Source organism: Paenibacillus sp. FSL E2-0178, from assembly GCF_038593005.1.
GTDB classification, from domain to species: domain Bacteria; phylum Bacillota; class Bacilli; order Paenibacillales; family Paenibacillaceae; genus Paenibacillus_AQ; species Paenibacillus_AQ phytohabitans.
Genome location: NZ_CP151953.1, coordinates 3,977,203 through 4,034,873, shown reverse-complemented (window position 1 = coordinate 4,034,873; position 57,671 = coordinate 3,977,203). Strand labels below are relative to the sequence as shown.

General features: G+C 54.1%; 47 protein-coding genes and 1 pseudogene. 35 read left to right on the top strand and 13 right to left on the bottom strand.

What is annotated here, in order from left to right:
* Positions 1 to 16: 16 nt before the first annotated feature.
* Entirely contained in the window at positions 17 to 484 is a 468-nt protein-coding gene (locus tag MHI42_RS17455) for a MarR family transcriptional regulator (RefSeq protein WP_039309924.1), read from the bottom strand.
* A 401-nt stretch (positions 485 to 885) separates the two neighbouring features.
* Between MHI42_RS17455 and MHI42_RS17450 the strand changes: the two genes are divergently transcribed.
* Positions 886 to 1,629: an ABC transporter ATP-binding protein gene (locus tag MHI42_RS17450; protein ID WP_340990444.1), complete on the top strand. Its 744-nt coding sequence runs from the start codon at positions 886 to 888 to the stop codon at positions 1,627 to 1,629.
* Positions 1,626 to 2,876, top strand: coding sequence for an ABC transporter permease (locus MHI42_RS17445; RefSeq protein ID WP_342424592.1), 1,251 nt, complete (start codon positions 1,626 to 1,628; stop codon positions 2,874 to 2,876). The genes MHI42_RS17450 and MHI42_RS17445 overlap by 4 nt, the downstream gene beginning before the upstream one ends.
* A 79-nt stretch (positions 2,877 to 2,955) precedes the next feature.
* Here MHI42_RS17445 and MHI42_RS17440 read toward each other — a convergent pair whose 3' ends face one another.
* Positions 2,956 to 4,224 carry an NAD(P)/FAD-dependent oxidoreductase gene (locus tag MHI42_RS17440; RefSeq protein ID WP_342424591.1) on the bottom strand — a complete coding sequence of 423 codons (1,269 nt, stop codon included), beginning with the start codon at positions 4,222 to 4,224 and terminating at the stop codon, positions 2,956 to 2,958.
* A gap of 616 nt (positions 4,225 to 4,840) precedes the next feature.
* On the opposite strand from MHI42_RS17440, the gene MHI42_RS17435 reads away from it, so the two are divergent.
* The 3 genes from MHI42_RS17435 to nadE all read left to right on the top strand — a co-directional run bounded on the left by MHI42_RS17435 (position 4,841) and on the right by nadE (position 7,652).
* On the top strand, positions 4,841 to 6,106 hold the full coding sequence (locus tag MHI42_RS17435) for an ATP-binding protein (RefSeq protein WP_342424590.1): 1,266 nt from the start codon (positions 4,841 to 4,843) through the stop codon (positions 6,104 to 6,106).
* A gap of 176 nt (positions 6,107 to 6,282) precedes the next feature.
* Positions 6,283 to 6,717 (top strand): BrxA/BrxB family bacilliredoxin, encoded by a 435-nt coding sequence (locus MHI42_RS17430; RefSeq protein ID WP_039309930.1) that lies wholly within the window; start codon positions 6,283 to 6,285, stop codon positions 6,715 to 6,717.
* Between the two features lie 125 nt (positions 6,718 to 6,842).
* Positions 6,843 to 7,652 carry an ammonia-dependent NAD(+) synthetase gene (gene nadE / locus MHI42_RS17425; protein ID WP_039309932.1) on the top strand — a complete coding sequence of 270 codons (810 nt, stop codon included), beginning with the start codon at positions 6,843 to 6,845 and terminating at the stop codon, positions 7,650 to 7,652.
* A gap of 112 nt (positions 7,653 to 7,764) precedes the next feature.
* Here the strand turns inward: nadE and MHI42_RS17420 are convergent, their stop codons facing one another.
* Positions 7,765 to 8,583, bottom strand: a complete 819-nt coding sequence (locus tag MHI42_RS17420; RefSeq protein WP_336101139.1) for an alpha/beta fold hydrolase — start codon at positions 8,581 to 8,583, stop codon at positions 7,765 to 7,767.
* A gap of 165 nt (positions 8,584 to 8,748) precedes the next feature.
* On the opposite strand from MHI42_RS17420, the gene acpS reads away from it, so the two are divergent.
* From acpS to MHI42_RS17405, 3 genes are all read left to right on the top strand, one after another.
* Positions 8,749 to 9,141: a holo-ACP synthase gene (acpS, locus tag MHI42_RS17415; RefSeq protein ID WP_342424589.1), complete on the top strand. Its 393-nt coding sequence runs from the start codon at positions 8,749 to 8,751 to the stop codon at positions 9,139 to 9,141.
* A 134-nt stretch (positions 9,142 to 9,275) separates the two neighbouring features.
* Positions 9,276 to 10,769, top strand: coding sequence for an A/G-specific adenine glycosylase (gene mutY / locus MHI42_RS17410; RefSeq protein WP_342424761.1), 1,494 nt, complete (start codon positions 9,276 to 9,278; stop codon positions 10,767 to 10,769).
* Positions 10,770 to 11,146: 377 nt separating this feature from the next.
* Positions 11,147 to 11,632 (top strand): hypothetical protein, encoded by a 486-nt coding sequence (locus MHI42_RS17405; protein WP_342424588.1) that lies wholly within the window; start codon positions 11,147 to 11,149, stop codon positions 11,630 to 11,632.
* A gap of 26 nt (positions 11,633 to 11,658) precedes the next feature.
* Here the strand turns inward: MHI42_RS17405 and MHI42_RS17400 are convergent, their stop codons facing one another.
* Entirely contained in the window at positions 11,659 to 12,267 is a 609-nt protein-coding gene (locus tag MHI42_RS17400) for a superoxide dismutase (protein WP_039308673.1), read from the bottom strand.
* Positions 12,268 to 12,747: 480 nt separating this feature from the next.
* Here MHI42_RS17400 and MHI42_RS17395 point away from each other — a divergent pair, with 480 nt between their 5' ends.
* From MHI42_RS17395 to folE, 5 genes and pseudogenes are all read left to right on the top strand, one after another.
* Positions 12,748 to 13,167 carry a GNAT family N-acetyltransferase gene (locus tag MHI42_RS17395; protein ID WP_039308670.1) on the top strand — a complete coding sequence of 140 codons (420 nt, stop codon included), beginning with the start codon at positions 12,748 to 12,750 and terminating at the stop codon, positions 13,165 to 13,167.
* A 210-nt stretch (positions 13,168 to 13,377) separates the two neighbouring features.
* Positions 13,378 to 13,995: a signal peptidase I gene (gene lepB, locus MHI42_RS17390; RefSeq protein ID WP_342424587.1), complete on the top strand. Its 618-nt coding sequence runs from the start codon at positions 13,378 to 13,380 to the stop codon at positions 13,993 to 13,995.
* A gap of 38 nt (positions 13,996 to 14,033) precedes the next feature.
* Positions 14,034 to 15,805 (top strand): annotated as a pseudogene (queG, locus tag MHI42_RS17385) (tRNA epoxyqueuosine(34) reductase QueG).
* Between the two features lie 105 nt (positions 15,806 to 15,910).
* Positions 15,911 to 16,162, top strand: coding sequence for a YneF family protein (locus tag MHI42_RS17380; RefSeq protein ID WP_042133331.1), 252 nt, complete (start codon positions 15,911 to 15,913; stop codon positions 16,160 to 16,162).
* Positions 16,163 to 16,216: 54 nt separating this feature from the next.
* Positions 16,217 to 16,810, top strand: a complete 594-nt coding sequence (gene folE, locus MHI42_RS17375) for a GTP cyclohydrolase I FolE (RefSeq protein ID WP_039308661.1) — start codon at positions 16,217 to 16,219, stop codon at positions 16,808 to 16,810.
* A 184-nt stretch (positions 16,811 to 16,994) separates the two neighbouring features.
* Here the strand turns inward: folE and MHI42_RS17370 are convergent, their stop codons facing one another.
* Together MHI42_RS17370 and MHI42_RS17365 are read right to left on the bottom strand one after the other, a co-directional pair.
* Positions 16,995 to 18,188, bottom strand: a complete 1,194-nt coding sequence (locus tag MHI42_RS17370) for a Fe-Mn family superoxide dismutase (protein ID WP_342424586.1) — start codon at positions 18,186 to 18,188, stop codon at positions 16,995 to 16,997.
* 203 nt (positions 18,189 to 18,391) lie between these two features.
* Positions 18,392 to 19,387 (bottom strand): alpha/beta hydrolase, encoded by a 996-nt coding sequence (locus tag MHI42_RS17365; protein ID WP_042140714.1) that lies wholly within the window; start codon positions 19,385 to 19,387, stop codon positions 18,392 to 18,394.
* A 349-nt stretch (positions 19,388 to 19,736) separates the two neighbouring features.
* On the opposite strand from MHI42_RS17365, the gene MHI42_RS17360 reads away from it, so the two are divergent.
* The 4 genes from MHI42_RS17360 (at position 19,737) to MHI42_RS17345 (ending at position 26,032) form a co-directional block, all read left to right on the top strand.
* Complete coding sequence (locus MHI42_RS17360) at positions 19,737 to 20,486, top strand: IclR family transcriptional regulator (protein ID WP_042133334.1); 750 nt, start codon at positions 19,737 to 19,739, stop codon at positions 20,484 to 20,486.
* Positions 20,487 to 20,654: 168 nt separating this feature from the next.
* Positions 20,655 to 22,871, top strand: coding sequence for a LuxR family transcriptional regulator (locus MHI42_RS17355; protein ID WP_281365763.1), 2,217 nt, complete (start codon positions 20,655 to 20,657; stop codon positions 22,869 to 22,871).
* A 610-nt stretch (positions 22,872 to 23,481) separates the two neighbouring features.
* Positions 23,482 to 24,774 (top strand): group II intron reverse transcriptase/maturase, encoded by a 1,293-nt coding sequence (gene ltrA / locus MHI42_RS17350; RefSeq protein WP_342424585.1) that lies wholly within the window; start codon positions 23,482 to 23,484, stop codon positions 24,772 to 24,774.
* Positions 24,775 to 24,997: 223 nt separating this feature from the next.
* Positions 24,998 to 26,032, top strand: coding sequence for an ABC transporter substrate-binding protein (locus MHI42_RS17345; protein ID WP_342424584.1), 1,035 nt, complete (start codon positions 24,998 to 25,000; stop codon positions 26,030 to 26,032).
* A 117-nt stretch (positions 26,033 to 26,149) separates the two neighbouring features.
* Here the strand turns inward: MHI42_RS17345 and acnA are convergent, their stop codons facing one another.
* The gene (gene acnA / locus MHI42_RS17340) at positions 26,150 to 28,894 is read right to left on the bottom strand and encodes an aconitate hydratase AcnA (protein ID WP_171719943.1); all 2,745 of its coding nucleotides are present in this window, start codon (positions 28,892 to 28,894) and stop codon (positions 26,150 to 26,152) included.
* A 443-nt stretch (positions 28,895 to 29,337) separates the two neighbouring features.
* Here acnA and MHI42_RS17335 point away from each other — a divergent pair, with 443 nt between their 5' ends.
* From MHI42_RS17335 to MHI42_RS17290, 10 genes are all read left to right on the top strand, one after another.
* On the top strand, positions 29,338 to 30,366 hold the full coding sequence (locus MHI42_RS17335; protein WP_171719942.1) for an amidase domain-containing protein: 1,029 nt from the start codon (positions 29,338 to 29,340) through the stop codon (positions 30,364 to 30,366).
* A gap of 19 nt (positions 30,367 to 30,385) precedes the next feature.
* A complete protein-coding gene (locus MHI42_RS17330) occupies positions 30,386 to 31,477 on the top strand; it encodes a D-alanine--D-alanine ligase (protein WP_171719941.1) in 1,092 nt (363 codons plus the stop codon).
* 47 nt (positions 31,478 to 31,524) lie between these two features.
* Complete coding sequence (locus tag MHI42_RS17325) at positions 31,525 to 31,842, top strand: hypothetical protein (RefSeq protein ID WP_039308646.1); 318 nt, start codon at positions 31,525 to 31,527, stop codon at positions 31,840 to 31,842.
* Positions 31,839 to 32,846 carry a UV DNA damage repair endonuclease UvsE gene (uvsE, locus tag MHI42_RS17320; RefSeq protein ID WP_342424583.1) on the top strand — a complete coding sequence of 336 codons (1,008 nt, stop codon included), beginning with the start codon at positions 31,839 to 31,841 and terminating at the stop codon, positions 32,844 to 32,846. Before MHI42_RS17325 ends, uvsE begins: the two co-directional genes overlap by 4 nt.
* A 165-nt stretch (positions 32,847 to 33,011) precedes the next feature.
* Complete coding sequence (locus MHI42_RS17315) at positions 33,012 to 33,899, top strand: inositol monophosphatase family protein (protein WP_171719939.1); 888 nt, start codon at positions 33,012 to 33,014, stop codon at positions 33,897 to 33,899.
* A 15-nt stretch (positions 33,900 to 33,914) separates the two neighbouring features.
* Entirely contained in the window at positions 33,915 to 34,205 is a 291-nt protein-coding gene (locus tag MHI42_RS17310) for a hypothetical protein (protein ID WP_342424582.1), read from the top strand.
* Positions 34,206 to 34,311: 106 nt separating this feature from the next.
* Positions 34,312 to 35,604: a stalk domain-containing protein gene (locus MHI42_RS17305; protein ID WP_342424581.1), complete on the top strand. Its 1,293-nt coding sequence runs from the start codon at positions 34,312 to 34,314 to the stop codon at positions 35,602 to 35,604.
* A gap of 105 nt (positions 35,605 to 35,709) precedes the next feature.
* Complete coding sequence (def, locus tag MHI42_RS17300; protein ID WP_042140716.1) at positions 35,710 to 36,276, top strand: peptide deformylase; 567 nt, start codon at positions 35,710 to 35,712, stop codon at positions 36,274 to 36,276.
* Positions 36,276 to 36,527, top strand: coding sequence for a hypothetical protein (locus tag MHI42_RS17295; RefSeq protein ID WP_340990464.1), 252 nt, complete (start codon positions 36,276 to 36,278; stop codon positions 36,525 to 36,527). The genes def and MHI42_RS17295 overlap by 1 nt, the downstream gene beginning before the upstream one ends.
* A 33-nt stretch (positions 36,528 to 36,560) precedes the next feature.
* Entirely contained in the window at positions 36,561 to 37,178 is a 618-nt protein-coding gene (locus MHI42_RS17290) for a hypothetical protein (protein WP_342424580.1), read from the top strand.
* 72 nt (positions 37,179 to 37,250) lie between these two features.
* Here the strand turns inward: MHI42_RS17290 and MHI42_RS17285 are convergent, their stop codons facing one another.
* The gene (locus MHI42_RS17285; protein WP_342424579.1) at positions 37,251 to 38,576 is read right to left on the bottom strand and encodes a glutamate-1-semialdehyde 2,1-aminomutase; all 1,326 of its coding nucleotides are present in this window, start codon (positions 38,574 to 38,576) and stop codon (positions 37,251 to 37,253) included.
* A gap of 105 nt (positions 38,577 to 38,681) precedes the next feature.
* Complete coding sequence (locus MHI42_RS17280; RefSeq protein ID WP_042133356.1) at positions 38,682 to 39,740, bottom strand: LCP family protein; 1,059 nt, start codon at positions 39,738 to 39,740, stop codon at positions 38,682 to 38,684.
* Positions 39,741 to 39,842: 102 nt separating this feature from the next.
* Here MHI42_RS17280 and bcp point away from each other — a divergent pair, with 102 nt between their 5' ends.
* Positions 39,843 to 40,304 carry a thioredoxin-dependent thiol peroxidase gene (bcp, locus tag MHI42_RS17275; RefSeq protein WP_039308628.1) on the top strand — a complete coding sequence of 154 codons (462 nt, stop codon included), beginning with the start codon at positions 39,843 to 39,845 and terminating at the stop codon, positions 40,302 to 40,304.
* A gap of 120 nt (positions 40,305 to 40,424) precedes the next feature.
* Positions 40,425 to 44,711, top strand: a complete 4,287-nt coding sequence (locus tag MHI42_RS17270) for an acyl-CoA dehydratase activase-related protein (RefSeq protein ID WP_342424578.1) — start codon at positions 40,425 to 40,427, stop codon at positions 44,709 to 44,711.
* Between the two features lie 426 nt (positions 44,712 to 45,137).
* Here the strand turns inward: MHI42_RS17270 and MHI42_RS17265 are convergent, their stop codons facing one another.
* Positions 45,138 to 45,827, bottom strand: coding sequence for a DinB family protein (locus tag MHI42_RS17265; protein WP_342424577.1), 690 nt, complete (start codon positions 45,825 to 45,827; stop codon positions 45,138 to 45,140).
* 209 nt (positions 45,828 to 46,036) lie between these two features.
* Between MHI42_RS17265 and MHI42_RS17260 the strand changes: the two genes are divergently transcribed.
* Positions 46,037 to 46,489 (top strand): MarR family transcriptional regulator, encoded by a 453-nt coding sequence (locus MHI42_RS17260; protein ID WP_039310060.1) that lies wholly within the window; start codon positions 46,037 to 46,039, stop codon positions 46,487 to 46,489.
* Positions 46,486 to 48,018 carry a DHA2 family efflux MFS transporter permease subunit gene (locus tag MHI42_RS17255; RefSeq protein ID WP_076246289.1) on the top strand — a complete coding sequence of 511 codons (1,533 nt, stop codon included), beginning with the start codon at positions 46,486 to 46,488 and terminating at the stop codon, positions 48,016 to 48,018. Before MHI42_RS17260 ends, MHI42_RS17255 begins: the two co-directional genes overlap by 4 nt.
* A 90-nt stretch (positions 48,019 to 48,108) precedes the next feature.
* Here MHI42_RS17255 and MHI42_RS17250 read toward each other — a convergent pair whose 3' ends face one another.
* Both MHI42_RS17250 and MHI42_RS17245 read right to left on the bottom strand, forming a co-directional pair.
* Positions 48,109 to 48,405 (bottom strand): zinc ribbon domain-containing protein, encoded by a 297-nt coding sequence (locus tag MHI42_RS17250; RefSeq protein WP_171719931.1) that lies wholly within the window; start codon positions 48,403 to 48,405, stop codon positions 48,109 to 48,111.
* Between the two features lie 130 nt (positions 48,406 to 48,535).
* A complete protein-coding gene (locus MHI42_RS17245) occupies positions 48,536 to 49,507 on the bottom strand; it encodes a WYL domain-containing protein (protein ID WP_171719930.1) in 972 nt (323 codons plus the stop codon).
* Positions 49,508 to 49,640: 133 nt separating this feature from the next.
* Here MHI42_RS17245 and MHI42_RS17240 point away from each other — a divergent pair, with 133 nt between their 5' ends.
* The gene (locus MHI42_RS17240; protein WP_342424576.1) at positions 49,641 to 50,918 is read left to right on the top strand and encodes an MFS transporter; all 1,278 of its coding nucleotides are present in this window, start codon (positions 49,641 to 49,643) and stop codon (positions 50,916 to 50,918) included.
* Between the two features lie 13 nt (positions 50,919 to 50,931).
* Here the strand turns inward: MHI42_RS17240 and MHI42_RS17235 are convergent, their stop codons facing one another.
* Positions 50,932 to 51,618, bottom strand: a complete 687-nt coding sequence (locus MHI42_RS17235) for a DedA family protein (RefSeq protein ID WP_340948091.1) — start codon at positions 51,616 to 51,618, stop codon at positions 50,932 to 50,934.
* Positions 51,619 to 51,727: 109 nt separating this feature from the next.
* Between MHI42_RS17235 and MHI42_RS17230 the strand changes: the two genes are divergently transcribed.
* The 3 genes from MHI42_RS17230 (at position 51,728) to MHI42_RS17220 (ending at position 57,314) form a co-directional block, all read left to right on the top strand.
* Positions 51,728 to 53,149 (top strand): polysaccharide deacetylase family protein, encoded by a 1,422-nt coding sequence (locus MHI42_RS17230; protein WP_342424575.1) that lies wholly within the window; start codon positions 51,728 to 51,730, stop codon positions 53,147 to 53,149.
* Between the two features lie 159 nt (positions 53,150 to 53,308).
* Positions 53,309 to 54,808, top strand: a complete 1,500-nt coding sequence (locus MHI42_RS17225; protein ID WP_342424574.1) for a DUF58 domain-containing protein — start codon at positions 53,309 to 53,311, stop codon at positions 54,806 to 54,808.
* Between the two features lie 28 nt (positions 54,809 to 54,836).
* Positions 54,837 to 57,314, top strand: a complete 2,478-nt coding sequence (locus MHI42_RS17220) for a transglutaminase domain-containing protein (protein ID WP_342424573.1) — start codon at positions 54,837 to 54,839, stop codon at positions 57,312 to 57,314.
* Positions 57,315 to 57,671 lie beyond the last annotated feature (357 nt).

The following is a 57,671-nucleotide window of genomic DNA, read 5'->3' as shown; positions in this document are numbered from 1 at the left end:
TCTGCCTCAACTGCGCTTATTTGCGTGGAAGCGGGGAGAGCTTCTCAGCCTGCAGGCCCATCTTCTTCAGAAGAATAATCATTTGTTCCTTTTCTTCATCGCTCAGTCCGCTGAAAGCCAGATGCAGGCGTTCCGAATACTTCGGGTACATTTCGTTCATCAGGCGTTCGCCTTCTACAGTCAACTCGGCAAAAATCACACGCCGGTCGCTCGGGCAGGGCTTGCGCTGCAGGTAGCCGCGTTCTTCCAGTTTGTCGATTACGTAAGTAACATTGCCGCTCTGCAGCAGCAGCTTGGCACCGATCTGCTGGATAGGCTGTGCCCCCTTATAATAGAGGACCTCCATAACGGCGAAGGCTGTAGGATTGAAACCTTCAATCTTGCTGCCGGTAACGGCGTGTTCGTTAATGCTCTTGAAGGACTTGGCAAAAACCCGGTACAAATGCAGTGTCAATTGAGTATCGCGTTCATAAGATTGTATCATGCTTCTCCACCTCTATTGTTAATCGTACAGGCTTCCCCGCACGGTTTGGAATACTGCTTTTCTTGATCTAGCTTTACATTACTTCAAACAAAGAATGAAGAACATGTCATTTGTCACAATAAGCACACTTTTAATTATTAAAAATCAAACAATTTTTTGATGGTGCATAGCTGCTGCGGATTTCACACGATTTTCACATGATGATCCGTACCTAAGCTGTAGCGCAGGGGTGGGAATAGCGGTATCCGGCGCGGGTTTGAGGTCTGTCCCCGGTAATTCGTATAATGGGATACAGAGACCAGGCCGCTGACGGATAGCGGTGGTGAAATTTTTTGCAGCATAGACCTGTCTATGGTGTTATGATCGCATTACTATGAACGATTGCCTAGGAGATGGAGAGTATGGACCAGATTACGAACTATTACGAAGAGCGTGAAGACGATGAGGATATCGTGCTTGATGTTGTTATTGAGGAAGCCGGTTATGAAGCCGGAGATATACGGATTTCAGGGATTTCCTTTCAGGTGCGTAAGGGCGAGCTGCTTGGATTAATCGGACCCAACGGGGCCGGCAAAAGCACTACGATCAAGACCCTGCTCGGCCTGCTGAAGCATGCCAAGGCTAAGGTGAAGCTGGGCGGCGAGAACAAGTCCTATGCCTATGTGCCGGAGCAGCCGGTATTCTACGAAGATCTGACGCTGTGGGAGCATCTCGATCTCGCGGCCGCAGCCTACGGACTAAGCTATGAAACCTTCGAGTCCACAGCGGAGAAGCTCCTGACCCAGTTTGGTATGGAAAATGTGCGCAATGATCTGCCTGCCGGCTTCTCCAAAGGCATGAAGCAGAAGATGATGCTGATGCTGGGCTTTCTGGTCCAGCCCGATGTCTATATCGTGGACGAGCCGTTCATCGGGCTTGATCCCCGGGCAACCAAGGATTTCCTGCGCCTGCTTGAGGCGGAGCGCGAACGTGGAGCCGGGGTATTGATGTCTACGCATGTTCTGGATACAGCGGAGAAAATCTGTGACAGCTTCATACTGATCTCCGGCGGCAGAATTGCTGCCGAGGGCACGCTGGAAGGTATACGCGGGGATGCAGGGCTGCCGGAGGGGTCGTTGTTTGATTGCTTCGACGAATTAACATGAGCAGGAATTCATTTGCGTTTCCTACAGCTGCTGCTCTTTTCCGGCGCCGGCTGGCTTCCCACTTCCGTGAGCAGTCTACTATTATCCGTACAGCTGTGGACTGGACCGTCCTGCTGTATATTATTATCCCGGGAGGCTTGCTTGGCGGACGCTTCTACTATGGGTACTGGAACGGGGAGATGCCGGCGTGGATCAGCTCCGTTCCCTATATGGTCGTACCTGCGCTGCTGGCCATTCTGCTGGCTACCGGAGGAATCGTATTGCTGCTGCAGGAAGGTGACTCGCTGTTTCTTAGACAGCGGCAGAACTGGATCAGCACCATTATCCTGCGGGGAATGGTCTACAGCCTTGCGGTAACCACGCTGAAGATGGCGGCGGCCGTTGCCATTCTGCTGCCGTTTCTGATCAGGGGCTTCGGAGTCAGTGCGGCAGGGGCCTACGGGCTGCTCGCGCTGACGATAACCTGCAGCTGGTCCGTTAAGCTGCTGGGCCATTTCGTTAAGGTGCAGCGGCAGGGCTTCCGCCGCTGGCTGTGGCTGATTCCGGCTGTCACCGTGCCCTGCGGTGTCTATCTGCGTCTGGCAATCCTCTGGAAGGACAGCCCCGTCCTGCTGTTCATTGCAGCTGGCGGATTCGCCGTGATGGCAGCCATAGTGTTCAGGACCCGCCTGCGGCTGCGCGGCACCTTCATGAACGATGTGCGCGAAGACTACAAGCAGCGGATGAAGATTGCGGCCATTCTGCTGCGCGGTGTACTGGATAAGCCGCGGCCTACACGGTATAAACCGTGGATCTTCCGCAAATCGCAGCCGCTGCTGGCCTCGAAGGAACCGGAGAGCCGCTTCTCGGCGGCAGCAGTCAAAGCGATGCTGCGTAATCCGGCCCACTTCAAGCTGTATTTGTCGTTTACCGGCGTGGCGCTTGTGGCCATATTTATTGTGCCGGCCGTTCTGAAGTGGCTGCTGTTTGCCATCCTGACAGCACTGATGGCATATTGGCTGTCTTCCTTCTGGCTGCTGTTCTCCGGCGATGACTATATCGGTATTCTGCCGTTCACCAAAGCGCAGAAGGCGGATGCCGGTTCCAAGGTCATGCCGATTCTATTAATGCCGTTTGCGGTCCTCAGTGCAGCCGTTGTCTGCATCCCCGTGTATGGCTGGTGGGGGCTCCTGCTCTTTATACCGGTAGGCGCTGCGGCAGCCATCTGGATCGGCCGTATATTCAGTGTCATGCGGTTTGCCAGATAACATACAATAAGCCTTCCTCCGCAACCTGGAGGAAGGCTTATTTAATTACAGGAATGAGCCCGGGAGCCGCAGCAGCTGCTTATCCGCGCGGCTGTGCGGCCGCATGTTTGCCGGCTGTGTATCCGGTCGAGAAAGCGGCCGTAATATTATAACCTCCGGTATATCCGTGAATATCCAGAATCTCGCCGCAGAAATACAGCCCCTGCGTAAGTTTCGATTCCATTGTTCTCGGATCAATCTCCTTCAGATTCACCCCTCCGCCAGTCACAAAAGCTTCTGCCAGGGAACGCGTTCCGTAGACCAGTACCGGCATCCGTTTCAGCAGGGCAGCCAGTGCCTGAAGACCGGTCCGCGGCAGGTGATGACCTGTAAGCTCACCGTCCAGTCCGCTTTTGGCCAGCAGCAGCGGAATCAGGCGCTCAGGCAGCAGGCCCTTCAGCGAATTGCGGATGGCCTTCTTGGGCTCCAGCTCCAGCTTATTCTGCAGCAGGTTCTCTGCCTCTTGCAGAGTCAGGTCGGGGAAGAGGTCGATAGACAACTCTACGGTATCTGTACCTGATTTCTTCTGAACCTGGCGCAGGAACTGGCTGCAGCGCAGGGCGATCGGGCCGGACAACCCGAAATGAGTGAAGATCATATCTCCGCGGTGGGAGATCACCTTCTTGCCCTTGGGATTCCAGACCGAAAGACTCACGTCACGCAGGGATAAGCCCTGCAGCTCACCAGATTTAATCCATTCCTCCCTTGAAAGGATCGGCACCTCTGTCGGGAACAGCTCCGTAATGGTATGTCCGGCAGCAGCGGCCCATGGATAGCCGTCACCGGTAGAGCCGGTCTGCGGCACGGATTTGCCGCCGGTAGCGATAATAACGGCCCCGGCGCTGAAGGCTTTTCCCGATTCCAGACGTACGCCCGTGGCCACACCGTTCTCATAGATAACCTCGCGCACCGGACTGTCTGTCATAATCTGTACGCCAAGACTGCGCACTTTGCCAACCAGCGCGGAGACAACACTTGCAGCCTTGTCCGATACAGGGAACATCCGACCGTTGTCCTCTTCCTTCAGGGCGATACCGAGGGCTTCGAAGAACTCAATAATATCCCGGTTATTGAAATGATCGAACGAGCTGTATAAAAAACGGCCGTTGCCCGGAATATGGGCGATCAGCTCCGCAGTTTCCTTGATATTGGTAACATTGCAGCGTCCGCCGCCTGAGATACCCAGTTTCCGGCCAAGCTTGGCACCTTTATCAATTAATAATACAGCCGCCCCGTGTCCGGCTGCCGCTACGCAGGCCATTAATCCGGACGGGCCGCCTCCGATGACAATTACATCATAGTTACTCATAACTCTGCTCCTTTACATGTTGCAGCACTCTGCTAACGGCATCATACCATTCCGGCCGGAGTGTAGCCAGACCCGGAGAGGCTTGATGTGATTATCGTTGTCAGGAGTGCGCGGTTGTGCTTTAATCTAAGGGGAAAGGGTATTTTGTCCAAATTGGGGAGTGATTGCAATTATTCATGCGGTTAAGGATATTTTATTGCAAATATCGGCTGCGTGCACCTTCCTGTTTCTGTTTCAGTGGCGGTTGGACCAGGGCCATTTCACACGCAGAAACCGCAGATTTCCGGATGACCAGACTTTTCTGATAATATGCTGTGCACTCGGGGTTACATTGTGTATGGCCTTGTCGACTACAATGTTCGGAGTAGTGTATCTGAATCTGGCTATCCTTCCGGCGTATATAGGGATCTTGTACGGGACTTTTCGTTCAGGGGCTTACCTGGCAATGTATTTCATCTTTTGCACTGTACTATTCTCGGTTCCTTCAGGATTTGATCATCTCATATTAAATTCGGGGGTACTGCTGTATCCGCTGTTGTTTGGTATGGCCAAGCCCTTCAAGAGTGCCTCTTTAATCCAAAAAGTCGGCATGCTATGGGGTACTCTGTTTCCCAGTATGCTGTTTATTGTAATTGTACCTAAGATGCAGGGACAAAGCATCTTCAACACACCCCCCACGGATGCGATTCTGGTAGGGGTGTATTTATTAACGGCTGTTATTTTGGGCGGACTGTTTATTGTATATATTGAAACGGCCTGGGACAAGCTGCAGGTCAAGGAACGGATGAAAGGTATCTCCGAGAGATTCCAGTGGGAATCGGAGAAGCTCCAGCAGATTACTAATGTGGTGCCGCTGAATATTATGTCGTTTGATGACAACGGATATGTGACGGAGCTGAATGAATACATGCTCAGCCTGATTCAGCGTCATTGCCCCCATCTGACCAGAGAGATTATATTATCCCAGCCGGCTGACCGGGTCTTCGGCCACAGCATGGATCAGGAAACCTATGAACACTTACGGGGAATCCTGCTGAACAGGCAGCGTGCCAATACCAAGATCAAGTATGATTCCATGACCTATCATATCTTCACGGCGCCGTTACAGCATGAGTCCGGTATTGCGGGCGGCCTTGTCATGATTATACAGGATCTTACGGAAGAGGAGAAAATCCGCAGCGAGCTTGATAATGTTGAACGCCTGACGCTGGTCGGGCAGATGGCGGCCGGAATTACCCATGAGATCCGCAACCCGATGGCGGTAGTGCGCGGATTCCTGCAGCTGATGCGGGAAAAGAGTCCGGAGGACCTGCATTCCTATTACCATATTGTAATGGAGGAGCTGGACCGGGCCAACAGTATCATCAATGACTTCCTGTCGCTGGCCCAGAGCCGTGTATCGGACAAGGAAATGGTGCAGCTGCATCTCATTATGGAGGAGCTTACCCCCCTGATCTGGGCGGATGCCAATCTTCGCGGACAGAGCGTTGAATTGAAGCTTAGCCCGTCTCTGCCGCTGCTGCGGCTGAACGTCAGGGAGATCAAGCAGCTGATACTCAATCTGGCCCGCAACGGAATGGAGGCAATGGAGGCCAAAGGGGTGTTGACGCTGGAAACCTGTGAGCATGAAGATACTGCTCAGCTGATCATCACAGATACGGGAAGCGGCATCCCGCAGAGCCAGCTGAAGCAATTGTTTGCCCCGTTCTTCACAACCAAAAGCCAGGGTACAGGACTTGGACTGTCGCTTTGCCTGAGTATCGCCGAGCGTCACAACGGAACCATTCATGTGGAATCCGAAGTGGGCAAAGGCACCTCGGTCATCGTTACGATCCCCTTTGAGCCCAAGGAGGAACCCGCTGAGGTGGAAGTCTATTCTTAGGGATTCAAGGCTCTAACTATGCGCTTTAGCGCTGCTGTATAACGGCTTGTAGGCAGGTTGCTTCTCTTGCTTTCACAGAGTATGTATGTATAATAAAGTTAGCAAGTAGTGCAGTAACGCGGCGACGTTATCCGGGTTCTGACAACTATTCTAAGGGTAAAGGAGAGTGCAGAGAAATGTCCATGTCTTTTAATCAATATATGAAGGATTCCATTCAGCCTATGCGCGATGATCTGACGAGTATCGGATTTCAGGAGCTGCTGACTCCGGATGAAGTTGAAGCAACTCTTCCAGCCGTTAAGGGAACTTCGCTTGTGGTTGTTAACTCCGTTTGTGGTTGTGCCGCCGGCCAATGCCGTCCAGGTGTAGCCCAGGCGCTGCAGAACGAAATTCTCCCCGATCACCTGTTCACGGTATTTGCCGGCCAGGAGAAGGAAGCTACAGCCAAGGCGCGTGAGTATTTTGCTCCGTACCCGCCATCTTCACCATCCATTGCCTTGATGAAGGACGGCGAGCTTGTTCATTTCATCGAACGTCACGGCGTTGAAGACCGTTCGGCTGCTGAAATTGCGGCTGAGCTGAAGGAAGTTTTCAATCGTCTGTGCCAATAAGCTCATTTTCTGTAAGGGATATTCCCGCATCAGCCGGAGGCTAGGCTCATGCGGGATTTTTTCTGAACATATAGGCACCTGAGTCCCATCGGACAGATCAAGTTATAAGAAAAGGGGTGTGTGAATTGGGAATGCAGGAAGAGATTATTAAAGCCCTGGGAGTCAAGCCGGTGATTGATACCGGAGCGGAAGTGCGCAAACGTGTGGATTTCCTGAAAGCATATGCGCTGCAGGCGGGTGCCAGGGGGCTGCTGATTGCTATCAGCGGAGGCGTTGATAGTGCAGTGGCTGCGGGTCTATGCAAACAGGCTACGGACGAGCTGACGGCAGAGGAAGGCAAAGAGTATATTACACTCGGTGTATTCCAGCCTTACGGCGAGCAGGAGGATATTGAGCACAGTTACGCGGTAGCCAAGGCGTTTGAGCTGACGCATACGGTGGAGACGAATATTGAAGAAGCTGTAAACGAGATCGCGCTGGAGGTAGAGCATAGCCTGAAGGCGCTGGGACAGCACCGCCACATCACCCATCAGGGCAAAGGGAATGTGAAGGCGAGAACGCGGATGGTTATGCAGTATGCACTAGCCTTCGAGAACAATCTGCTGGTGGTAGGAACAGACCATGCCTCTGAAGCCATCACCGGGTTCTATACCAAATGGGGCGATGGTGCAGTTGATATTACACCGCTGTCTTCACTGAATAAACGGCAGGTGCGGCAATTGGCTGCGGCGATTGGAGTACCGGCCGATATCGTAACCAAAGCACCGACAGCCGGCCTCTGGCCGGGCCAGACGGATGAAACCGAGCTGGGGATCACCTATGATGACAACAGTGACTATCTGGAGGGCAAAGCGGTGTCTCCCGAGGTCGCCGGGAAGCTTGAAGCCTACTACCGCAGAACGGGGCATAAACGGGATGCAATCCCTGGAATATAAGCAGTCAGAAGTATAAAAGAACCGCCGGAGAAGCTGCAGTCATTTCGCAGAATTCCCGGCGGTTCTGGCTTTCATAAGTATTAGCTGGAGAGGCGCTGCCCAACTTGTAAGCTTAGCCGGCCAGGATCTGGTTAATAAACTCCAGGGAGGCGGATATTGCCTCCTCCAGCTGCGGGGTAGCTCCTTCGAACGGGTGCACGGTACCGAAGGTGTGATTGCCGCCGGGAATCTGCACCCAGCGGATATCCGGGCGGAGCTCCGTTAATTGCTCTGATCCCCGGCGCAGCCGTTCACTGTCCTGGCTTCCCTGAATAAGAACCGCCGGGAAGCTGGCTGTTGTCATCCGTTCCAGCAGGTTGTAGCGAACGGCATGCTGTTCCAGGTCCTCCAGCAACACGGCATCCAGCGGCATTTGCTGGCCGGTCCGGCCATTAAGCACATGGGTCCGGCCGCTGCGCCTCATCTCAATCTTCTGTTCCTCCGTGAACAGGTCGAGGTCGGTAATGCCGTTCCAGGAGATCACTCCGGTGATCTCTCCCGGATGGTCCAGCGCGTACAGCAGGCTGCCTCCGCCGCCACGGCTGTGGCCCAGCAGGAATAACGGCAGGCTGCCGAATTTGTGGTGCTGGCTGAGATAAGAGAGCAGGATCTCCATATCCTTGATCTCACGGGTATAGGTATTGCGGGCGAACTTCTCAAGCTCCGTGAAATTCTGCAGATCTTCGCCGATTCCGGCATGTGAGAAGTTGAAGGTTATGACCTCATGCTCCTGGCTGAGGGCTGCCGCAGCATAAGGAAACATCCCCCAATCCTTAAACCCCTTGTAACCGTGGGCGATAACAATCAGGCTCTTAGCCTTATCCCGGGCGGGGAAATGCGAGCAGCGGAGTACAGCATCTTCTCCTGCGGGCAATTGGAAATTACGGGTCATCGGGTAAATCCCCTCTCTATATAATCTGAAACGGATTTGAAGGTTGTATTATTGATAATGTTTATGAATAATGTTATGAAGATCATACCATTATTAAAGCAGGTAAGGATAGGGCGGTTTTTTACAGTAATTGCATATTGCCTGTCCAGCTAAGGAGTGGATACAGTGATTTATGGAATCGGAAATGATGTGCTGGAAATCCGCCGGATTACGGCTCTGCTGGCAAGCGGACAAGCAACCGGATTTCTGCAGCGCATTCTTACAGAGCGTGAGCTTGAGCTGGCCGCAGGGCGGAAGGGGAAGGCAGCGGAATTCGCTGCGGGGCGGTTTGCCGCCAAGGAGGCAGTAGTGAAGGCGCTGGGCTGCGGAATCGGCGCGAAGGTGGGATTTCAGGATATAGAAATTCTGCCGGACAGCCTGGGCAAACCGGTCGTTTCACTGTCGGAGGCGGCCTGGGACCGGCTGCTTCTGCCGGGCGGCCGCCATCTCATCCATCTGGCCATTACACACAGCGGGGATCTGGCTTCAGCTTTTGCCGTAGTGGAGCAGGTAAACTAAGCTGCTGCGGAGTGCCGGATCCTGCCTGCGGCTTCGCAGAGCGGTATTTATACGGGTAAACTTTACGCAATAAGAGGACGAGCTGCTTATCGCGGAATATAGATACATTCAATATAGAAGCAAGGAGATTAATGATGACTACAAATGAGCAGCAGGACGAGCAGCAGGACGAGCAGCAGGACGAGCAGCAGGAGGCCAAGTCCTATTTCAGCCGTAATTTGCTGGAGTGGTACCATGGGCAGAAGCGGGATCTGCCGTGGCGGCGTCACCGCAATCCTTATTACATCTGGATTTCGGAGATTATGCTTCAGCAGACAAGAGTCGATACGGTCATTCCTTATTTCAACCGGTTCATTGAGCGGTTCCCTACGGTGGAGTCACTGGCCGATGCCCCGGAGGAGGATGTTCTGAAGTGCTGGGAGGGGCTTGGCTACTATTCACGCGCCCGGAATCTGCAGCATGCCGCGAAGCAGGTGAAGGAAGAGTATGGCGGGCAGGTTCCCAATGACCGCGATGCCGTATTCGGGCTTAAGGGAGTAGGACCTTATACGGCCGGAGCTATTCTCAGCATTGCCTTCAACCGGCCGGAGCCCGCTGTGGATGGTAATGTCATGCGGGTGCTGTCCCGATACTTCCTGATTGAGGATGATATCGCCAAAGGCCCCACCCGCGTCAAAATGGAGCGCCTGGCGGCAGAGCTGATTCCCGAAGGGGAAGCCTCGCACTTCAATCAGGCGCTGATGGAGCTTGGCGCGCTGATCTGCACGCCGAAATCACCGCGCTGTCTGCCGTGCCCGGTGATGGAGCACTGCTCAGCGCGCCTCGCGGGCTGCGAGACCTCGCTGCCCGTCAAGACCAAGGCCAAGCCACCGCGCCCGGAAGAGCGGCTGGCAGCCCTGATAGAGGGCCGCGGCGGGCACGCGGGTCGGGTACTCATCCGGCAGCGGCCATCCAGCGGGCTCCTGGCCCGCATGTGGGAGCTGCCGCACTGGCCGGCGCCGCCTGCGGAGGGCGGCGCTTCCGCTGCGCTGCTGCCGGAGACGGCAGCGCAGGACCGGCTGCGCCGGTCCATGCTTCAGGCCGGGATCTTCGCCCGGCCTGAAGGACACTGGATGGCTGCGGAGCATACATTCAGCCATATTGTCTGGACCCTGCAGGTGTACCGCTGCAGGGAAGAAGAGGCCCCGGCCCTGCCGCTGGCTGCGGAAGGGCGGGCCTTGTACGCCGCAGCGGCCGGGAACGGCGCTGCCAGCGCTGATGCTGCAGCCACCGGCGCAGCACCCGGGGCTACCGCCGGCCTGGCTGATCCGGGCAGCGCCTCAGCTCCCGGCCCGGCTGAACCGGCTGCCGCTGCAGACTATGCCGCCGCCAGTGCGGCTGGTGCCGGTGATCGCTCCGCCACCAGCCAAGGCATGTACAACGCCGGGCTCACCGCGTCCGTACCTGCCGATCTATTCGCGGATGGCAGCGGGCCCGTCGAGCGCTTCGCGGACGGAAGCGGAACAGCGGAGGATGCAGGCGCAGTACGCTGGATCAATCGCAGCGACATGGCGAATTACGCCTTTCCCAATGTGTTCCTCAAGCTGCTCAACGCTTATTTCGATGAGCAGGAGGGGGGCGCCGTGTAATCCGGCTCGGCTATGCAGTCTTGCTAGCTATAACCGGGAGTACCGGCAAACGTTGGTCTGGACAACTCCGCTTCTGAGGTTAAGGCGGGCGGACTGTTTGGCCAGGCCAGTTGTTGCGAACGGGTATAACCCGGAAGCTCCATTCCTTGCGTCTTCCCGGAGAACAAGTGGAGAAATAGCATTTGATTTTCTCTAATTATTCGGAATTCGTCCTCGAAGTTGAAATCAGATAAATTAGCTGCCATTTATCCACTTAGCCTGTTCTGCGCGGCCGACATCGTATAATTAAATGTGCAATCCCTCTAATTCCGCTGAAAGTGGGCGGTATAGGGAAATTAAAGGGAAAAATCCCTCTAATTCCGCCGGAAGTGGGCGGTATGAGGAAATTAAAGGGGGAAATCCCTCTAATTCCGCCGAAAGTGGGCAGTATGAGGAAATTAAAGGGAAAAATCCCTCTAATTCCACCAAAAGTGGGGGTTATGAGGAAATTAAAGGGAAAAACCCCTCTAATTCCGCCGAAAGTGGGCGATATAGGGAAATTAAAGGGAAAAATCCCTCTAATTCCACCAAAAGTGGGCGATATGGTGAAATCAAAGGGAAAAATCCCTCTAATTCCACCAAAAGTGGGCGGTATGAGGAAATTAAAGGGAAAAATCCCTCTAATTCCGCCGAAAGTGGGCGGTATGAGGAAATTAAAGGTAATTTCCGCTTATCAGCATGTACCCGAAGGGAGAGCGCATCGCACGAAGACATGTACCTGCATTCGCAGGAATGTGTCCCGCCGCTGCCTGTTCCTCCGTATCCCCAGCACAAAAAAACGGGAGCCACCCACAAGGGTGCTCCCGGTTTTTCTTATACCGTGATGCTGCGGCTTACACGCCGCAGTTCTTTATTTTGCGCTTTCGTAACGTTTGCCGACTTCTTCCCAGTTCACTACGTTCCAGAACGCCTTGATGTAGTCAGGACGTTTGTTCTGGTAGTTCAGGTAGTAAGCATGCTCCCATACATCGAGGCCGAGGATTGGAGTTGCGCCTTCGCTGACCGGGTTGTCCTGGTTAGGAGTGCTGGTCACAGCAAGCTTGCCGTCTTTCACGACGAGCCAGGCCCAGCCGCTGCCGAAGCGTGTAGTAGCTGCAGTAGCGAAGTCTTCCTTGAATTTGTCGAATCCGCCCAGTTCGCTGTCAATTGCAGCAGCCAGAGCGCCAGTTGGAGCGCCTCCGCCGTTCGGTCCGATAACTTCCCAGAACAAGGTGTGGTTGGCATGTCCGCCGCCGTTGTTGCGGACAGCAGTGCGGATAGCTTCAGGTACAGCGTTCAGGTCAGTCAGCAGCTCATCGATGCTCTTGTCTTGCAGTTCAGGTGCTTTTTCCAGTGCGGCGTTCAGGTTCGTCACATAAGTGTTATGGTGCCTGTCGTGATGAATCTCCATCGTCAAAGCGTCGATGTGTGGTTCAAGAGCGTTGTTTGGATAAGGAAGTGCCGGTAATTGAAATGCCATGGAAAAATCCCTCCTGAGTATATTAGAATTTGTATAGATAAAGAATTTTGGCGGTCTTGACGTCAAAACCCCTTATTTCCGATGTGGCTTATAGGTTATATATCCGTTGAGATACTTATTATTAAACCGTATCTGGAACAATAATGCAACATTAAACAAACATTAGTGTTTATAAAGTATTTTTTCATCCATAGCTCACTACAAATGTTAAGGGTGTGTTAAAGTTATAAAACTCCTTAAGAGAGAGTGTTTGCACTGCGATAATTTCCTTAATCAAGAAAAAATGAAACTATATTCAATGAAAACGCTTCATATCAAGCGCTTTCAAAAGAAAATTGATGATATCGCGAGAAAAGTGTGCTTTAATAGATTTAAAAGCAGGTATTCCTCGGTTTTTGATGCTTTTTTCCTCTTTACACTGTTATGGAAACTCCTTCTTTTTGTAAAATTCTAAGCCATAGAAAAGGGAGACTTTTAAGTATGCACGTTCGTTCCTTTCAATTAAGCGACGTTACTCCAGTGACTGAATTGCTGCAGACCGCATTATCGGAAGAATGTTTCGAGAGCACGATCGAGCCCTTCTCCAGGCAGCTTTCATGGGATTCAGATCTCATTGTAGTTGCAGAGGATGAAGGAGAAATCATCGGCGCACTGATTGGTACGATTGAGAAGAACCACGGCTGTTATTTCCGCATTGCCGTCCATCCTGAATACCGCCGCAGAGGAGTCGGCAAGAGTCTCGTATCGGCGATGGAACACAGATTCCAGGCACGCAAGGTCAGCGGTATTTATGTAGCCGTTGATGAGCACAATTCCTTCGCACTGCCGCTGTATGAGGCCATGGGTTATGGTGAGGACCAGATCTTCAAATCTGTACGCAAGCTGAGCATTGTCGGGTAATTATTTTTTGAAACGGTGCTGTAAGCGGAAACAATTGGTAGAGTAGAGAACTAGTGCAGCCTGTACTTTTAGAATAAGGTCACACCTGCATAGTCTGTTTCATTATACTAAAGCATATCTTCCCAGTGTCCATTGCATTGCAAATGGGCGGAAGATATGCTTTTCTATTGTTATGGACTTATAAACCCAATCGAAGCAAGTAGGTGGCCTATGAACCGTGAGCTTGAAGAAGAATTCATGCGGAGCCGCAAACAACGATACAGATCCGTTACCCATAACAAAACCAAGCGCGAATCGAGAAGAATTTGGCTTAAGGATATGCGGGAGTGGATCATCACTGCGGGGATTGTATTCGCGATAATGTCACTGCTTAATATTTTTGTGTTCAATGTGTCTACTGTGATTGGCCAATCCATGCAGCCGACCCTCTATGAAGGGGAGAAGCTGATTATTAATAAGATTGCACTGAGCTTCGGGAATCCGGGCCGGGGCGATATTGTAGTTCTGCATGACCCCAGTACAGGGCCGGACCGTAAGGAGTACCTGGTTAAGCGGATTATTGGTATCCCCGGTGATATCGTGGAAGTTCAGGACCAGCAGCTATATGTTAATGGTAAAGTAGTGGATGAGCCTTATATTGATACGGCCATTCAAGATCCGGATTTCAGTCAGCTGACTGTGGAGGACGGCACCTACTTTGTAATGGGGGATAACCGCCATGCCGGGGCCAGCAAGGACAGCCGTTATTTCGGCGCCGTTGCACAGGAGAGTATCGTGGGGAAGGCATCCCTGATCTGGTGGCCTGTAGCTAAGATGAGAGTCCTGTAAGGGATTTGTATAGACATAATAATAAAGGAGAGGCGGAAATGAATTCTAACTTCCAGTCACCTTATGCTCCGCCGCCTTCCAAGTGGGAGGATCTCAAGGCTGCAATCAAGGCTGCTGCGCCGGCGCTCGGTATTGACGATATCGGGTTCACCACCGCAGAGCCGTTTTTATATTTAAAAAATATTCTTCAGGAACATAGGGACAACGGGTACGACTCGGGCTTCGAGGAGCCGGATCTGGACAAGCGGACGGTTCCGGCGCTGCAGTCGGGAGAGCAGCCGCTCTCTATTATTGCAATCGCTGTAGCCTATCCCTCCAAAATGGAGGACCCGCCCAAGTCCGAGCCCGGAGCACGCAGAGGTATACTGGCCAGGGCATCGTGGGGGCAGGACTATCATCATGTACTCCGTGAAGCGCTGGCGAAGCTGGAGGACTTCATCCGCGAGCGTGTTCCGGATGCCGTACTGGAGAGTACGGTGGATACGGGCGCTCTTGTTGACCGGGCGGTTGCAGAGCGGGCGGGCATCGGGTTCAGCGGCAAAAACTGCGCCATTATCTCCCCCAAATGGGGATCGTGGATCTATCTTGGGGAAATGGTGACGAATATACCGCTGCCTCCGGATCAGCCGGTGCAGGAAGGCTGCGGGGACTGTACGAAATGCATCGATGCCTGCCCTACCGGCGCACTGGTCGGTCCGGGACAACTCAACGCCCAGGCTTGCATTTCCTACCTGACACAGACCAAGGGGTTCCTCAGTGAGGACTACATGACCAAGATCGGGAACCGGCTGTACGGCTGCGATACCTGCCAGATTGTCTGTCCGCATAACCGCGGCAAGAACTGGAATCACCGCCCGCAGCTGCTGCCTGATCCGGAGATCGTGAAGCCGCTGCTGATGCCGATCCTGGATCTCAGCAACCGTGAGTTCAAGGAGAAATTCGGCAGCAGCTCAGCTGCATGGCGGGGCAAAAAGCCTATCCAGCGCAATGCGGTTATCGCGCTTGGCAATTTCAAGGAAGCTTCTGCCGTACCGAAGCTGACCGATATTCTGCTGCAGGAGCCGCGGCCGGAGATGCGCGGGACTGCCGCCTGGGCCCTAAGCCGCATCGGCGGCAGTGAAGCCCTCACAGCCGTGGAACAGGCACTGCAGAAGGAAGAGGACGTTACGGTGCGCGGAATGCTAAGCCGGGCACAGGACAAGCTGCTGGGGCAGAAGGAGGCGGAAGGAGAATGAATCACCGTCTAGAGAGCAGCGAAGGGGCGGAAGCTTCGCTCTATTATAAGGAGATCGATTCAATCATTGGCCCGTTGACGCTATGCGCGACAGCTTCCGGACTATGCATGATCAAGTTCGGCACCTATGATGCGAACTCGGACACTATTGCAGGCTGGGTGAAGACGCAGCTGGGTCCCGCAGCACAGATTTATGCGGATGCCGGGAGCTTGTCCGAGACGGAGCGGCAGCTTGCAGCGTATTTCTCAGGGGAGCTGCAGAGCTTCAGTGTGCCGCTGGATATGCGCGGAACGGATTTTCAGCGCCAGGTATGGGAAGCTCTCCTCAGCGTGCCTTACGGGGAGTCCGCCTCTTATAAGGATATTGCGGTCATGATCGGCAATCCGCAGGCTGTACGTGCTGTGGGCGGGGCCAATAACCGCAACCCGGTTCCGGTCATTGTACCCTGCCACCGGATTATAGGTGCCGGAGGCGCACTTGTCGGTTATGCCGGAGGTCTGGGAATCAAGAGCCGCCTTCTGCAGCTGGAAGCGGAGCAGGCAGGGCCCGGCTTAAGCGGCACTTATCTCTTCTGAATCACGGGATTTGCCAATTGCTGTCCAGTTGTTGAAATGCTATGATAGATTCGCGTGCCTTATCAAGGGCATTGCCAGACAATAGAGTACAAAGGTGGATTACAGATGAATATTGCATTGCCTATTATTACGCTTGTTGTAGGTCTGATCGGCGGATTCTTTATCGGTGTGTATTATCTGCGCAGACAAATGACAACGATGCAGAATGATCCTGAAATGCTGCAGAAGGTTGCTAAGCAAATGGGATATAACCTGAACGGAAAGCAGATGCAGCGTGCCCAGCAGATGATGAAGAACGGCAATCAGCCGGGGCGTGCTCCTGCGGCAGCCAAAGGACAGGCCCGCAAGAAGAAATAATCAGGATAGGGAAATAGATAAGAATCAGCTGCGGGTGCGGAAGGGGGAGATTTCATGGGGAGCATCAAGGAGTACATGAACGGGAAGGTTTCTGTAAACCGTGAGCAAATCGAATATCATGTTGAGAAAATATTAGAACTGATTGGTGAAGATACCAGCCGCGAAGGCCTGCTGGAAACACCGGCTAGAGTCACGCGGATGTATGAAGAGATATTTGGCGGTTATTCGATTGATCCGCGCGAGGCGCTGGGCGTAACTTTCGACGAGTCTCATGAAGAGCTTGTCATTGTGAAGGATATTGTCTACTACAGCCAGTGCGAGCATCACATGGCTCCTTTCTTCGGCAAAGTGCATATTGGCTATGTCCCCAGCGGGCGGATTGCCGGACTGAGTAAGCTTGCCCGGCTCGTGGAAGCGGTCAGCCGCCGCCTGCAGGTGCAGGAGCGCATTACTGCCCAGATCGCCGACATCATGACCGAGGTGCTGAATCCGCACGGTGTCATGGTGGTTGTCGAAGGAGAGCATCTGTGCATGTGTGCCCGGGGTGTGAAGAAGCCCGGCAGCAAGACAGTAACCATGGCAACCCGGGGCACTTTCCGTGAGGATGCTGCTGCCCGGGCTGAGTTTCTTGCTCTGATCAAAGAATAGTACGCGGGACTAATATTCCCTGACTTGTGCAAGGCAAAGCCCGGCGGCCACTTTCGAGTGGCCGCCGGGCTTTTTTGAAAGATAAGAATTTATATGCTCCGCGCATAAATGTTCCTTATCTTTCTCGCTGAAACGGTACCGTCCTAAAAAGGACGGCAAAGCCGTTTCCACTTGGGGAAAGACCTCAAAAAGGCTGCCAGACCAGCTTGCGGGCGGCACTGTACCGCTCGGCTACGTAAGGCCAATTCACGACTTTCCACCAGTCCTGGATATAATCTGCGCGGTTGTTCTGATGCTTGAGATAATAGGCATGCTCCCATACATCCAGCGCCAGCAGCGGGACAACATCCCACTGGGACAGATTCTGATGCTTCTCAGCAGTCAGAATCTCCAGCCTGTGGCTGCGCGGGCTCCAGACCAGAATGGCCCATCCGCCGCCCTCCACTTTATTGGCCGCTTCAGTGAACTGGGCCTTGAAGGCATCGTAGCTTCCGAAGCTCCGTATAATGGCATCGAGCAGTGCTCCGGACGGCCGGCCGCCGCCCTGCGGGGACATGACGTTCCAGAAGATCGTGTGCAGATAATGGCCCGCCCCGTTAAAGGCAAGCTCCCGTTCCCAGTGTTTAACGAGATCATAATCGTTGCTCTTCCGGGCTTCCGCCAATTTAATCTCTGCTTTATTGAGTCCGTCTACATAGCTCTGGTGGTGTTTGTCGTGATGAATAATCATTGTCTTCTCGTCAATGTACGGCTCCAGCGCATTATAAGCATAAGGGAGCGGGGGCAGTGTATGACCGCCGATCGGGACCGGCCCCAATTCACGGGCTTCCCACAGAGGAGCCGTCCAGGCCGCCGTTTCCTGGGGAGGGTCTTCACTTAGGGAGACCGCAGGCACAGCAGCCGGTTCATCCTGCTCTATTGGGTTCTGCCGCATCATTCCGGCACCGGCACCATATTCCGGGGCGGTGAGGGCCGAAAGCACGGCAAGGAAATACTCCGATTCGCAGATAAAATGCTTCACTACGACCCCTGCCAGAGGGGAGGCGCTCATGGCCTGGCTAGCCTCCCCCATAGCCTTCAGCTGGCGGATGAATTCACTGGATTGGCTGCAGGCTGTATGAAGCAGCAGCTCTGTTTCGGCGGCAAGGCTTCCCGGACCGCCGAAGGCCGGAGCCTGTTGGCTACGGAGCAGGTGACACGCCGCCTGCTCCGTAGCCAGGAAGACAACCGTCCATTCCTGGAGCAGCTTGACATAAGGCTCCTCGAGGTTTGGAGTAAGCTGGATAAGAACCTCGGCGTGTTCCTTCTCCTGTTTTTTCCAGAAGGCAATTTCCCCTAGAATGTGCACTGGCAGCGGCGCACCGGATACATATTGCATAGCATGCAGTCCCCCCGTCCTGAATTTTCAACGCTTCATTATATGACCGGGAGAGTCCGCTTATGTAATGGTATTCGTTGTGGCCTAAGGCACTATGGTGAGCAAACCTCAAAAAAGCATGCGCAGAATGTATAAGGAAATACATCTGCGCATGCTTATTTAATCCAATATAGGTATAGGAACGCTGCTGTTTCTGCTTGTGGTTACTTGCTGGCCTGACTTCCGTTGTCCCCGCTGATGCGGGCCAGCTGGACATTGCCGAGAAATGCTGAGACACGGCGCAGGTACTCGCGCGGATGCTCGCGGAACAGCAGCTCATGATGACTGTCCTCCACAATCCACGAGTCGGAGTACGGGTTGGTCTGGTTCGCGGCCAGTTCTTCGGCAATCGGATACGGGGCCTTCTCGTCCATAGTACCGTGCATGAAGAGTACCGGGAACGGATAGTCCTCGGATTTCACCTTGGAATAGGGAATCTGATTCAGCCCTGTACCGTTCAGTACCGGGAACAACAGCTCCATAATCTCCAGTGAAGGCTGGCGGGGAAGATCTATATTCTGCTTGATATTGTGATAGAGTGTATCCGGCTCCAGCAGGAAGGTGCTGTCCAGAATCATCGCATCCACGTCTTTGGTTACGAGACCCGCCTGCAGCGCGGTACCAGCACCCATGGAGAAGCCCCAGACTACGATTTCGTTTGCACCCTTGTCCTTGGCATATTCGATCGCCCCAAGGAGCTGCTGGGATTCCTTTTTGCCGCCGGTAGCGATATCTTTATTGACCTTGGAGGCGAAGCCGTAATCAAACATGACTACATTGAATTTCAGGCTGTGCGCATAATGGGCCAGGTCGTACATGGGAACCCAGCTTTCCTCGCGGTTAGCACCGTAGCCATGGCTGAAGACAATGGTCTTCTTGGCTCCCTCTGAAGGAATATACCAACCCTGCATAATACGGCTGCCGTCCTTTGCGGGAAAGGTGATCTCCTCATACGCCAGCCCTTTGGCAAGATAAGGGTTAGAGTAGAGGGGCGCTACAGTAGGATTCGAGAGCACCCAGGCTATATAGCCGTGCAGGGCAATGAAGCAGAATAAAAAGAAGAAGAACACAGATAACAGCAGAGCTACGACAATATGCTTAACGCGTATCATCCGCAGTGAAATAATTGGTATGGAATTAGGCTTATCCTCGTTAGGCATACGGGAGACCGGCGAGCCGGGGTGACTTGTTGCCAGATCCATAAGGTCCCCTCCTAAAAGTTTTGTGGAACATCCGCTTCCTATGAGACTACTTCGCAGCAAAACTGCTTCGGAAGCATAAGGCTTAAGTTGGATTAGCAGAAATACTTCATATATTTAATCGTATGGTTATGCCCTTACAAAGTCAATGAATTCAGCGGTTTTGTAATGTAACTGTAAACTGAGGCCCAGTCTTTACCGTACAGTGAATATGCTGGACTTTTTTCGGACTTTTGCACTAAGATAGAATGTATCTGAAGAATAATGTAACCGGGTTTCAAGAGGTGAAACACATGAGGGGGAGAACAGGGTGGAAGACCGGAAACTGACTGTACGCGCCGTGGAACGTGCGCTGGATATATTGCTCTGCTTCACTCAGGATAATGATTATGACCTCAGTCTGACGGAGATTTCCGCCAAGATTGGCCTGCATAAAAGTACGGTGCACCGCCTGTTGACTACGCTTGAGGAGAAGGGCTTCCTGCAGCGCGATGAGGGTACGGAGAAATACCGGCTGGGGATTCGCATCTGGGAGCTGTCTACGCATTTGCCGACCCTGAATGAACCGGCGGTACTGCTGCTGCCGGCAATGGAACGGCTGCGTGACCGTCTGGGAGAGACGGTCAGCCTCTATTTGCGCGACAATCTGGAGCGCGTGCGCATCCAGGCCGTGCAGAGCCGGCAGGCAATCCGCCGGGTGGCACAGATCGGTGCAAGGCTGCCCCTCTCTGTAGGCGCATCGAGCAAGGTGCTGGCCGCTTACGCGCCGCCGGAAGTGCAGGTCCGGCTGCTGGCCGACCCGGCATGGCCGGAGGCTGTAGACCGGAGCCAGTATCTGGAGCAGCTCAAGGAAATCACCCGCTGCGGGTATGCCACCAGCTTCGAGGAACGCGAGCCGGGTGCGGCTGCAGTGGCGGTGCCTATCACCGGGCGTGCCGGGGGAGTGGTTGCAGCGCTCTCTCTTTCCGGTCCGGTCAGCCGGCTTTCACGGGAGACGCTGGAGGATTATGCAGTGATTCTGGGTGAGGCTGCGGCTGAAATGGGTCTGATGATGGGCTGAAACGGCGGCGCCCGTTATATGCCGTGATTAAGGGGTAATTTTAGTAAATAGAGGCTAACCAGGCCTGTCAGTTCCATTGTATATCTAGTTAAAATGAACTATTATTAAAAAATATTAGTTACAATTATTAAAAGATATGAAATGTAATCCAGAGCATGAGGTGATGGGATGAAAGCTGTAATACCCGATTCACTGATGGGAGAAATTCAAGAGCTCCAGGATACGTTCGGTTCTGTCACGAGTCAGGCTATTGTGCTTACGGATCAGGCAGGGAATGTTATAACCCGTCCAACGCTTTACGGAATATTCTATCAGAAAATGTTCAGTTCTTTGCAGGAGACGCAGCGCCCTTTCGAGCCGGCTTTGCTCAGACTGGGCCCCTTATCGCATCCTGCTGTATTGGAAGAATGGGTTCCCGGGCTAAAGTATGTGGTCAGTCCGCTGGTTCCCGAGTATGGACAGACTTATTATTTGTGGTCGGGCCTATACATGGAAGAAGGGACCCGGGAGCTTGTACTGCAGGCGTTTGAGGCCAAAATGAGGATTCACCCCCACTATGATGAGTTACGGACTGAACTGCTTGCCATGCCAGAGCTTAGCCGGGAGCGTATCGGCATAATCAGGGGCAAACTGGCCGTTCTAGGAAACATACTGTCTAAATTACTGGCGGGCGGTGTACTCAAACCCCTGGCGCAGAGAAGCGGCATGGTGGTTTCACAGCTGCTCTCCAATCTGGAAACAGACTTTCTGAAGATTGAGGATGTTTTGCAGCAAATGGCAGGAAGGTTCTCGGATGCCGATTTATATGCATTTGCCAAAGAGGAAGAGGCAGGCAGGTATAAGGTGAAATATTCCGCCGGCAAAGAAGCGAATCTGTTGATGAATGCCGAGTTTCAGCAGGGGGACGGGTTTCTGGGACAAGCTGTTCTCGGCAGGGAGCCCCGGCACTGGCAGGGCGTTGCCAAAGATCCGAGATCGTTATTCTTCACCCAGCGCGGAATTACGCAGCCGGAGTATTTGTCATGTTATCCGGTTCAGATTCACAGCGGCAAAAAAGCGCTGCTGCTGGCTGTGGGCTTTGGTGAAATCCGCCAGCTACAGGACCACGCCCAGCAGGACCAGATGGTTGCTTCTCTGCTTGGGCTATCCTCACGGGGGGAGAAGCTGCGGCAGCGCGAAACCCTTCGTAATGATGCTACACTGAGGCTTAAAGAGGCCGCGTGCCTGCTGCCGCAGACCACATCATCGCAGGAGCTGGGCATTCAACTGCTCGATATCATTATGGGGATGCCGTTCTATCCTTCATCTGTACTCGTGTACTTTGAGGAGGCAGCGGGAGGCAGCCATCATGCCAAGGGCTGGAGCCCGGAGGCGGCTGCCCAGTATGTCCAGGAGATCGAGGACCGTTATTCGCCGCAAGCCTTTCTCTCCTCCGCTATTATCAACGAGGATGCCGAGGAGCAGGTGCTGCTGGAATGTCCGCTGATTGCCGAGAAGGTATTCAAAGGAATTCTGGCAGTAGGCTTCAGACGCCGCAGTGAAGCAGAGGAATGGCTGACATTCGCCAGCTGCCTGGCCAGTCTGGCCAGCACGTCCATCCGGCTCATCGAGAAGGATAACAGGCTTAATAAGCAGGCGGGGGTGTTCCTCCAGCATACCCGGGATTATCTGGGGAGCACCAATCCTGAGCTGCAGCGCTTGTCGCTGGAAGCCTCTTCAATGGCGCATGAGCTTGCCCGCTACACTGGTCTGCCGGAACGGGAAGCGGAACGGTTGAGAAATGCCTGTCTGCTGGCTCCGTTCAAACTTGATTTTCTGCAGGGATACGGCTTTTATCAGGAAGAGTTAGCTCTGCTGAAGCAGGTGGATCAATTGGCATCCTTCTATTTCGAGATGGATAAGCCGTCGGTTTCCCTGCCCGCACAGCTGCTGGCACTTGTGCTTCATCATACCGGCAAACATGCGGATAGGGATCAGCTTGCGGAACCGGAGCTGGAATGGCTGGACCCTTCCCGCTACAGTATGGATGATTATATTGCCGGGGGGATTGACAGTGAGCCGCAATCAGCCCTTCAATCGTTTCTGCGCAGCCGCTCGGATGCGCAGCCAATGAGGAGAACGGTTTCGGCGGTCAAGCTGCTGAACAGCGCTGCACTGAAGACCCCTAAGGAAGAATGGGGAATCTCGCCCCGTGAAGAAGAAGTGCTTGAATTGATCATTCTGGGCAAGACGAATAAGGAAATTGCCGGTGCCTTGTTTATCAGCGAGCATACCGTTAAGAATCATCTAAGCCGTATTTTCACCAAAATGAATGTAACGGACCGTTCACAGATCATTGCTCTGGTCTATAAAAGAATACTTGACTCTGAGCGCATCGAGATCTGATCATACGCCGGGTTTAACTGCTTTGCTCCATATGGATATCCATCCCCTTTCGTCTGAAAGGGGATTTTTTGCGTTTATAGCGTGCCCAGAGGCACGCATTATCTAGTTGGTGAAAGTCCAACCAAAGGAGGGGCCAAGCCACCTTTGTAGCTAGGATGCTTGCACATGGCGAAATCTGTGTGTAAAAGCGCATCGACAAAAGTACCTGTCCGAGATAGGGCAAGCAAACTACCAGGCCGTAACATCAAGTGAATCCTGCCGCGTTGTCAAAAAGGCCTCGCAAGAGGGAAAAGAGGAAGCCGAGCCTCGTGTAACTGGGCGAAGGCCAAGGAAGCTGTCAAAAACTTGGAGCAACAGCGAAGAATCCTCCAGCGTAAGGGGATCGACATGGTAGGAAAGATAATGCAGTGAACTGGGGAGACCCTCCCCCACACGGATTTTTTTTTTTAGGAACCCGTAAAGAGACGCTCTATAAGTCCAGAAGACGAAATGAACCGTCTGTGGGAAGGGAGTCCGAGGGGCTCATAGTACCAAGGAACCTAAGGACAACATAACCTTAGGGAGGAAAGGAGCCCTGCTTTGTTTACGCTTTTGGAGGAGGTACGAGTGAGTGAATGCCAAACGGCTAACGACACCCAAGGAAAAAGTTCAAGAACTCCAAGAAAAGCTAGGTCATGCGGCCAAGGAGAACAACAAGCGTAAATTCCATGCCTTGTATGACAAAGTCTACCGCTGGGATGTGCTATGCGAAGCCTGGAAACGAGTGAAAGCGAACAAGGGAGCTGCGGGAGTAGATGCCGTGACGCTCGCAGATATTGAGGAACAAGGAGAAGTAAGTTTCCTCAAGGAATGCGAGCGAGAACTGAAAGAAGGCAATTACCATCCGCAGCCCGTACGGCGGCACTATATCCCGAAGAAAGACGGGAAGTCAAGACCGCTGGGCATACCTACCGTGCGCGACCGAGTAGTGCAGATGGCAACGAAACTGGTCATTGAACCTATCTTCGAAGCAGACTTCAAAGATGTATCCTTCGGATTTCGCCCGAAGCGAAGTGCGAAAGGAGCGCTAGATCGAATCCGGAAAGCCTGCAATCGCAAAGGAAATTGGGTAGTCGACGTCGATATCCAAGGCTATTTCGACAATATTAATCAAGAGAAACTCATGAAATTGGTACAAATGCGTATCAATGACAGGAGGATCTTGAAATTAATACGGAAGTGGCTGGGGGCGGGGGTTATGGAAGAAGGAAACGTAAGGCGTTCCGATTTAGGAACACCGCAAGGTGGAGTGATTTCACCGCTTCTGGCGAATATCTATCTGAACTACTTTGACTGGTTGTGGGAGAAACACGGAAGTGGAGTGGGAGAACTGACAAGGTATGCAGACGATTTTGTGGTGGTCTGTAAATCCAAAAAGGACGCGGAACATGCGTATGAACTTATACGCAGAATCATGGAACGTCTGGAACTCACGCTACACCCGACCAAAACCCGCATTGTAGGCTTATGGACAGGAGACGAAGGATTCGACTTCTTAGGGATGCACCACCGGAAAACCAAAGCAGAAACTTCTCAAGGGAAGGCGTACTATACCACGCAACAGTGGCTAACGAAGAAGGCAGAGGAACGCATTCGAGGTGTGGTCAAAGAAAGACTAGCACCACCCGGTATGCGTGCAAAATCATTCGCGGAACATGTGAAATGGCTCAATCCAAAGATTCAGGGGTGGAGAAATTATTACTACACGAACTACAGCCAAAAGAGATTAGCGAAACTGGACTGGTATATTCTGCAGCGATTAACCCGGTGGTACGCGAAGAAAAGACAACGTGGGAGATGGATGAGTTCATTACCTGAGGTTAAGTATATTGCCAACATGTATGGACTTAAGACGCTATTGTAAACTGTATGCCCATGAATGACGAACATCGGAAAGCCGTATGAGGGAAAACCTCACGTACGGTTTGATGAGGAGGGGCTGAATTTGTTCAGCCCTTTACTCTAGTGCAGCAGGAAGGCCGGTGCACAATTTTAAAATTTAATAAAATGAAGTTGTCAGAGAGAAAGAGCTGTGTTATATTTTAATTGATAATGATTATCAATATCATATACATAGGGGGATTATTTTGCGACATTCTAATAAAAGTCTGGTGCTTATCGTTTTCACCTTGGCTCTGGCTCTGCTGCTGGCAGCTTGCGGCCAGTCTGCTAATAACTCTGCAAACAATTCCGCTGCGGCAGCTGATGGCTCCGCTGCTTCTCCTGCGGCCTCTTCTACGACGGCTCCTGCTGCAACAGCCGGCAGTGCGGATTCAACCGCTGATGTAGAAATGGTCACTTTCCAAGACGGTGTAGGAGAAATTCAAGTACCCAAGAATCCGCAGAGAATCGTTGATACCACCGCTTTCTACACGGGTTATTTCCTGGCATTAGGCGTTAAGCCGGTAGGAGCCATGGAGGGGGCAATGGGCAATCCATATCTTGCCGGAATGCTCGATGGCGTGGAGTCGCTCAGCAATGATGTAACACCGGAGAACATCCTTGCCTTAGATCCTGATCTGATTATTGTATACACCGGCACGGAAGGCATCGACAAGCTGAAGGAGATCGCTCCGGTGGTGCAGATTCAATACGGCTCCAAGAACTATAAGGACCAGATGATGGACTTCGGTAAGCTAACGAACAAGAATGATGAAGCCAAAGCCTGGGTAGATCAGTGGGAAGCGAAGATTGCTGAACTGAAGCCGCAGGTACAAGCTGCCGTGGGTGACAGAACCGTATCCATCCTGAATCCATACGCCAAGGGATTGTTTGTATTCGGTCATAACTATGGACGGGGCGGCGAAATTCTGTATGGAGAATTCGGCTTGAAGGCTCCGGCAGAGGCCCAGAAAGAGGCAATCGACAGCGGCACGGGCTGGGCCTCCATCTCTCTGGAGAAGCTTCCGGACTTTGCCGGTGATATTATCTTCACTTGTCCATGGTCAGGGGATACTACAGATCCTAAGATTGTATATGACAATCCGCTTTGGGCAGGCCTGCCTGCGGTCAAAGCCGGCAACGTATTCCAGCTTAACCCGGATGCAGACACGTATAATGATCCGGTGTCCCTGGAGGCACAGCTGGATTTCATCACAACAAGCCTGCTGTCCGTGAAATAATCCATTATTGAAATAAGGAAGCTATCTGCAAATCTGCATATAAAAAGCTGCGCCGGTGTCAGATCAATATCTGATACCAGCGCAGCTTTTGTAATATTTAAGCTTGTGTATACAAAGTTATTCTACCGGCAGAGCCGTTTCCGAAGCTGTGGCATCAGCCAGCATCTGGCGGAGCACCGTCTGCAGGATACCGCCGTTGCGGTAGTAGTCGATGTCAACGGTGCTGTCGAGCCGGGCAATGACCGGGAAGTCGAACTGGGTTCCGTCTTCGCGGGTGGCGGTGACGGTCAGCTCCTGACCGGGTAGTACATAGTTGTCGAGACCGGTAATGTCGAAGGTCTCACGTCCGGTCAGGCCCATACTGCTCCAGCCATGGCCTTCCTGGAACTGCAGCGGCAGTACGCCCATGCCGACGAGATTGCTGCGGTGAATCCGCTCGAAGCTCTCGGCGATGACGGCTTTGACTCCCAGCAGCAGCGTGCCCTTGGCGGCCCAGTCACGCGAGCTTCCGGTACCGTATTCCTTGCCGGCAATGACGATCAGGTTCTGGCCGGCCGACTGGTACAGCATGGATGCGTCATAGATCGACATCACCTCGTCGCTCGGCAGGAAGGTGGTTACCCCGCCTTCTGTTCCCGGAGCAACGGCGTTGCGGATCCGGATGTTGGCGAAGGTACCGCGCATCATCACTTCATGGTTCCCGCGGCGCGAGCCATAGGAGTTGAAGTCCGCACGTTCTACGCCATGATTACGCAGATATTCTCCGGCCGGACCGGAGGTGGAGATATTCCCGGCTGGTGAGATATGGTCGGTGGTGACGGAATCGGCCAGCAGCGCCAGAACACGTGAGCTGCGGATATCCTTGATGTCGCCGATACCGTCTGCCAGATGCTCGAAGAATGGCGGATTCTGGATGTAAGTGGAATTATCATCCCATTCATACAATTCGCCTTCCGGTACCGGAATGGAATTCCAGCGCTCATTAGCCGTGAAGACATTCTCATATTTGCTGCGGAACATTTCCGGACTGAGCGAGAGTCCTATAGCTTCGCGGATCTCTGCAGTAGTAGGCCAGATATCGGCCAGGAAGACAGGCTCGCCCTGCGGATCGTAACCCAGCGGCTCCGTCTTCAGGTCAATATTAACGGTACCAGCGAGCGCATAGGCTACCACAAGCGGCGGTGAAGCCAGATAGTTGGCTTTGACCTGGGCATGTACGCGGCCCTCGAAATTACGGTTGCCGGATATAACAGCGGCAACGGTCATATCATGTTCTGTAATGGCCTGGCTGACTTCATCCGGCAGCGGGCCGGAGTTGCCGATACAGGTGGCGCAGCCGTATCCGGCCAGATAGAAGCCCAGCGCTTCCAGCGGCTTCAGCAGATCGGCCTTTTGCAGATATTCCGTAACGACCAGCGATCCGGGCGTCAGGCTGCTTTTGACATAACCGGGTTTGGTCAGTCCGCGTTCCACAGCCTTCTTGGCGAGCAGTCCTGCTCCCAGCATAACGCTTGGGTTGGAGGTATTCGTACAGCTGGTAATGGCGGCAATTACAACGGCTCCTGTGCTGAGCTTGCTGGTGCTGCCGTTCTTGTGCTGCACTTCCACGACTTCGGCAATCTTCTCATCACTGAGTCCATAGCCGCCCTTGTCGACAGGTGTGCGGATGATTCCTTCAAAGTTCTCCTTCATATGGGTCAGCTCGACCCGGTCCTGCGGGCGTTTCGGTCCAGCCAGGCTGGGCACTACAGAGGCAAGATCCAGCTCGATGATATCGCTGAACTGAGGGTCCGGCGTACTTGCGGTGCGGAACATCCCCTGTGCTTTGTAGTAATCGCCTACCAGCTCAACCAGCTCATCCGGGCGTCCGGTGCTGCGCAGATAGGCCAGCGTCTCGTCATCTACCGGGAAGAAGCCGACGGTTGCCCCATATTCAGGCGCCATATTGGCTACGGTCGCGCGGTCCGCCAGACTGATATTAGCCAGGCCAGGACCGTAGAATTCAACAAATTTGCCGACTACGCCTTTCTTGCGCAGCATTTGGGTAACGGTCAGGGCCAGGTCGGTAGCAGTGGCGCCTTCCATCAGACTGCCGGTCAGCTTGAAGCCAACGACATCCGGTGTCACGAAATAAAGCGGCTGTCCGAGCATGCCTGCTTCCGCTTCAATCCCGCCGACACCCCAGCCGACTACGCCAAGGCCGTTAATCATGGTGGTATGAGAGTCGGTTCCGACCAGGGAGTCCGGATATACAACCGTTTCACCGTCGATGGTCTTGGTGGTAGCTACAGAAGCCAGATACTCCAGGTTAACCTGATGCACAATCCCTGTTGCCGGGGGAACTGCGCGGAAGTTGTTAAAGGCAGTCTGCGCCCAGCGCAGGAAGCGGTAACGTTCCTCGTTACGCTCGAATTCAACGTTCATATTATATTCCAGTGCGTCGGCAGTTCCGAAGGCATCGACCATAACCGAGTGGTCAATAACCAGGTCAACCGGCACAAGCGGATTAATCTTCTTAGGGTCGCCGCCGGCTTTCTTGACGGTGTCGCGCATGGCGGCAAGATCAACGACTACCGGTACACCGGTGAAGTCCTGCAGTACAATCCGGGCCGGAATGAAAGGGATTTCTTTATTACGGTCAATGCCGCCGGACCAGCCGGCCAGCTGCTTCACATGCTCTTCTGTAATTGCTCGTCCGTCATACTGGCGGACAGCAGCTTCAAGTAATACCTTAATGGAGAATGGCAGGGAAGAAATGTCGCCCGCGCCTTGTTCTTCCAGCGAGTTCAAATGATAGTAGCGATAAGTTTTGCCGCCTGATTCCAGGTTCTTAGCCAGTGAGAAATGGTCCTTGCTTGGCATATATGCGCCTCCTCGTTTCATCTGGTGAAACTACATTTCATAATTCCTATACTCTAAGTATAACGGTTGCAAAGAGGGGAGTAAAGTTTTTTTTCCTTCTTCATGGCAGGTTTGTAAGAGGTTGAAACTGCGGTAAATTAGCGAAAATGCCGTTCATTCAGAAATTTATATGCTACATGCTGCAAAGCCGTTTCTTCATATTTCCAGCCATGCCTGGAGCGGATGGTCTCCCGGATTCAATTGTAGTTAAATCGTTCCCGTCCTGTATAGCGGCAGGCAATCCTTCATATACATAGGACTACATAGGACAGCAGCCAAAATGGCAAAGGGAAACGGCAGGCCGCCCTTCAAAAGGACAGCACAGCTTTAGCGAGAAATAGAAGGATGATTTATAGTGCCGGAGCCTATAAATTCTTATATTTGAACGAAAGGGCGGAGAATGAATGGAGCAGCAGTGGAAGAAAAGTCTCTATGTCTATGTGGATCAGCTGAACAAGGGGCGGGTTGCACCTGGAATTGAACCGCGCCAGACCACAATCAAGGATCCGCGGTTCCTGGACGAACAGCGAATACGCTTCCGCCGTATTGCGCAGTGGTACAGCCGGCGGGGGATCACTCCGCTGCGAGGGGAAACAGGCGTCAGGACGCTGCGTACCGTGCGGCAGAATCCCGCCGAGGTGGTCGCCGATGTGGCGCTGCACAGCGCATTCTATTATGAGAAGGGCGGAATGACGCACCGCGAGGATGTGATTGAGTCCGAACGGCTGACCTTTGTGCGGAAGGGTGGAGACTGGGAGATAATCAACGTGGAGCGCAGTGTTCCCGAGCGGAATGCAGTGCGCAAAGTGGTGGAGACTGAGCCTGCCCTGCGGCTGTCGCAGTGGGGGGAGGTGCTGCCTGCACCACGGCCGTCCCAGCCGCTGCTGAACCGCAGGGTCCTGCGCGGAGTGAGCAGCGCAAGGGAGGTCCGCTACCGCCGTGAAGAGGCGGCGGCATATGCCGACCGCTGGTGGAAGGACGGCAATCCGGAGTTCGAGATTTTCGAGGTGGACTGCACCAATTATGTCTCCCAATGTCTCTTTGCAGGGGGAGCACCTATCAACTATACTGGTAAAAGAGAAACGGGCTGGTGGTACAAGGGCTACAATGGAGCGCAGGAATGGTGGAGCTTCAGCTGGGCGGTCTCGGACAGTCTGCAGCGTTATTTGAGCGGCAGCCGCAGCAGCGGTCTGCGCGCTGAAGTTGTCGAGCGGCCGGAGCAGCTGATGTTAGGCGATGTGATCCAATACGACTGGGACGGCAACGGACATTACCAGCACAGCACGATTGTTACCGCCTTTGATGCGGGAGGCATGCCGCTGGTGAACGCCCGGACGGTCAGCAGCCGCCACCGCTTCTGGGATTACAAGGATTCCTACGCCTGGACGGACCGCACGGCCTACCGTTTTTTTCATATTAATGACTACTTATAATTCAGAAAGAGGTTAGGGCATGGGGAACGCTAAATTGACCGTAGGACTGGTGTACGGCGGCAAATCCGGAGAGCATGAGGTATCGCTCCAGACGGCTTATGCGGTTATGAACGCTTTTGACTACGATAAATATGAAATTATTCCGTTCTATATTTCCAAACAGGGAGTGTGGAAGGTAGGGGCAGCCCTGGAGGCTCCATTCAGCGGAATTGAAGAGCTTAAGCTGTCCGGAGCTTCCGGTGATATGGGGATGGCCCTGAACGCGTTGTTCAGCGGTCTCGGCGGCGGAGATTCCATTGTGGATGTGATGTTCCCGCTGCTGCATGGCACGAACGGGGAAGACGGCACCATCCAGGGGCTGTTCGAAATGGCGAATATTCCGTACATTGGCGCAGGCGTGCTGGCTTCATCGGCAGGTATGGATAAGGTTGTCATGAAGAAGCTGTTCGGCGAGGCAGGGCTCGAGCAATGTGAATATTGTTATTTCAATGCTGCGAACTGGAAAAGCAAAAGCCATGAGCTGATCGTTGGTGTAGAGGATAAGCTGGGGTATCCGGTATTCGTGAAGCCGGCCAACCTTGGCTCCAGCGTAGGCATCTCCAAAGCAGCCGACAAAGAAAGTCTGATCAAGGCTGTTGATTACGCCTTCCGTTATGATACCAAGGTCATCATCGAGGAATTCATCGATGCCCGTGAGGTAGAAGTTGCCGTACTTGGCAATGAAGAGCCAGAAGCCTCAGTTCCGGGTGAAATCGTCTCTTCCGGCGAATATTATGATTATGCGGCCAAATACACAGACGGTAAATCACAGATGCTGATCCCGGCACCTGTCGATCCCGAGGTGGCAGACCGCCTGCGCGAATCGGCACTGCTGGCTTTCAAGGCCATTGAGGGCAGCGGGATTACCCGGGCCGATTTCTTCCTGCGGAAGTCTGACGGCAAAATTCTCATTAATGAAGTGAATACAATGCCCGGCTTCACCCCGTTCAGCATGTATCCTCTGCTGTGGCGCGAGACCGGTGTATCCTACCAGGCGCTGCTGGACCGGATGATCGGGCTGGCGCTGGAGCGGTACCAGTTCAGACAAGGGCTTAAGTACGATAACGAATAACATATGGTGATCGGCGGGAGCATTCCGGCCGGGAAGGAGAGAGAAGCATGGGGTTTCAATCAGAATTCAATTCAGTGTGCAAATTCAAGAATGAGCAGGAGCTATATGAGCTGCTGGAGTACGGACGAACCAAAATGGTGAAGCAGGGCTTCCGTGTATACCCGACCGGCCAGAAGGTCATCGCCTACAATCCGGAGAATGTTGCTGTAGCGATCGTCAAAATTTCGGCTTCCATTGCTGAAATTAACTTCCAGGGCAATGAGGTTACAGCTGTGGAGATGGATCTGGTACGCAAGCTGAATGAGGAGGAGTCGCGGGTACAGACGGCTCTTGCCTACGAAATGTTCTTCGGAGAAGAAGGATGATTGTCCGCTTCGGCTATGTCGCCATGTCTACCGTCATCCCGGACTGCTCACCCTCTAAGACAATGACTATGGCAAGCTTTAACAAGCTGGGCGACCGGGAAGCCGGACTGCGTAAGCTGGAATCAATCGCACGGATCAATCTCCATAATACACTCCGCCTGCTGAAGCATAATGCAGGCTCGGATATTAGGGTCTACCGCCTGACCTCCAAGCTGATTCCGCTGGCGACCCATCCTGATCTGGCGGATTGGCATCCGCTGTCTGCACTGGCGGAGGAGTTCGCTGAGGTAGGCACTTATGTGAAGAAGCACGGCATGCGGGTCAGCTTTCATCCGGACCATTTCACGGTCCTGAGTACTCCGCGCCCCGAGGTGCTCGCAAGCTCGATCCGCGATCTGCAGCATCATGCCGATATGCTTGAGGCCATGGGGCTGCCGGCAACCGCCAAGAGCAATATTCACATTGGCGGTGCTTATGGGGACAAGCCTCTGTCTGCGGCGCGTTTCTGTGAGCAATGCTCCGCGCTACCGCTTGCACTCCGGGAACGGATGACGCTGGAGAATGACGACAAGACGTTCAATGCGGTGGAGACACTGGAGGTTAGCCGGAGCCTGGGACTGCCGATGGTGCTGGATATCCATCATCAATGGGTCAACAACGAAGGCGAGCTCCCCTGGGAGCTGTGGCCGGAGATCCAGAAGACATGGACAAGCAGTCTTGCCCTGAAGGATGTCCTGCCCGGGGAAGTGCTGCCACCGAAGATTCATGTCTCCAGCCCGCGCAGCCCGTCCGATCCGCGTAGCCATGCCGACGGCGTGGAGCCGGCTCCGCTGTTTGCTTTTCTGAAGCGGATCGCCGAAGGTACTCCGGCAGTGGATGTCATGATCGAAGCGAAGCTTAAGGACGGAGCCTTGTTTGGCCTGATGGAGGCCATGACGGAGCTTGCACAGGGCGGGAACGGAATTACGGTACTAAACGGAGCCAGCGTGAATATACAAGCATAACAGGCAACAAACAAGGGGATTAGGCCTTATTACGGTGCCAGTATTGACTTGATAAGTGGGCTGAAATAGGGTACGTTGAATGAAAGTTGAGCAGCAATTTGACGTCCTGCGCGTAACAGCGTTCCATGGGAGAACGATCATGCTCAAAGAAAGCGGAGTGAAGAGATGAGTCCTGTAAGTCCTGATAACCGAAATGAACGGGAACCCTATGTAGTTACAAGCAAGGGACATACGGCGGCGGCAATTAATGCTGCAGCTAAAGCGGGGGAATGGATCAAGAGCAGACAAGGCCAGGTGAAGGAGCTGGGCAGCAAGACATCCGCCCAGGATCTGGTTACGGAGGTCGATAAAGGTGTGGAGCAAATGATCCGCCGGCTGATCCTGACCCATTATCCCGACCATGCCATCCTTGGGGAGGAAGGCGTTCAGCCGGGAGCGGACGCGCTGACTGCCGCCCTGGATGAAGCGCGGGAGCATGAGTATTTGTGGATCGTTGATCCCATTGACGGGACTACCAATTTCGTACACGGCTTTCCTTTCTACTGTGTCTCAATAGCCCTCGTCGTTAAGGGGGAGCTGACAGTTGGTGTCATTTATGATCCGATCCGTGACGAAATGTTCGTTGCCGAGAAGGGCAAGGGTGCGTATATGCACGGGATTCCAACCGCTGTGTCAGCGGAGACGGAGCCTGGAAGCAGTCTGATTGCCATGGGCTTCCCGCCGGACCGTGTATTCGCCCAGCCTGCCAATATGGCCGGATTGCAGCAGATTCTGCCGCAGGTGCGCGGCGTTCGCGCCGGCGGCTCGGCAGCGCTGCATCTGGCATATGTTGCGGCAGGCCGGGTGGACGGCTACTGGGAAGTGGGCCTGAGTCCGTGGGACTGTGCGGCAGGCGTGCTGCTGGTGCTGGAATCCGGCGGGAAAGTCACTGATACCCAGGGCAATCCCTACGATATCAGTACACGCCATGTAGTGGCGAGTAATGGACGGATACATGATTATCTGGTGAACTCCCTGCAGGCAGCTGATGCCACGGGATTCAAGCAGCAGTAAGGAGGCGGCACTGCCATGAGTGACAATGATGATCGGGAGCGCAGACTGAGTGAGCTTCTGGAGGATGGCGAGATGGAGCCGGATGACCGGCAGGCCAAGGAAATCCGCCAGATTTCGCCCAAGTATGAGATCCGGATACAGACTACGCTCGATCCTATAGTTGAAGAAACGCGCCGATACCGCAAAATCGCTTACGAATTGGACAGCCGGTATGATAAATATGTACAGCGTTCTGAACAAATCAGCGGCCCGTCTAGCACGGGCGGCCATAAGAATTCTACAGAATCCGGCAGCGGAGAGCAGTAAGCCGCAGCGGGCCTCAGGAGCGGTTTTCCGAACAATCGGGAAACCGCTCTTTTGCGTAGCGTGGCTGGGTGTTAGAATGGAATTATACTAATTTAGGGGGAATACGATGCTGAAGACATGGAGAAGATTCATATCAGCCGGAACTAGCGGGCTGCTGCTGTTCGCTGTATTAATTAATGTGCATGCAGGCCCTGCCGGTGCCGCTGCAGCAGCCGTTACGCCGGACTCGGAGCAGGATGTCTTTCGCATCGTGGCACTTGGAGATTCCATTACTGCCGGATATGAGCCGGGGATGACTGATTCCAGTGTGAAGCCGTACGGATATGCCGAGAGATTACTGGAGCAGGGCTGGTATCACGGCAGAAGCACGCTAAGCAATTACGGTATATTAGGTCTGAAGACATCCGGATTGCTTCAGTATACCGCCTCCATCAAAGACGGCATCGCAACTACGGCAGAGGCAATCCAGCCGGGGCTGCCTGATCCGCGCATCGCCCAGTTTGCCGCTATGACGCCGCAGATTAGAACGGAGCTTGCTGCAGCGGATTTGATTACGATCACTATAGGCGGCAATGATGTCAGCAGTCTGTTTCTGAATGTTAAGACACTAACGGAGGCTGACTTCACAGCCCAGCTTGCGGAACGCCTCGCGGCGTACAGCAGCAATGTGAAATCGGCACTGGACAATATCCGGGCCGTGAATCCCCTGGCAACGATTCTGCTGGCCGATCAATATCAGCCTGCTCCCAGAATTGCCCTGGGTGCTTCGTATGACAAGCTGATGAGTGCCGCTGCACAGTTTACAGTAGCCGCCGAGAATATTGCAGCTACCCTGAACCAGGCGGGAGCGCCTGTAAAGGCAGCCCATGTAGCCGCCAAGTTTGCCGGTGTAGAGGGATCGCTCACCCATATTATCGGGGCTGGAGCGGCAGACTTCCATCCGACGCAGCTGGGCTATGAACGGATTGCCACGGTGTTCGCAGAGCTGCAGTGGGGGGAATACCTTACTCCGGCAGCGGCAGTGATGACTTCAGCCTCCGCACCGATGTCAATTGTAGTGAAAGGGACCACGCTTAACACGCCCAATAAGCCCATTCTGAAGAATGGACAGAATTTCCTGGCGCTGAAGGACATTCTGAATGCGGTAGGAGCAACCGGTAAATGGGATAACAAAACCTCCAGCGCGACGATTATTTACGGCGGAAGAACCGTGGTAATTACGATTGGCTCGAAGACGATTAAGGTGAACGGAACGGATGTAGCGATTGATACCCCGGCATTCCTGCACAAGGTCGGCAAAGAGGATAAAACGTACCTGCCGCTCGCCGCGCTCGCTACCGGGCTTGGCTTCGATGTGAATTACAGCAGCAAGCTGCGGACAGCTTTCATTAATCCATAATCCAGCATAATATATCAATATTGCATAATAAAATCAGGCCCGTAAGGCAAAGGTGGATGAACGCAGTTGTCTAGTACAAAATATAATGCCGGATATATAATCACGATGGATGATATCGTGCGTGAAGGGGATCCCGTACTTCGTGCGGTAGCAGAACCCGTACAGCTGCCGCTGCAGGAGGAAGACCGCGAGGCGCTGAAGTGTATGATGCAGTTCCTGAAGAACAGCCAGGATGCCGAAATGTCTGCCAAACATAAGCTCCGTTCAGGGGTAGGCTTATCCGCCAATCAGGTGGGGCTGAAGAAGCGGATGTTCGTGATGTGCCTGAAGGACGATAACGGCAAGAATGTAGAGTATACCTGGGTGAATCCCAAGATCATCAGCCATTCTCTGGCAATGGTGTATTTACCGGAGAGCGAAGGCTGCCTGTCCGTGGACCGGCCTGTACACGGCTTTGTGCCGCGGTATGAGACCGTGAAGGTTCGGGGGTTTGATCTGAACGGTCAGGTGATTACCCAGAAATTCAAGGGTTATCAGGCGATCGTGATTCAGCATGAGATGGATCATCTGGACGGGATCATGTTCTATGACCGGATCAATCAGCAGAATCCGTTCAAGCTTCCGCAGGATGTGGAAATCCGCAGCCTGTATGAACAGAAGAGCAAGGGGTAATGATGGATATTCAAGGATTGCCGCTAACCCTTCTATATACAGGATTGGCGCTAGTCATTGCGCTGGTTTTTGTCTACAGGATTAGAAAAGGTACATTCCACAAGCACATCATGGCGGAAGCGGCCATCGTTGTAAGCTATGTGGTTGTCGCTATTGCGGGAGGCAGTATGCCGCTCGCTGTAAGGCTGGTGACTCCGCTCGCGGTTGCTGCGCTGTTCATATATGGACAGCGCAAGAGCGGCGGGAGCTGATCATCTCAACCCTGAAATCGGGAGTGAAGCGGTTTGGAGTGGAACAGAATAGCCATAAGAGGCTTGCAGAATGTATACAACGATGAAGCGAAGCAGATTGATGAGCAGATTCTAAGATTAGTACAGCAGAGGAAGTCGGTCGCGGAAGGACAACAGCTGTTTCCGGATCCGGAGATGATACAGCAATGGTCTGCTGAACTGGGGCTGGAGCTTTCGGAAATATCGCTTGTACTGGGCAGCTTGAATGAATCGGTGCCCAGACGCCACTTTTGGGAAGAGCCGGGTGAATTGCGCGGAGTGCTTCCGATCATGAAGACAACACGGGATGGGGATTTCGAATATGCTCTTACTCATTCCATGCAATATGAGAACCTGAGTATTCTCTCGGTCGAGATCAAGTGCCTGACAGCGACCGTAGAAAGCGTCAGCATCGAAGCCCCTCTTACACTCGCAATTCTGGGAGAGGCTGAATATGAGGTGCAGATGCACGGTGGCCGGGGCGGCGGTGCCCAGGTAGAGATGCGGTTTTTAATTTGGCCCCCGCTGCCGGAAGCGCTGGATTCCATTGAATTCTCACTGGTCCCTGACGGCAGAGGACTTAGACGTCCGCGCCATAAGGAAGTCACTCTGGACAAGCGGATTGATTTCTAAGGAACCTGCACGTTATATTGGGTGTGAAAAGAGGCTGGCCCCATTGGGGCCAGCCTCTTTATCTAGAGTATATTACAGCTGTTGCTGCTCCGCTGCCATAGCCGCGAACGAGGCCTCTGCTGCCTCCAGCGTAATATCGATGTCGGCGTCCGTATGGGCAGTGGTCAGGAACCACGCTTCATATTTGGAAGGCGCCAGATTAATGCCGCGGTTCAGCATATGGCGGAAGAAGCTAGCGAACATTTCACCGTCGGTATCCTGCGCTTCATCGTAATTGGTAATCGGATGGTTGCAGAAATGTGTAGAGAATGCACCGCGTATCCGGTTGATGGTCAGTGGAATGCCGTGCCGTCCGGCAGATTCCTGCAGCCCTTCAGTCAGGCGGATAGCGAGCCGTTCCATCTCGTCATACACACCCTGGGCACTCAGCACCTCAAGGCAGGCAATCCCTGCCGAGATCGAGGCTGGGTTACCAGCCATCGTTCCGGCCTGATATGCCGGACCCAGCGGAGCGACCTGCTCCATGACATGCTTACGTCCGCCGTAAGCGCCGATAGGCAGCCCGCCGCCGATGATTTTGCCCAGTGCGGTCAGATCGGGAATGATATCCTCATGGCCCGCAAGACCTGCATAAGTCTGGGTGGAGCCGTAATGGAAACGGAAAGCGGTGATGACTTCATCATAAATGACAAGTGAGCCGTTCTCATGCGTCAGCTTGCACAGGCCTTCGAGGAAACCGGGGTGCGGCATGACCATGCCGAAGTTGCCGACAATCGGCTCGACCATAACGGCGGCCACATCTTCGCCCCACTGCTCAAGCGCCGCGCGTAGCCCATCCAGATCATTGAAGGGTACAGTAATGACTTCCTGGGCGATGCTTGCCGGAACGCCTGCACTGTCAGGGATGCCCAGCGTAGACGGTCCTGAGCCTGCGGCTACAAGCACAAGGTCGGAGTGGCCGTGGTAACAGCCGGCGAACTTGATGATCTTGCTGCGCTTCGTGTAGGCACGGGCCACGCGGATGGTCGTCATAACGGCTTCTGTACCAGAGTTGACGAAACGTACCTTGTCCATGGAGGGGATAGCTTCCTTCAGCATTTTGGCCAGCCTGATTTCAAGCTGGGTTGGCGTGCCATAGAGCAGCCCATTCTGTGCAGCCTCTGTAATGGCAGCGGTGATATGCGGATGGGCATGTCCGGTAATGATCGGGCCATAGGCGGCCAGATAATCAATATATTCATTGCCGTCCTCGTCCCAGAAGCGGGAGCCTCCGGCGCGTTTCATGAATACGGGAGCGCCGCCGCCTACGGCCTTGAAGGAACGGGAGGGGCTGTTGACGCCCCCAACGATATGCTGCAGAGCTTCCTGGTATAAATGTTCTGATGTACTGCGGTTCATGGAATAACATCCTTTCGTATGCCGGAGGCGCAAGGGAAAGGGCGAACTGGCGGTGTATCCCGCTGTCCGCCCGCCCCTGTGTGCCAAGCATGGTTATATTGTATTCTAGTTAGATCCCGGTGTAGCCGAAGGGCTGCTGCCCGGGGAAGCCTCTGCTTCAGGAGTCGGAGTAGGATCCGGCGCAGTGACTGTATCCTGCACGAACTGCTTCAGATCTTCATCACTGGTGAAGCCGATGACCTGGGAGCCATCCTTGGTGGTTTTCTCTCTGATCAGCTCCATCGGCGGGATTTGCGCACTGCCGCCCATGGAGCTGTCATAGCCAACGCTCCCCAGCTTCCACATATCACTTAAGGTAAGATTGGTATCAATATAAGGCGTAACCTCTGACAGAATCGTGGGCAGCTTAATAATAGAAGTGGTACTGATCACCTTGTCCGCCACGGCCTTGAGGAATCCGCGCTGGCGTTCCGTCCGGGTGAAATCGGAAGTGGCGTCATGGCGGAAGCGCACGTACTGCAGCGCCATATTGCCATCCAGGTGCTGGAAGCCTTTTTTGAGATCAATATCGAACTCAGGCCCGTCCGCTTTGGAAGTATAGTGCATGTCTTTCTCAACCTCATAGTCGACACCGCCAACGGCATCTACAAGCTTCATGAAGCCCTGGAAATCGGTATACACATAATATTGAATCGGGATGCCGAGCAGGTCGCTTACCGTCTGCATCGCCGTATTGGGTCCATAGGTAATTGCAGCATTGATCCGCTGTGTCCCGTGGTCAGGGATAGGGATATAAGTATCGCGAAGAATGGAGAACACATAGAATTTTTTCTTGACCGGGTCTAATGAGGCAACCAGCATGGTATCCGAACGTGGAACCTCGCCTTTCTTCACCCCGCGCGCATCGACACCCATAAGCAGGATATTCACTGGCTCGGTACCTTCCCATTCGGGGGGCTGAACAGTTTCCGCCGAGGCTGTTGGCACATTGGCAAACGGAGAATCTTCACCTGTCTTGTGCAGGTTGTCGAGCTGGTTGTAGATCGCGGTGAAATAATAAACCAGACCTCCGATAATTAGAAGGAGTATGATTGCCAGAGTCCAGAGCAACGTCTTCTTTTTTGATTTGCCGGCTTTTGCGTGCCGGTTCTTTCTTGGCGGCATTTCGTTCGTCCTTTCCGGTTCACATTCTCTACATTATAATTTCTTTTGGGAATACACGCAATTTCCGAATCATCAGCCATATCCATAAGGAGTGAACATTAAATGAATATCAAGCTTGGACAAGCGGTCCCGGACTTCACGCTCCCCGCTTCCACAGGGCAGGAAATCAGCTTAAGCCAGTATCGCGGCAGGAAAGTCCTGCTCTACTTCTATCCCAAGAATATGACACCCGCCTGCACGCAGGAAGCCTGCGATTTCCGTGATGCCCATGACAGGGTTACAGCCCATGGAGCGGTCCTGCTGGGAATCAGCTCGGATAATCTGGCCTCACACGGCAAATTTATCGCGAAGAACGGTTTGCCATTCCCCCTGCTGTCCGATGAGGAGCATAAGGTAAGCGAATTATTCGGAGTGTGGCAGCTGAAGAAGCTCTACGGCAAAGAATTTATGGGCATTGTTCGCTCCACCTTCCTGATTGACGAAGAAGGAATTCTGATCGCGGAATGGAGAAAAGTCCGGGTCAAGGGCCATGTGGAGGCCGCATTAGAACAAATCGTGAAATAATTAAGTATGCTAGGAGTTAATTGTATTTGTCTGTTACTTTTTTAACAGCTTTGGTCAGCCTCTCTCATGATATAGTTGCCTCATATTACTTCAAATTTGGAGCAAGGCATGGGGGATGGCATGAAAATACTGCGTATTGGGCTTGACGTCGGATCAACTACGGCCAAATTGGTTGTTATGCAGCGGGATACAATTATTTATCAAGATTATGTGCGTCATTTCAGCGATATAAAAAAAGCAGCGCTATCTCTCCTGTCCGATGTACAGGACCGGTTCCCGGATAGCGAAGCAGCACTCACTGTAAGCGGCTCCTCCGGTTTATCACTATCCAAACTGGGGGAGATTCCGTTTGTCCAGGAGGTCATTGCCTGCACCAAGGCGATCAGCGAACGGATTCCGCAGTGCGATACAGCGATTGAGCTTGGCGGGGAAGATGCCAAGATTATCTATCTCAGCGGCGGCATTGAGCAGCGGATGAATACCGCCTGTGCTGGCGGTACCGGAGCCTTCATCGATCAGATGGCCTCGCTGCTGCAGACCGATCCCGGCGGGCTCAATGAGCTTGCAGTGAAGCATGAGCGGATCTATCCGATCGCTTCACGCTGCGGGGTATTTGCCAAGAGTGATGTGCAGCCGCTGCTTAATGAAGGGGCACGCCGCGAGGATGTGGCGGCCTCCATCTTCCAGAGCATTGTGAACCAGACGATCAGCGGACTTGCCTGCGGACGGCCGATCCGCGGCCGTGTGGCTTTTCTGGGCGGACCGCTGACGTTCTTGTCTGCACTCCGCGACCGTTTTGCGGATACGCTGGGACTTAAGGAAGGCGACATACTGTTCCCGGAGCATTCACAATATTTTGTAGCGATCGGTTCGGCGCTTGCGCAGTCGGATCCCCTGTTCCTGCCGCTGTCTAGCTGGATCTCGCGGATTGCTTCCGTGGACTTCTCGCTGGACCGTGCGGAGGATGCCGAGCTGGCACCGCTGTTTGAGACTGCGGATGATCTGGCGCAGTTCAGACTCCGCCACGGCCAAGCGACAGCACCGCGTTCCGAGCTATCCGCCTATCGCGGACCTATTTATCTCGGCATTGATGCCGGCTCTACAACGACAAAGCTGGTGATTACCGGTTCGGCGGATGAGATTCTATACACTTCGTACGGAAGTAATAAAGGCAACCCGCTGCAGTCTGTTACGGATGCGCTGAAGGAAATCTACCGGATTCTGCCGGAGGGCTGCTACATCGCCGGAGCTTATGCTACCGGTTACGGCGAGGGGTTGGTCAAGGCCGCACTGCGGACAGACGGCGGCGAAGTGGAGACGGTAGCGCATTATAAAGCGGCCTCCAAATTCATGCCGGAAGTAGACTTTATCCTCGATATCGGCGGCCAGGATATGAAGTGCATCAAGATCCGCGGCGGCGCTATCGACAGCCTGATGCTTAATGAAGCCTGCTCGGCAGGCTGCGGCTCCTTCCTGGAGAGCTTCGCTTCCGCGCTGGAGCTTGGCATTGAGGAGTTCGCCCAATCGGCGCTCGAATCCGTCAAGCCGGTGAATCTCGGTTCCCGCTGCACTGTGTTTATGAATTCCAAGGTGAAGCAGGTACAGAAGGAAGGCGCGTCTCTGGCGGATCTCTCGGCCGGACTTGCCTATTCAGTTATCAAGAATGCCTTGCAAAAGGTAATCAAAATCCGCAATCCTGAGGATTTGGGCCGCAACATTATTGTTCAGGGCGGCACTTTCTACAATGAAGCCGTACTGCGGGCCTTCGAGCAGCTGACCGGGAGAACCGTGGTCAGACCTGATATTGCCGGCGTTATGGGCGCCTACGGCTGTGCGCTGATTGCCAAAGAACAGGCTGGCCCGGAAGGGATTAGCACTATTCTGGGACCTGAAGAGCTGGAGACATTCCAATATTCAGTCTCTCCCGGCCGCTGCAGCCGCTGTGCCAATAACTGCGCGCTGACCATCAGCCGCTTCCCGGACAAGAGCTTCCACGTGACCGGGAACCGCTGCGAGCGCGGGGCAGGCGGCAAGAAAGAGAAGAATACGCTGCCGAATCTGATGCAGTATAAATATGAACGTTTCTTCGACTATGAGGGATTGCCTGAAGAAGCGGCGGTACGGGGCACGGTCGGAATTCCGCGGACGATGAATATGTTCGAGAATTATCCGTTCTGGCATACCTTCTTCACCTCTCTGCGCTACCGGACTGTACTGTCGCCGAAGTCTACCAAGAAGCTGTATGAGAGCGGAATGGATACCATTCCGTCGGAATCCATCTGTTATCCGGCCAAAATGGCTCACGGGCATGTGCAGAGTCTGATCGGCAAAGGCGTCGATTTCATCTTCTATCCGGCGGTTGTCTTTGAGAAGAAGGAGGATGAAGCCGCCCAGAATCATTTCAATTGCCCGGTGGTTGCCTCTTATCCGGAGGTAATCCGCAACAATATGGATGGGTTGAAGGAGCAGGGGGTTCCTCTAGTCAGTCCGTTCCTGACCTTCGATGATATTCCGGCGCTGACGCGGGTGCTGGTGAAGACCTTTGCCGATGTTCCCAAGGAGGAGATCGCTGCAGCTGTACAGGTGGGACTTGCGGAAGCCGATCAGGCGAAGAATGATGTGCGTACGAAGGGTGAAGAAACGCTGGTCTTCCTTACGGAGACAGGGACGAAAGGGATTCTGCTCTGCGGACATCCGTACCACGCTGATCCGGAGATCAACCACGGTATTGCCGATATGATCACCGGCATGGGTCTTGCGGTGCTGACCGAGGATTCGGTCTGCCATCTGGACCACAGTGAAGGAGACGTAGGCGTAGTCAACCAATGGACCTACCATGCGCGGATGTACCGTGCGGCCCGGCTGGCTGCGGGAAGAAACGATCTGGAGCTTGTCCAGCTGACTTCCTTTGGCTGTGGTATTGATGCGATCACCTGCGATGCCGTTCAGGAGATTATGGAACGCCACAATAAGGTCTATACGCTGATTAAGATTGATGAGATCAGCAATCTGGGGGCCGCACGTATCCGTCTGCGTTCCCTGCTGGCAGCTATGCGTGAGCGGGAGCAGGGGGATGTGCAGCCTCAGCTGCTGTACAAGACACAGGCGAATGTGCCGTTCACGAAGGAAATGAAGGAAACCTATACCATTCTGGCTCCGCAGATGTCACCGATCCATTTCGAGCTGTTTGAACGGGTGTTCCAGGATGCAGGCTATCGTCTGAAGATCCTGGAATCAACCGGACCGCAGGAGACCGAGGAAGGTCTAAGGTACGTGAACAATGATGCCTGTTATCCGGCGATTGTAACCATCGGGCAGATGCTGTCCGCGCTGAAGAGCGGGGAATACGATCCGGACCGGACTGCCGTAATCATGTCACAGACCGGCGGCGGCTGCCGGGCGACCAATTACATCTCCCTGCTGCGTAAGGCACTGAAGGATTCGAATCTGGGGCAGATTCCGGTTATTTCACTGAATGCATCCGGCATGGAGAATCAGCCGGGCTTCCGGATCAGCCTGAAGCTGGCGAACCGCCTGATTGCTGCGGCCTGCTACGGTGATCTGATGATGCGTCTCCTGCACCGCTTCAGACCGTATGAGACCGTTCCGGGAAGCGCCGGGGCCTTATTCCGCAGCGGTATGGAGCGCTGCAAAAAAAGTCTGTCGAACTTCTCGTTCCGTGAGTACAAGCGGCTGTGCCGTGAGATCGTCGCTGAGTTCTCACGGCTTGCGGTTAACCCGGCAGTGAAGCCGAAGGTGGGCATTGTCGGTGAAATACTGATCAAATTCCATCCGGACGCCAATAACCGCATTATCGATATGATTGAGGCAGAAGGCGGAGAGGCTGTAATGCCGGATTTCCTGGACTTCATTTTCTATTGTGTCTATAATCCGATCTACAAAGCCGAGCAATTCGGCAAAAGCAAACGGCTTGGATATATTAATCCCATGCTGATCTCGTATCTGGAGATTTACCGCAAGCCGGTCAAAGTGGCGCTGGAGCAAGCCGGACTGGCCAAAGGCCGGGAGAATATTTATGGGCTGGCCGAGAAAGCAAGCCGTCTGGTCTCTGTAGGCAACCAGATGGGCGAAGGCTGGTTCCTGACAGCGGAGATGATGGATCTGCTGGATAATGGCGTGAACAATATCGCCTGTATTCAGCCATTTGCCTGCCTGCCGAATCATATTACCGGCCGGGGCATGATTAAAGGTCTGAAGGAGCTGTATCCGGGCGCGAATATCGTTGCCATCGACTATGATGCCGGGGTCAGCGTCGTGAATCAGGCTAACCGGATCAAGCTGATGATGTCAATTGCCAGCGGACTTGCGAGCGGCAAACAACCGTCAGCAGAGGAAATCGCACGGCTGCAGCCTACTTTAACTGGCACTGTGGGCTGCGGGATATAAGCTCAGTGATGCTGTAAAGTTCTTCATATGCCAAAGAGCGGACCGGATTAATCTCCGGCCCGCTCTTTTTAGATTCATCCGCTTTCTGTGGCGGAACTCCCGTAACTCTTCATAAATTCCTGCCCATAATACAACAATTCCCTCCTCCTATCGGCTCAAAACCAGAATTGTTGTATAAAAGGCAGCATTTCACCTTTTTCAAGCAGCTCAGCAGCATTATTCTTGCATTTCATACAACAATTCTCCCGATCACCCCGCAATCCATGAATCAAAGTTGCAAAACGTACAACATTTTGGTCTACAGTACTTCCTAAGGACTCTCTACTCTGCTGCTAGAATCAAGTGCAAGGCATTGACGTATTCCGCCAGTCCGCAGCGACTGACCGTAATTTGAATGGTTGTTGCCCTAAGTGCAGTTAATATAGCTCACTTCTGCAGCTTCTGCTTCACGCGCATCGCTTTGTTAAGATGGACGAAATTATGCCGTGTGGCAGGCATCAGCACCAGTCCGGCAAGGGTCTTGCCGCCCCAGTAATCGAGTAGCCACTGCTCGGTTTCCAGGACGGCTTTTTCCTCCAGCACCCTGCTGAACTGCGCCGGAGTGGCTTTGCGCCCGAATTGCCCCGGCTGCACAGCGGAAATGATGGAGCGTGTTCTGATTGCTACAGCACGCCGGTATGCCGCTAATGCCCCGATATTCACCTCTGCACTGAATGCAGCCACTTCCTGATCACTCATTCCATTACCGGAGTGGATGAAAGGGGTCTGCAGGCTCTCTGCATAGTGCTCTGAATGAAGCACCTGCGCACGGTCTGCACCAAGGATGTTCATGGTGATGTCCTCGATCCGCGCGCTGTGCCATATATGCCAGACTATAGAATTACGGCTGCCGGGCGTATGAACAGGATAGCTGCGCAAAGTAGACTCTAACAGATTGTTCCATAAGGAATCCTCGAAACTAGGCTGTTCCCCGCTGCTTATGTCTGCAGCATACAGGGCTGAATGCAGCCTCAGGAATAAAGCGGCAGCTTCAGCATGCGCTTCAGGCTTTACGATGATCCCTGACAAAAGCTTAGGGTTCCCGCTCCAGCTCTTACGTTGTTGCTCCAGACTCATTTGTTTTCCCCGCTTTCCGTGTAATTCATAATTTGGACCCGGGAAGTCCACAATAAACGCAAACTTTTGCCGGTGGCATCCCGGTAGGAGTGAAAGAATAATTACTTTTTCAGAAAATTTCTGCAAGTTATTGACGAATAAATAGGTAAATAGTAAAATAGTTCGTATGCGAAGTATTATTTTATATTGGGCGATTGGAGGGATTGAGGTTGGAGGAAAAGGAAAAGCAATTGGACGATATTCTGTCCTCTTTCCGCTGCATCAACCATAATTTCCAGCAGCTTTTGTGGAAGGACGCAGAAGAGCTGAAGATTACATCCACCCAGCTAATGGTATTGCGTAAGTTATCGGCACATCCCGATATCGGTATCACTGAGCTTGCAGACCTGCTGCATCTTGGCAACAGCGCGGCAAGCGGAGTGGTGGACCGGATGGTGAAGGCTGGACTGATTACCAGAGAACGCTCGCAGAGCGACAGACGTATATTTAAGCTGGCGATGACCGATAAGGGCAAGGAGATCCGGGAGTTAAGCAAACAGTCTCTGCGCAGGTATCTGCAGCCACTGGCTAATATACCTGCTGAGGATGCCGGAGAACTGCTGCGGTTGCATGGTGAAATCATCAAAATTCTAGAACAAGGGAGAGACAAAAAGAAGCTATGAGTACAATTACTGCAGACACTGCATCGTCTAAAGCGATCCGCAGAGGTCCGATTATCGCAGCGCTCCTGATCGGCGCCTTCGTGGCGCTGCTGAATCAGACACTGATGAATGTGGCGCTGCCCAAAATGATGGAGGACCTGAAGATCGCCGCCAATACGGCACAATGGCTGACTACAGGGTTCATGCTGGTTAATGGTGTGCTGGTGCCAATCAGTGCTTATCTGGTAGAGAAATTTACGACCCGCCAGCTCTTTACGACGGCGATGATGCTATTTTCCATAGGTACACTGGTTTGTGCAATAGGATCAGGCTTTGAAATGATTATGGTCGGCAGAGTTATCCAGGCGGTAGGTGCCGGGATTCTGATGCCGCTGATGAACATTGTGTTCCTGCGCATCTTCCCGATTGAAGAACGCGGCAAGGCCATGGGACTTATGGCGGTTGCGATGATTTTTGCTCCGGCAGTCGGACCAACCTTGTCCGGTTGGGTGGTTCAGAACTACTCCTGGCGCGTGCTGTTCTACATCGTGCTTCCGCTGGCAATCTTCTCGATGCTGCTTGGCATGAAGACGATGCAGAATGTAGGCAAACTGACTTCTCCGAAGCTGGATAAGCCGGGTGTGGTTCTTTCGACGCTGGGCTTTGGCGGCTTGCTGTATGGCTTCAGTGACGCCGGAACGGACGGCTGGGGGAGCACCACGGTTATCCTCTGTCTGATTCTGGGTATTGTCTCCCTGGGGCTGTTCGTATGGCGTGAGCTTACAGCGGATAAGCCGCTGCTTGAATTCCGCATTTTCCGCTACAACATGTATTCACTCACTACGGTAATTAACATTATTGTGACTATGGCTATGTACGCAGGTATGATCCTGCTGCCGATTTATCTGCAGACGATCCGCGGATTTACACCTATGGAATCGGGACTGATGCTGCTGCCGGGTGCGATCCTGATGGGTATTATGTCTCCGATCACCGGAATTATATTTGATAAAATCGGTGCAAGATGGCTGGCGGTTATCGGCCTTGCCATTACAGCTATTACGACCTGGGAATTCAGCCAGATCAGCGACAGCACAACCTATACACATCTGATCCTGACTTATACTGCGCGGATGTTCGGGATGTCCATGCTGATGATGCCCATTGTAACTGCCGGTCTGAATCAGCTGCCGCAGCGTTTGGCTTCGCACGGTACGGCAATGTCCAACACCCTGCGGACCGTAGGCGGTGCACTGGGTATGGCGCTGTTCGTCAGCCTGATGACCAACCGTACGAAGAGCAACATTACCGATGCACTGACAAGCGGTGCGGTATCGCAGACCGATAAGGCGGCGATGCTTAAGCTTACGCAGGAAGCAACAATTAACGGGATTACCCATGCGTTCACTGTAGCTACCTGGGTGACAGTTCTTGCCCTGGTGCTGGCGTTGTTCATCAGAAAGACTTCTCCGCAGCCGGATTTCCTGAAGACGGAAGAAGAGGATGCAGTACAGCCGCAGCCTAACAAGGTGAAATCGCAAAGAGCTTAATTTAATGAACAGGCTATTATATTAAAAAAGGGACTATCCGCAAAGCCGTAAAGGTTTTGCGGGTAGTCCTTTTGTTGTCCGTTTACAGCCTCAGCTAACCCCGGCTCCCGTGCTCCAGCGCTTAAGCTGCGGCAGGGAATACCCCAGCATCTGGCGGGCGGCAGCTTCATCCATTCCTTCCTCCACCAAGTACCCGGCACAGAGATCGGTCATCTCCTGCAGAGTGATGTCCGGCTGCTTGAATTCACCGTGCTCATAACAGTAGATACAATACTCCTCCGTTTTGTTGCCTTCCTTGTCGCTGCCCTGCAGCTCAGTTTCGTTAACCGGCATTCCGCAGCTTTGGCAGAACAAGCCCTCCGTTTGTTTCGTTGACGCCGTTTCCATAGTGCACACTCCTCAGGGTTCTGGTTCAGGCGGTGTTGCCGCCTCTTCCGGTCCAGTATAAGCCGGCAAACCTGACAGCATAGATTCAGGTTCATGTGCGGGTTATGGAAAAAAGATAGTATTCCCTTCTTTATTCAGCAGGGTGTGCCGGCTGCGGCTGCGGGAGGCTGGAGGCGTATTTGGCAGCAACGCCTCCGGCCAGCTCGCCTATTCTCCGGCGGATATGTTCCGGCTCAAGCACCTCCAGCACGGTTCCGAAGCTTAGCAGGAAGCCGTACAGCCAATCGTTCTCGGGATAACTTACGGTAAGGGTATACCCGCCGCTGCTATCCTGCTGAAGCTCCTCAGAGTCAAAATACTCTTCCGCAAGATGCCTGCCTTCCGGTGCAAAGTGCAGCCGGATCGGCTGGATATGCTGCGGTTCTTTCCAGCCGTCCGTCCAGGGCAGCTCCTTCAGCGGAAGATCCTGGCGGGTATAATGCCGCTTCTCCTTCACCAGCGCTTTCATCCGCAGCAGCTTGAAGAGCCGGAAATCCCGGCGTTCTGTGCAGAAGCCGTATAAGTACCAGCTTTGTCCTTTGAGTACAAGGGTGTAGGGTTCAACGGTACGCGTGCTTGCCCGGCCTTCGGCCGAGATATATTCGAAGGCGATGACGGTATTTTCCTCCAGCGCCTCTTTAAGAAGGCTGATCCGCTCCTCCAAAGGGCCCATCAGTCCCCAAGGGGAGAGATCAACGATCATCTGGGTGGTTTTGCTGCGGAAGGCGGCAGTCTGGGAAGGCGGGATCACACTGCTGATTTTCTCCATTAACAGTTGGTGCCCTTCACCGCCATAAGAAGAGACGCTTTGCAGTGCACCGAAGATATCGGCCAGCTCACGCTCGGACAGCACATTGCGGTCCAGCCGGTAGCCTTGCATGAGGCCGATACCGCCCCCGGCCCCCTGATATGTGACGACGGGAATACCTGCGGTATTAATGCTATCTATATCGCGGTAGATGGTGCGTACGGAGACTTCGAACATATCGGCCAGCTCCTTGGCCTGAATCAGCGGGCGGTTCAGCAGCAGAATGACAATGGAGAGGAGACGGTCTATTTTCACAGAAATGCACCTGCTTTCTTTCAGGTTAATGGTCTAAGCTTAGCAAATTGTCTGAAATAAAGCATTGCTCCAAATTGCATGTTATATTATCATCTAATTAGATATTTATATAATTTAATGAGGGGCTAATATTATGAGCACAAATGCAGGATCACTTGCGGGACGCAATAAAGGCTATCAAAGGCTGTTTGCAGCCGGGTTAATCAATGGTATCGGCGACCGTTTCAGCAGTATTGCTATGCTGGCCCTGGTTCTTCATTTGACCGGGTCGGGTATGGCCGTAGGGATATCGCTTGGCGTGCGGGTGCTGCCTTATCTGTTCATGGCACCGCTTGGAGGGTTACTGGCTGGCAGACTGCCGCGCAAAACAATCATGATGGCTGTGGATTTCCTGCGTGTCCCGGTAGCCTTGTCCTTGCTCTGGGTAGACGGGGAGCATATGCTGTGGCTGGTGTATGCCGGCAGCTTTGTGATGGCAGCGGGTGAAGCCATCTATAGTCCGGTGCGCAAATCTTCCATCCCGCTGCTGGCGGCGCCGGAGGATTTGCTGCGGATCAACGGGCTGGAACAGCTTTTGAACGGCTGCGTGCTGATTCTTGGCGCCTTTACGGGAGGGATTGTCTCGCTGTATTTCGGTCCGGACATGGCCTTTGTTATGAATGCTGTGTCGTTCCTGGCGGCCGGACTGCTGATAAGGGGGATTCATTATCCCAAGCAGGCACTTGCCGGAGACGCCGGCCGGGAGTCAACACCGCATGCTGAAGGCGGAAACCATACCATAGGCTTGTCTGTCAAAAGGACACGGCGGCGGGCGCTGCGCACAGTCCTTGGAGGCAGTCTGGCACTGCAGATTGTGCTCTGTTATGAATTGCTGGTGCCGGTGATCAATGGCTGGGATAATGTGCTGATCAGCGTATATGCTGTGCAGGTATTTCATGCGGGAGACAGCGGAGTGGGGGCGTTCTACGCAGCACTTGGCATCGGGCTCAGCCTGAGTTTCTTTGCCGGGCGTTTATTCCGCAAAAGGCTCTTAGCGGTAGCACTGGGCGGTCTGCTGCTCGAGGGCATTCTGCTCATGATGATTAGCAGCAGCGGTCATTTCGCTGCAGCATTTCTGCTGTACATTCTGTTATCGTTGGCCGGAGGGATTGGCAATGCCTGTCTGGATACGCTGGTGATGAGAGAAACGCCGCCCGCGCTGCAGCCGGCCGTATTCGGCCTGCTGGCGGCAGTAAGCGGAACCTTGCTGGGTCTGTCTATGCTAGGGGCAGGCTGGATGCTTGATGATGTGGAGCCCAGAATGCTGGGATTCGCGGGCGGGGCGGGTTTTGCTGGGATTGCGCTGCTGCTGGGAGGTTATTACCTGCTGCGCAGCAAATGGAATAAGCGGTACAGGGAGTCACGGCCTTAATGATCTGAAAGAATCAGCGGCTCTTGGAGGTTTCTTTGACCTTGACCTTGACTTTGACCTTCGTCTCCAGCGGAGCAGCGGATTTGCGCCGGGACAGCCGGAGAAGGATGGCATTCCGGTAACGGTACATCACAATCAGCGCAGCAATGGCTGCGGCGAAGAGGGCAATCCAGAGGGCGTAGGTTTCGATTAAGTGGAAAATGCCCATCCACTGCGGTCCGAAGATTTTGCCGATACCCAGGAATAACAGTACCCAGAACAAGGCGCCGCCATAGGCGTACATTGCGAATTTGCGGAAAGGCAGTGCGATAATTCCGGCGAAGTAGCCGGTGAAATGGCGGACACCCGGGACGAAGTAACCGATGGAGATCAGCACGCTGCCGTACCGCTCGAACCAGCGCTGGGTCTTTTCCAGCTTGGCCGGAGAGAACATGAACCATTTGCCGTAACGCTGGATGAAGGGCAGCCCGGCCCTAAGCCCAATGAAATAAGTAATGGTCATGCCAACTGTGGTCCCTGCAAAAGCTACGATAACCAGCGTGAAGAAATCCAGCCTCCCGGTGTAGGACAGAAACCCGGCGAAGGCCATGGTAGTCTCTCCGGGAAAAGGAAGAGCAATGAATTCCAGCAAAAGCCCAAAGAACAATACGCTATATCCATAGCTGGCGAACAATTCCTGTATCCATTTCAGCATTTCCATACATTCATCACTCTCCGAAGGCGGCGCGCCTGATTCTATTCTGAAGCTTGTCTTCATACAATCTACCAAATGGCGTCAAATCGCCAATAGAATGCTGGAGGTAGAGAAGATGAAGGAAAGCCGGGAAAATCCTATCCGCCGGGTTATGATCCGCGGGTTGCTTGTTATGGCAGTGCTTCTAAGTATGTCAGCCCTTGGGGGCAAGGGGCAATCCCCGGCTTCATGGAGGACCTTCTCCCTGCAGGCTGAAGCAGGCAGTGCAGCATCTTTACTCTCTAAGAATAATCCTCCGGAAGTCCCGGTGCAAGATTTGCCGCCGGCTGCAGTCAAGAATGCTGAAGCAGAGCCGCTGCAGCCCCACGGTTCAGGGGGTTCAGCTTATACACTTGCCACCGATCCGCAGGCTTCTACCCTACAGAAAGTATCCGCCGCTGCGGGCACATCTAATCAGGAAGCCAAGAGCAGCAAGGCAACACGGGTCGTCTACCTTACATTCGATGACGGGCCAAGTGCGGTTACTCCCCGGGTGCTCCAGATATTGCAGGAGCAGGGAGTGAAGGCTACCTTCTTCGTGCTGGGGGAGCAAGCTGCCAGCCGCCCCGAGCTGGTCAATGCCATCTGGGAGCAGGGGCATGCCATCGGCAATCATACCTATAACCATAATTATCATGATCTCTATAGCGGATTCACGGAGTTCTGGCGTCAGATCAAACAGACAGAGGAAACGGTCAGAGGCATTACAGGGGTTCGTCCGCAGCTGGTCCGTGCACCGGGAGGTACCTTTGGCCATTTTGACAATACTTATTTTTATCTGCTGAAGCAGGCGGGCTATGAGGTGATGGACTGGACTGTAGACAGCGGAGACTCCAGCCGCCGGGGAGTGCCCGCCGCAGAGATCCTGCAGCATTCGGTTGCTGATCTGGACTCCCGGAGTGTTGTCCTGCTGCTGCATGACGGGTCGGGCCATGAGCAGAGTGCCAAGGCGCTGCCCGCCATTATTGAACGCTACAAAGCCGCCGGTTATGAATTCGGCTTACTTAATGCGCAGAGTGAGCCGGTACAGTTCAGAGTGTCGGCTCAGGCAGCGGCACTGCAGCGGGTGAAGCCGTCCAAAGCCTGGATCTCGGCGAATATTGTTCCGAATGCTGAACTGTTTGCACCCGGCAAACCGCTTGCTCTGGAGGTAGGCAGGCTGGAAACCATCCTGAAGCCTGGAGAGTACAACCTTAGAAACGGGCAATATTTCGTGCCTCTCCGTACCGCCGTGGAGCGGCTGGGCGGGCAAGTCGGCTGGGATACGGCTACCCGCAGCGGACTGGTAAGCTGGAATGGGCGGAAAGTGAATGTAAATTCAAAGAAACAGCAGATGGAAGTCGTCCAGCCGGACGGTGCGGTGGAGCTCAAGACTGCAGAGATACAGCTCATTGGTTCTTCCCTATGGGTATCCCTGCGGGATTTGCTCGAAGCTACAGGACATCCGCCGCTTGCGGCCAGTGTAAATGTAGAAGAACGCAGAGTGAAGGCACTTTGAACCGATGTGTCAGCCGTTGATATAAATAGCCGGGAGAGGCGGGGCTAAAAAGAATTCGCTGAATGTCTGGGCACCCTTTTTGATGGGAAGAATAGATAGTAATAGGCTCCCCGAAGCCGAATAGCCAGTGATATTGCGGGCAGGCGGGGGAGCTAGTCTATGACCGAAAGAAGGGTGTCATCCTTGTCCTCTTCATCATTGATAGATCAGATCAAATATGAGCATGGAAAGCGGGATAGTTCCGGGAAAGCTGCGGCTGCGTTCCTGTCCCGCCGGCGTGTCCGCAGCACTGTACAGGAGTGGGCGCGGATGCTGCTTTTAACCGCAGCAGTCTTAGGGTTATATCTGTGGCGGGGCGGAGAATCACTGCTGCTGCTTCTGACGGCTGGCGTAATTGTAATGTGCGGCGGGCTGCTTATGCATCTCTGCGGTCCACGGAGGGTAGCCGTTCTCCGCACAATAACTCCCGCACGCCCGTTGGCCGGGGATACCGTTACCGTTAAGGTACAGATCAGCTTTGTCTCCAAGATCCCGCTTCCCTGGATAGTTGTTGCCGATTACTGGAGTGAAGGCAGCCATCAGGAGCTGCTGTTTCCCGGATTCCGGCGCTCCTTCACTTATTCGTATGAACTGAAGTCTGTTCCCAGAGGGGTCCACCAGCTTTACGGCTGCGGTGTCACCTGGGGGGATCTGCCTGGTTTGTTCACAGGCGGCTGTCAGCCGGGCGGCAAGGAGAGCTTCAAGGTGCTCCCGAAGGCGTTGTATCTGGCCGGCAGCTTGCCGGATAACCGTGTAATGCCGGGAGACCGGATGCTTCCCGGACGGGGGAAGCAGGGCAGTGCAGAAGCAGCGGATATCCGTGACTATGCTCCCGGTGATCCGCTCAGCCGGATTCACTGGAAGAACAGCGCACGCAAGGGAACCCTGCAGAGCAGAGTACCTGAACGGGAAGCCGGGCAAATGACCTGTATCGTGCTTGCCAACTCTCCGGAGGATTATGAGGTTCCTTACGGTGCCCTGGTACCACGCGGGCAGCGCGGAACGGTTATGCCTGCTTTTGAACGGGCGGTGTCGGCGGCAATGGGACTGCTTCTCTCTGCCGAACGTTCCAGCAGTTACCTGCAGCTCTTCAGCGGCGGCTGGCCGGAAGGGATGGCCAGACATGAAGGCCTGGGTCAAATCCCCGGCAGGGTACAAGACCTGCTGATGGAAATATCCCCATCCGGCTCACAGAGTCTCAGCCGGCTGCTGGAGGATGCTTCGCGGGGCTGGATTCCCGGCATGACGGTGTCTGTCATTACCGGCCGGCTTGAAGAAGAGTCTGCCCGGACGCTTGCCCGCTTTTTGGTCCAGGGAATTAAGGTCGAGCTGTATTATGTCTGGGATCAGCCCTCTCCGGGGGGAGGACCGGCGGAAGATCCGGTACGGAGTTCAACCGGAACCAAGGAGGCCAGGGAAGGATTCCCTGAGCCTATAGAGAGTTATCCGGCTGTTAAGTATAGCCCGGGTTCCGGCGGCAAGCAGCGTACATCGGGCACTATAGCCGGAAGTCTGATGCGGCTCGGTGCGCGGATCCATTGTCTGAACGATGTCTCTCCTGCACAAGGGTACAAGGGGGCGGAGTATTATGGATATCCGGGCCAACCGACATCCCACTAGGGTTACGCCAGCAGACTTAGGGGGCCCTATGAATTCTCCAGGGGGCAGCCGGCAGCCGGAAGCGGAAAGTACGGAGAACAGCTTCGCCGATAATAGGGAGAGCAGTCCCCTGTATTATCGCGGGCTGTTCTCTTTGGCTATTATGGGGATGTTCACCCTGTGGCTGCTGCCGCTCAAGCGGCTGGCCGCATCGGCGGATACCGCCGAGCTTCTGAAGCTCCTGATGCTCTCGGCTGCCGGACTGCTGTTATGGGGATGCATTCAGCTTCCCCGCCTTCTGCAGGCCTGCGGGCAGTTCCTCCTGATCTTCCTGACCTGGTTCTACATGTGCGCGGAACAGGAGGGGGCAGCCTGGCTGCGGCTCTATGCAGCAGATATCCGTGAGGATGCCCTCCTGCTCCTGTCAGGCCGGATTTCTGCCTTAAGTGAGAACAGCCGGCTGCTGATTCTGGTGCTTGGCTGGGGCCTGTTAGTGTCATCTGTCCAGCAGCTGGCTCTTTACAGGGGAAGTATCACCTTATTTACAGGTGTAACCCTGGTATATCTGCTGGCGCTAGATATGGTCTATGCTGTCGATACGTCCGGTGATGTACTGGTCTCAGCGGGGCTGATTCTCTGGATGCGGTCATTAAGCGGACTGCTCCGTCTGCAGGAGCGGACAGGAAGCCACGCTCTTCCTTACGCCCGCTGGGGAATATGGGCGTTCTCTACAGCGGTGGCCGTGACGGTGGCAGCCTGGATAGGCGGGCAGGGACTTGGTGCCCGGCCAGTGGTTCCCATTACACTGCAGCCGGTTCTAAACAAGCTGGAGAATTGGGCGGAAACGCAAAGGCCCGGAGAATCTGCCGGACCTCAGGCGGCCAGCACCGGTTACAGTGCGGGAGACGGGGAGCTGGGAATGCCCTTGTCGCCCAGCAGAGAGGCCGTCTTTAGCGTAACGGCTGCCCGTCCGTCCTACTGGCGGGGAGAAAGCATAGCTTATTATGACGGCCGCCGCTGGATCAGAAGCGGGGTGTCCTATGAACCGCTTAATTTAACGAGCCTCCCGGTTGCGGAGCCGGAAGCGGCCGGGCCAGCGCCGCTCATTCAGCGGATTCAGTTCGCCAAGCCTTCATCCGGCGGGCTTCCTCTCTTCAGCGCAGGCACGGCAGTCGATGTACAGAATATCCGGCTGGCTGATGGGAGCCAGCTTGGTTATGTCCTTGCGAACGGCGAGAAGAGCAGCTTCCGGCTGCCGGAGGTCTCCGGGTCCGCCAAGTTAACGGAATATACGGTGAAGTCCGTGCTTCCGGAAAGTGATCCGGTTGTGCTGCGCAAGCTGCAGGGGATTGATCCTGAGCGGGTGAGCAATCTGTATTTGCAGCTCCCCGCAGCCGTGCCGGAGCGGTTGAAGCTTCTGGCAGAGCAGCTTACCGCTGCTGCGGCTAACCGTTATGACGCCGCTGCTGCGGTTGCAGATTATTTGCAAACCGGCTACACCTACACCCTGCAAACCCGAGTGCCGCCGCCCGGTGCGGACTTCGCCGACGATTTCCTTTTCGGGACCCGGCAGGGATACTGCGTGCATTTCGCCACGGCGATGACGGTCCTGCTGCGCAGCAGCGGCATTCCGGCCCGTTACGTCCAGGGCTACGGCCCGGGGACGCTTGTGGCCGGCTCCATGCCGCAGCGCTACAATGTGACCGGCGGCGATGCCCACGCCTGGGTCGAGGTCTATTTCCCCGGCGCCGGCTGGGTCCCCTTCGACCCCACGCCTGCTGCCTCCGCCGCTGCCGCAGGCGCGGCGGAGACGAACCCGGCGGCTGCATCCGCGCCGCCGGGAGCCCGCATGTCCGCTGCGCAGCTCGCGGACGCTCTGTCCGCCGCCCTGCCTCAGGCGGGCGGCACGGCTCCGGCGCCGCTTGCCGCTGCGGCGCTGGGGCTGGCCGCCGCCATCCGCTGGCGGCGTTGCCTGGCCCTGCTGCCGGCGGTGCGCCGCGCCGGCAGATTAAGCCGTGAGCGGCAGCTTCGCGCCGCCGCTCTGGCCTGGCACGGGCTGGCGGCGCGGTATGGGCCGCCGCTGCCCGGGGTTACCGCCAGGGAGTACGCAGACTCCCTGGCCATTGAGGACGGGCGGCTGCGCGCCGCCGTCCGGGACTTCGTACGCCAGTGGGAAACCCTGGCGTACAGCGGATGCGCGGGCGGGCTTGCCGCCCGAGCGCAGCCCCCGCGCCGGGGCGCATCCGGCGCGGACCCGCAATCGCCGCGCCCCGGCGCATCCGGCGCGGACCCGCATCCCCCGCGCCCCGGCGCGGACCCGCATCCCCCGCGTCCCGGCGCATCCGGCGCGGACCCGCATCCCCCGCGTCCCGGCACCTCCGGCGCGGACCCGCATTCCCCGCGCCCCGGCGCAGCCGTACCGGTCCCGCCCTTGCGCTCCGACGCTTCTGCCAAGGATGCGGAAGCCAATGACGCTGCCGCGTTCATTGCCAGATGTTTGACGATTACATTCCGTCTGACCCGATAAGATAAAAGGCGTTCACTGCTAATGCAGCGAGCGCCTTTTCATTTACATCAATATTTAAGCTGAACTTGGATGCCAACTGAAATCCTGCACCAAATACAACAATCTCCTCATAATAACGAGCCTAATCAGAAATTGTTGTATAAAAAGCAGCATTTCCCCGTAATCAGGCGGTTAAGCGCATCAATTCCTGCATTTCATACAACAATTGTTACAAATCCCTCAGTATTCATGAATCCATGTTGTAATACTTACAACATTTAGCCCTTTCTTTACAGGGGAACTTAAGTGAGCTCACTTTGCTGCTGTGCGGCGCCCCGGAGAGTACAGCGTGACCCTGGAGGGCTGCAAAAGTATAGC

Excerpts from the sequence above, each read along its gene's own strand:
- MHI42_RS17455 (WP_039309924.1), bottom strand. The coding sequence starts at position 484 with ATGATACAATCTTATGAACGCGATACTCAATTGACACTGCATTTGTAC.
- MHI42_RS17450 (WP_340990444.1), top strand. The coding sequence starts at position 886 with ATGGACCAGATTACGAACTATTACGAAGAGCGTGAAGACGATGAGGAT.
- MHI42_RS17445 (WP_342424592.1), top strand. The coding sequence starts at position 1,626 with ATGAGCAGGAATTCATTTGCGTTTCCTACAGCTGCTGCTCTTTTCCGG.
- MHI42_RS17440 (WP_342424591.1), bottom strand. The coding sequence starts at position 4,224 with ATGAGTAACTATGATGTAATTGTCATCGGAGGCGGCCCGTCCGGATTA.
- MHI42_RS17435 (WP_342424590.1), top strand. The coding sequence starts at position 4,841 with ATGCTGTTTATTGTAATTGTACCTAAGATGCAGGGACAAAGCATCTTC.
- MHI42_RS17430 (WP_039309930.1), top strand. The coding sequence starts at position 6,283 with ATGTCCATGTCTTTTAATCAATATATGAAGGATTCCATTCAGCCTATG.
- MHI42_RS17420 (WP_336101139.1), bottom strand. The coding sequence starts at position 8,583 with ATGACCCGTAATTTCCAATTGCCCGCAGGAGAAGATGCTGTACTCCGC.
- mutY (WP_342424761.1), top strand. The coding sequence starts at position 9,276 with ATGACTACAAATGAGCAGCAGGACGAGCAGCAGGACGAGCAGCAGGAC.
- MHI42_RS17405 (WP_342424588.1), top strand. The coding sequence starts at position 11,147 with ATGAGGAAATTAAAGGGGGAAATCCCTCTAATTCCGCCGAAAGTGGGC.
- MHI42_RS17400 (WP_039308673.1), bottom strand. The coding sequence starts at position 12,267 with ATGGCATTTCAATTACCGGCACTTCCTTATCCAAACAACGCTCTTGAA.
- MHI42_RS17395 (WP_039308670.1), top strand. The coding sequence starts at position 12,748 with ATGCACGTTCGTTCCTTTCAATTAAGCGACGTTACTCCAGTGACTGAA.
- lepB (WP_342424587.1), top strand. The coding sequence starts at position 13,378 with ATGAACCGTGAGCTTGAAGAAGAATTCATGCGGAGCCGCAAACAACGA.
- MHI42_RS17380 (WP_042133331.1), top strand. The coding sequence starts at position 15,911 with ATGAATATTGCATTGCCTATTATTACGCTTGTTGTAGGTCTGATCGGC.
- folE (WP_039308661.1), top strand. The coding sequence starts at position 16,217 with ATGGGGAGCATCAAGGAGTACATGAACGGGAAGGTTTCTGTAAACCGT.
- MHI42_RS17370 (WP_342424586.1), bottom strand. The coding sequence starts at position 18,188 with ATGCAATATGTATCCGGTGCGCCGCTGCCAGTGCACATTCTAGGGGAA.
- MHI42_RS17365 (WP_042140714.1), bottom strand. The coding sequence starts at position 19,387 with ATGCCTAACGAGGATAAGCCTAATTCCATACCAATTATTTCACTGCGG.
- MHI42_RS17355 (WP_281365763.1), top strand. The coding sequence starts at position 20,655 with ATGAAAGCTGTAATACCCGATTCACTGATGGGAGAAATTCAAGAGCTC.
- acnA (WP_171719943.1), bottom strand. The coding sequence starts at position 28,894 with ATGCCAAGCAAGGACCATTTCTCACTGGCTAAGAACCTGGAATCAGGC.
- MHI42_RS17335 (WP_171719942.1), top strand. The coding sequence starts at position 29,338 with ATGGAGCAGCAGTGGAAGAAAAGTCTCTATGTCTATGTGGATCAGCTG.
- MHI42_RS17330 (WP_171719941.1), top strand. The coding sequence starts at position 30,386 with ATGGGGAACGCTAAATTGACCGTAGGACTGGTGTACGGCGGCAAATCC.
- MHI42_RS17325 (WP_039308646.1), top strand. The coding sequence starts at position 31,525 with ATGGGGTTTCAATCAGAATTCAATTCAGTGTGCAAATTCAAGAATGAG.
- uvsE (WP_342424583.1), top strand. The coding sequence starts at position 31,839 with ATGATTGTCCGCTTCGGCTATGTCGCCATGTCTACCGTCATCCCGGAC.
- MHI42_RS17315 (WP_171719939.1), top strand. The coding sequence starts at position 33,012 with ATGAGTCCTGTAAGTCCTGATAACCGAAATGAACGGGAACCCTATGTA.
- MHI42_RS17310 (WP_342424582.1), top strand. The coding sequence starts at position 33,915 with ATGAGTGACAATGATGATCGGGAGCGCAGACTGAGTGAGCTTCTGGAG.
- MHI42_RS17305 (WP_342424581.1), top strand. The coding sequence starts at position 34,312 with ATGCTGAAGACATGGAGAAGATTCATATCAGCCGGAACTAGCGGGCTG.
- def (WP_042140716.1), top strand. The coding sequence starts at position 35,710 with ATGGATGATATCGTGCGTGAAGGGGATCCCGTACTTCGTGCGGTAGCA.
- MHI42_RS17295 (WP_340990464.1), top strand. The coding sequence starts at position 36,276 with ATGATGGATATTCAAGGATTGCCGCTAACCCTTCTATATACAGGATTG.
- MHI42_RS17285 (WP_342424579.1), bottom strand. The coding sequence starts at position 38,576 with ATGAACCGCAGTACATCAGAACATTTATACCAGGAAGCTCTGCAGCAT.
- MHI42_RS17280 (WP_042133356.1), bottom strand. The coding sequence starts at position 39,740 with ATGCCGCCAAGAAAGAACCGGCACGCAAAAGCCGGCAAATCAAAAAAG.
- bcp (WP_039308628.1), top strand. The coding sequence starts at position 39,843 with ATGAATATCAAGCTTGGACAAGCGGTCCCGGACTTCACGCTCCCCGCT.
- MHI42_RS17270 (WP_342424578.1), top strand. The coding sequence starts at position 40,425 with ATGAAAATACTGCGTATTGGGCTTGACGTCGGATCAACTACGGCCAAA.
- MHI42_RS17265 (WP_342424577.1), bottom strand. The coding sequence starts at position 45,827 with ATGAGTCTGGAGCAACAACGTAAGAGCTGGAGCGGGAACCCTAAGCTT.
- MHI42_RS17255 (WP_076246289.1), top strand. The coding sequence starts at position 46,486 with ATGAGTACAATTACTGCAGACACTGCATCGTCTAAAGCGATCCGCAGA.
- MHI42_RS17250 (WP_171719931.1), bottom strand. The coding sequence starts at position 48,405 with ATGGAAACGGCGTCAACGAAACAAACGGAGGGCTTGTTCTGCCAAAGC.
- MHI42_RS17240 (WP_342424576.1), top strand. The coding sequence starts at position 49,641 with ATGAGCACAAATGCAGGATCACTTGCGGGACGCAATAAAGGCTATCAA.
- MHI42_RS17235 (WP_340948091.1), bottom strand. The coding sequence starts at position 51,618 with ATGGAAATGCTGAAATGGATACAGGAATTGTTCGCCAGCTATGGATAT.
- MHI42_RS17230 (WP_342424575.1), top strand. The coding sequence starts at position 51,728 with ATGAAGGAAAGCCGGGAAAATCCTATCCGCCGGGTTATGATCCGCGGG.
- MHI42_RS17225 (WP_342424574.1), top strand. The coding sequence starts at position 53,309 with ATGACCGAAAGAAGGGTGTCATCCTTGTCCTCTTCATCATTGATAGAT.
- MHI42_RS17220 (WP_342424573.1), top strand. The coding sequence starts at position 54,837 with ATGAATTCTCCAGGGGGCAGCCGGCAGCCGGAAGCGGAAAGTACGGAG.